Source organism: Chromohalobacter moromii (assembly GCF_023091865.1).
In the GTDB taxonomy this organism is placed as follows: domain Bacteria; phylum Pseudomonadota; class Gammaproteobacteria; order Pseudomonadales; family Halomonadaceae; genus Chromohalobacter; species Chromohalobacter moromii.
The window spans coordinates 619502-675812 of record NZ_JAHXDI010000002.1; the positions used below are offsets into that span (position 1 = coordinate 619502).

Consider the following 56311-nt stretch of genomic DNA (forward strand, 5'->3'; position numbering starts at 1 on the left):
CGCGCTTGATACGCGAGGCGCCCGGCAAACTGGTTCGGGGGGGCAGCCTGATCCTGGTGGCCAACGCCTTTCTGCCGTACCCCCGCTTGCTGGAAGAAACCTTCGGTGACTTTATGGTGCTCGCCGATGATCGGCGGTTTCGTATATATCGCGCCATCAAGTGCTAGGCACTTTTTCAGAAAAGAACTTAGGCATCGGGATCGGCGTAGGCGATGTCCGTAATCACGTAAGTAGTGTCGCCGGCTGGGGCGTTGACGGTGACGTCTTCGTCGAGCCCTTTGCCCAACAAGGCGCGAGCGAGCGGGGCGTCGACGCTGACCCAATGTTTGTCGGTGTCGGTTTCGTCGTGGCCCACGATGCGGATTGCCAGCTCCTCGCCGTGTTCATCCTCGAGCGTGACATAGGCGCCGAAGTATACCCGTGAAGTGTCGGCGGGTAGGCGGTCGACGACTTGAACCTCATCCAGGCGTTTGCCGAGATAGCGGATACGCGCGAGGACGCGGTTGAGCTCTTTCTTGTTATAGGTGTAGTCGGCGTTCTCGCTGCGGTCCCCCTGGGCGGCGGCTTCGCCGACCTTGGTGGAAAGCGCGGGACGTTTGACGCGGGAAAGATGCTCATGGATGCCCTTGAGCCGGGCATAGCCCTGTGCCGTGATCAGCGGGCTCTTCTTTTCCTGGCGCGGGTCCTTGGCAGGATCGCGCCAGCGGGTCATGTTGCGGCCTTTCATGCCTACCTCCAGAGCGTGGAATGCTTACCCTACGCAAGCCTTGCCGGTACGCCAACCCCGCTACCCGGTGCGGAACCGTCGAGACGGCAACTCGAACTACGACGAATCGACTTAGCGATTAATTCAAACGTTCGTTACATTTTAGGGCGAGTGAACATATCCATCATCGCAATGGTGCAGCATGCCAGGAGGTCGCCATGCAGGTTCGTTATGTTGAAGGAGCACGCCGCCGATGCCGTCTCGTTCCGGCACGTCTTTATGTTGTCTTGTGCGCCGCATTGATCGGTGCGCTCAGTAGCGCTATGGCCTGGGCCGATGATTCGCCGGATGGTGTGTATCCGTTGATGTCGCGTTGGGGAAACGTGGAGTATGGCATGCAGGGCGCGGCACAGGAAAAGGCGCTTGCAAGCCTGGCGGAAGAGGCCGGTGCTCTCGCTGAGTCGCATCCCGACAACGCACATGTATTGACGGCCGAGGGAATTATTCTTGCCTCGTACGCCAAGGCCAAAGGCGGTCTCGGGGCGCTGGATCTGGCGAAGCGTGCCCGCAAGGCGCTGGAACGTGCCATCGAGCTCGACCCGCGCGGCGATAACGGTTCTGCCTATGTGACGCTGGGCGCGCTATACGATCGTGCGCCGGGCTGGCCCGTGTCGTTCGGCGATGACGACAAAGCCGGTGAACTGTTGCGTCGCGCGCTGGAAATTCGTGGCGATGGCATCGACACTCATTACTTCTATGCCACGTATCTCCGTGACGAGGGGCGCCGCGCCGAGGCACGTCGCCACGCGCAGCAGGCCGTCGATGGCCGGGCCCGCAAGGGACGCGATTCTGACGAGGCGTTGCGAGAGAAAGCGCGGCGGCTATTGGACGAATTGTCATAGAAGAGCGCCGGCGCGGTTGGCATTGCCATGCCGCGTCGGGATAATGAGGCGCATTGTGCCCGTGTTCGGGGGCGACGCGCCTTGCACCGTGCCGCCTCGTTCATGGCTTTATTGTCAGGAGGCGTCATGGCTGAACAGGCTCACCCCTACACGCCGCGTTACGCGCATGAGTCGGTTGAGGAGCGCTTCGATGAAACGCTGCAGTCGGGATTCTTCAGTCTCGAGCGGCGTCATTATCGGCATCGTCGTTTTGACGGCGGATGGAGCGAACGTGTCCTCCGTGAAGTCCATGTGCGCCACGACGCGGTCGGCGTGCTGCTTTACGATCCGCAGCGTGATTGCGTGGTGCACGTCGAACAAATACGTGCCGGCGCGTTGGACGATCCGCTAAGTCCCTGGAAGCTGGAGCCCGTGGCGGGATTGGTCGACGCAGGCGAGACCAGTGCCGAGGTCGCCCGCCGTGAATCCATGGAAGAAGCGGGCTGTGAGATCGGCGAGTTGATCGAATTGTATACGTACTATCCGAGCCCCGGCGCGTGCACCGAGCGAGTTACCTTGTTCTGCGGGCTGGTGGATAGCGATGGTTTGGGGGGTGTGCATGGTCTCGAGAGCGAAAACGAAGATATTCAGGTCCACGTACTGAGCTTTGCCAAGACCTGGGCGCTGCTCGAGCAAGGCGTCATCGATAACGCGATGTCCCTGATCGCGTTGAATTGGCTGGTGCGTGAGCGTGCCTCGCTACGGGCAAGGAGGTAGAAAATGGCGAAAGCGGCATATGTTAACGACCTCAAGTCCCTGCAAGGCGAGTGCACGGCCAACTACCTGCGCCTGAGCCGATTGCTCGGCGACATGGGCGCCGGAGAAACACGCGAGGTCGTCCTGGCCGGTGAGCATCGTCGCTTTGGTTCGCTGTGGCTGGAAGTGCTCGAATGCGCGCCTTATACCACTATTTGCCGTGTCTCTCAGAGTGGTGTGCTGGACGGCATCATCGAGTCGCCGCGTATGCGCGTACACCTGTATCACGATGCGCGCATGGCGGAAGTCACCGACTTTCAGCGCCAACGACATTTTCATGGCCGGTATCGCTACCCCAATGCGCGCATGCATCAGCCCGACGAAAAACTCCAGCTCAATCGTTTCTTGGGGGAGTGGCTGGAGCATGGGTTGGCTCACGGGCTGACCGTGGACGTGCCGGAGCTGCCTTGATGCGCCTGATTCAGATCAGCGATTGTCATCTCTGTGCCAATCCCGAGGCGCGCTCACGCATCGGATACCCGCTGCGTCAATTGCGTGCTGTCGTCGCTCAGGCACGGCGGTTGCGCCCAGACATCGTGCTGGTCAGTGGCGATATCGGTCATGACGAATCCCCGGCAGCATACCGTCATGCCTTCGAGGTCTTCACCGAGTTCGAGTGCCCATGGTTCTGGATGACCGGCAATCATGACCATCCCGAGTTCATGGAAGAGCTACATCCCTTCCACGATGAACTCGACCTCGGCGAGTGGCGTCTATTGCTGCTGGACTCCCGCATACCCGGTCAAGCGGGCGGAGAGCTGGGCCAAGCCGCCTTGCAGGACCTTGCCATGCGTCTCGAGGAAGACGACCGTCCCACGTTGTTGGCCATGCACCACCCGCCGCTTAAAATCGGCTCGGCGTGGATGGATGCACTGGGCTTGGCGGACCGCGAGGCGCTATGGCAGACGCTGGCCGCTTACGGCCAGGTACGGGCGGTGCTGTGTGGGCACATCCATCAGGCGTTTGCGAAGCGCCATGGCGACATTGCCGTGTACGGCTGTCCCGCCACCGCCGATCAGTTTCTTCCCCGGCGAGATGAGTTCACGCTCGATGAAGCGTCTCGCCCCGGTTTTCGCATCATCGACCTGGAAGGACAGCGTTTGTCGACCTGGGTGGAGCGCGTCGATCCTTGAGGGTGGGCGCGTTGCATTCATGCCTTTTATTCTTTTGCGTGCTTAAAAGATAGTCCTTAATTCTTTGACGTTATCATGTGTCTCTAGGTACCGTGAGCGCCATGACGCGTAGAGCGGCGGGCCACGAGCTTCCAGCTTGTCTCAACGACTGTTCCTAAAAACCAAGGTTTTCAGATGTCTGAAATCTCACCCGAACGCCAAACTCACCTGAAGCAGCTTGAAGCGGAGTCGATCCATATCATCCGCGAGGTAGCCGCTGAATTCGCCAACCCGGTGATGCTGTACTCCATCGGCAAGGATTCGTCGGTGATGCTGCACCTGGCGCGCAAGGCGTTTTATCCCGGCACGCCGCCGTTCCCGTTGATGCATGTCAACACCACCTGGAAGTTCCGCGAGATGATCGAGTTTCGCGACCGCATGGCGGACGAGGTGGGCATGGAATTGATCGAGCATATCAATCAGGAAGGCGTCGAGGCGGGCATCAATCCGTTCGATCACGGCAGTGCCAAGCATACTGACATCATGAAAACCCAGGCGCTCAAGCAGGCCTTGGACAAGCACGGCTTCGATGCGGCCTTCGGCGGCGCGCGCCGCGACGAGGAAGCCTCGCGTGCCAAGGAACGTGTCTACTCCTTCCGCGACAAGCATCACCGCTGGGACCCCAAGAACCAGCGTCCGGAGCTGTGGAGCATCTACAACGGCAAGATCAACAAGGGCGAGTCGATCCGCGTCTTCCCGCTCTCCAACTGGACCGAGCTGGATATCTGGCAGTACATCTACCTCGAATCGATCCCCATCGTCCCGTTGTATTACGCCGCCCCGCGCCCGGTGGTCGAGCGCGACGGCACGTGGATCATGGTCGACGATGACCGCATGCCGCTGGAAGAAGGCGAAGTCCCCGAAGAGAAGTGGGTACGTTTCCGTACGCTGGGCTGCTACCCGCTGACCGGTGCGGTGGAATCGAAAGCCGACACGCTGCCCGAGATCATCCAGGAAATGCTGCTGACCAAGACCAGCGAGCGCTCCGGCCGTACTATCGACCGCGACCAGGCAGGGTCCATGGAGCGTAAAAAACGCGAAGGGTACTTTTAATGTCACACCAGTCATCGCTGATCGCCGACGATATCGAGTCCTACCTGCATGAGCATGAAAACAAGGATCTCTTGCGTTTCATTACCTGCGGGAGCGTCGATGACGGCAAGTCGACCCTGATCGGGCGCTTGCTGCACGATTCCAAGATGATCTACGAGGATCAGCTCGCGGCGATCACGCAGGCCTCCAAGACCAGCGGCACCACCGGCGATAAGGTCGATCTGGCGCTGTTGGTCGACGGCTTGCAGTCCGAGCGTGAGCAGGGCATCACCATCGATGTCGCCTATCGGTACTTCTCCACCGACAAGCGCAAGTTCATCATCGCCGACACCCCCGGGCACGAGCAGTACACCCGCAACATGGCGACCGGCGCCTCCACGGCCAGCCTCGCGGTGATCCTGATCGACGCCCGCCATGGCGTGCAGACCCAGACCCGGCGGCACAGCTTCATCGCCGACCTGCTGGGCATCCAGCACCTGGTGATCGCGGTCAACAAGATGGACCTGGTCGATTATTCCCAGGCACGCTTCGACGAGATCGTCGCCGAGTACCGCGAGTTCGCTGCCAAGCTCAACGCGCCGGACATTCACTTCGTACCGCTGTCCGCGCTGGAAGGCGACAACGTCGTCAACAAGAGCGAGGCCATGAGCTGGTACGAGGGCCCGGCGCTGCTCAATCTGCTGGAGACCGTCGAGGTCACGCACGACCGGAACCTGACGGACCTGCGGCTGCCGGTACAGTACGTCAACCGCCCGCACCTCGACTTCCGCGGCTACTGCGGCACGCTCGAGGCCGGCATCCTGCGGCCCGGCCAGCGCGTCAAGGTGCTGCCCTCTGGCAAGTCCTCCACGGTGGCGCGCATCGTCACCTTCGACGGCGATCTCGAGGTGGCGTATCCGGGGCAGGCGATCACCGTCACGCTCGACGACGAGATCGACATCTCGCGGGGTGACTGGCTGGTCGCCGCCGATGCCGAAGTGCCGCTGGCCGACGCCTTCGAGGCGGACATCGTGTGGATGAACGACACCGCTCTCGAGACCGGTCGGCTTTATGACCTCAAGCTCGCCACCCGGGATCTCGCCGGCAAGGTGAGTCAGATCGACTACCAGATCGACGTCAACACGCTCGAGCATCACGCTGCCGAGACCCTGGGGCTCAATGCCATTGGCCGCTGCCGCATCGAAGTGGCCGGCACGCTGCCGGTGGACGATTACCGCGTGAGTCCCGGCACCGGCAGCTTCATCGTCATCGACCGGCTGACCAACGTCACCGTGGGTGCAGGGATGGTACGTGGCGCGGCCAAGAGCGCCGGTACGAGCAACGGTGAGGTGGATTGGCAGGCCTTCGAGATAGAACTCAATGCGTTGGTTCGTAAGCATTTCCCGCATTGGGAGGCGAAAGACGTCCGCTCGCTGATGGGACGCTGAGCCGCGGCTGCCTAGTGTCTTGCATGCCCTTTCCCGCCTGCGGGGAAGGGCATTTTGCATTGGGTGCTGCGGTAAGCGCTGTGGCAAGCTCTACGCGAAGAAAGTGCATGGGATCGAGGTCGCACTCGATCATGAGGCGGCTTATCATGAGGCACTCGCATTCATTGAGGACACGGTGAGGTATGCATAACGTCGATTGGCAGCTTGAGGAAATCGTGACGCAGTTGAGAGCTACTCGTGAAACCTGGCGCGAGCGTCATGGGCGCTCGCGCGAGCGTGGCTGTCGTGAACTGCCGTCGCGGAGTGCCATTCGTGTCATTACCGACGACTTGATCGGGGCGTTGTTTCCGATGCGTCTCGGCCCTAGTGATCTGCGTCGCGAGAGCGAGGACTTCTACGTCGGCCACACGCTGGATGCCACCCTCAATGCGCTATGCCACGAAGTGTGCCTGGAGCTGAAGTACATCGCCCGGCAACTAGGGCACGATGCCGGTGATACCCAGGCGCGTGCGGTGGAGATCGTGCAGGGGTTCGCGGCCGACTTGCCCGAGCTTCGCCGCCGCCTCGATGCCGATGTGATGGCGGCCTACCATGGCGATCCGGCGGCGCGCAGCGTCGACGAGGTGTTGTTGTGCTATCCGGGGGTGCATGCGGTCATCCATCACCGTATCGCCAGCTATTTTTACCAGGAGGATCTTTCGTTGCTGGCGCGGATGATCGCGGAAATCGCGCATTCGGATACGGGCATCGACATCCATCCGGGAGCCACTATCGGCGAGGGTTTCTTCATCGACCATGGCACTGGCGTGGTCATCGGTGAAACCGCGATCATTGGCAATAACGTGCGTCTCTATCAGGCCGTGACGCTGGGGGCCAAGCGCTTTCCATCGGATGAGCGCGGCCATCTGGAAAAAGGCCTGCCGCGCCACCCCATCGTCGAGGACGATGTGGTCGTCTACGCCGGGGCGACCATCTTGGGGCGTATCACCATCGGCAAGGGCTCGATCATTGGGGGCAACGTGTGGCTCACGCGTAGTGTGGAGCCGGGCAGCAACGTGACTCAGGCCAACCTGCAAAGCGGGCCGTGTCCGTAAGACTAAGAGAGCCAGTCTATATTGCGACGCGCGGTTTCGGCCGCGCGTCGTCGTTTGTGAAAGCGCCTCTTTTCCCGCTGATACCTCTTACCTTTTATTTCTAATTAGCCCGCTAACGTGTCGTCAGCGGCGTCCAAGGCCGGTATAGTGTGCGCGCTTATCAGGCTTGGATGACATATGTATAAAGATTCCGTGACCGTTTCGCGTTGGCAGCACTGGCGCGAAATGAACCGTCAACTGTGGCGGCTGGGGCTCATTGGGGTAGTGACCCTGACCTTGATGCGTGTCTTGCTGTGGCAACTGAATGCGCCGTCTTCGCTCGATGTCCCGGCCGGGGAGTTGCTGCAAGCCTTCTGGATGGGGCTACGTTTCGACGCCAAGATCATGGCGATTCTCCTGGGGCCATGGCTGGTGGTGGCGACGGCATTGCTCCCCCTCCCGCGCGTCTTCTTGGCTGGCTGGCGTCGCCTATGGCCAGTCTGGGCCATTGCCATCATGGTGTTGATCAATCTCTTGGCGTTGATCAATCATTTCTTCTTCACCTTTTATCAGGGCCCGATCAACTCGCTGATATTCGGGTTGTTCGAAGACGATACCCAGGCGGTACTGGAAACGATCTGGAGTGATTATCCCTTTTTCTCCTTGCTGATTGCCTTGACCGGCATGACGGGAATCCAAGTCGCCTTGATGCGGCACGGCCACCGACAAGAACGGCGTCGGCTAGGCTGGCGTCGGGCCACCTTGTTGGTGGTCGTTTCCTGGGTGGCGTTGATTGGGTTGGGGCGTGGCACTCTGGGGACCTTTCCCTTGCGCGAGATGCACATGGCGGTGTCGTCGAGTGCCTTTGTCAACGATTTGGTGCCCAGTGGACCGCAGGCGCTTTATCTCGCCTGGAAGGAGCGTCAGGTCAATCAGATTGGCGACGATCCTCAGTCGGGCTTGGCGCGTTATGGATTCAGCTCGCCCATGGCGGCGGCAGAAGTGCTCGGTTGGTCGCAGGCCGATACTCCGCAGGCGGTTTTCGACCACATGACCGAGACGACTCCCGCGCGATCCGCTGAAAAAGATAAACCGCCGCATGTCGTGTTCAGTTTGATGGAGAGCTGGGGGCGTCACCCGCTGGATTTCGACGACGCCGAAGACAACGATCTGCTGGGCCACTTGCGTCCCTGGATGCAGGAAAAGGCAGATTATTTCCCGCATGCACTATCGGCCGAGAACGGCACGCATCCCTCCCTGGAGGGGCTACTGTTCGACACGCCGATCAGCCCGTTGACGCAAAGTCGTTATGGCTATCGTCAGTATTCGACGTCGACGGTGTTGCCTTATGAGCGCGCGGGTTATCACACTGTCTTTTTGACCTCGGGCTCGGCGCAGTGGCGTAATCTCGATGGTGCACTCAAGCGCCAAGGCTTCGACGAGGTGCTGGGAGAGAGCGCGATACGCGAGCGCTTCCCTGATGCCGAGGGTAGCACCTGGGGACTCTTCGATGAGTGGATGTTCCGTTATGGCGAAGAGCTTCTGAAAGAGGCCGAGGCCAACGACGAGAAGCTGATGCTGGTGATGCTCTCGATCACCAATCATCCGCCGTACAAGATTCCGGAAGACTACGAACCCGCACCCTTGGATGTCTCGCGGCTGGGCGATGAGCTGGCCGTCTCGCCCGAGTTTGGTACCTCGATCCTCGAGACCTATCAGTATGCCAATGACAGCATGGGGCGGTTTCTCGACCGTCTCGACGCGGATGGATTGATGGATCATACGCTGTTCGCGGCGACCGGCGATCACAATACCCGCTCCCTCATGCAGTACCCCGACGCGCATGATTTGTTCGATCAATTCGGTGTGCCGGTGCTGATGTGGGTGCCTCCGGCCTATCGGGGTGATGGCGAGGCGCAGGTCGAGGACTGGACCAGCCATCGGGATATTTTCCCGACACTCTGGGCGCATTCGCTTTCCGACGTGCAGGTGCCGTGGATGGGGCGCGATCTGTATACGCCGCAAGCATCGCCGATGGCACTGACATTCAACCATCAGGATGGCGGGCAGGGTGTCATGGTCAGCGAGGCGGGTGCGGTGACGAGTCTCACCGATCCTACCTACTATCGTTGGTCGAACGACTCACCTGACTTGGAGGATCGCGCGTTGGCGGCCACGGCGTCGCCATCACGCGCCTTGGAGGATCAGGCGCAGCGTGCCCAGGCGCGCATGGCACTGGAAGACTGGCGCATTCGGCGTGAGGCCTTGCAGGCCGACACGCCCGAGACCGATTGACGTCAAGGCGTGGCGTCCGGCGCCTTCGACAGAGGTGTCTCCGCCGTCGGCGGGGTCACCTGAACCCTGAGTACATGGCGTACCGCCGACGTCACGTTGGTGCAGCGTGCATCGGCGTTCATCCACCACACGCGATCACAGCATGCGAGACTCGCGTCGCACTGGCTGACCACCGGGACGATGCACAAACGGTGGCGCCGTGAGGCGGCGCCTAGATCGGCTAAGAGGCGCTGCTCTTCCATCGGTGCCAGAGGCTCGAGGTCTAGGAGCAGAATGCCGTTGTCGCGCCGCTGTCGGAGTGGGCAATGGGGCGCCGCCGCGACTTGGCACAGCGAACGCGCGATCATCGTGCGTTGAGCATTCGCTGGGTCGAGTTCTCCCAGGCGTTGATCGCCCAGAGCCTGTAGATCGAGCGCTTTGAGTGCCGTTTCAACCGCAAGCGGAAGGCAGGGCGGCGAACTGGCACCGTGCTGGGTGACGCGTGAGCAACTCTCCAGCAGTCCCAGTCCGACCAGGTCTCGCACGCGCCAATCGGCCAGGCTTTGCGGTGGTGCGACGACATGCGCGATGCGTTGGGCGCGGTAGGTGCTAGGCCAGCAGTGCAGGGGTTGTCCGTCGAGGCAGATGCTACCGCGCGTGGGTCGGTAGAGACCGGCGAGCAAGCCGATCAGGGTACTCTTGCCGGCGCCATTTGGCCCGCAGATGCCGAGTAGTTCGCCCGGTACCAGGCGATCGGTGAAGGGCATCAGACGCGGCGTTCCCTCGAGGGCCGTATTGAAGAGCGACAGCATGATAGGCCTCCTACGACATCGATAATGATAAACATTATCGTTCGCATGTCGAGAGAGAGCAAGTCAAATACGCGCCAGTCGAATGCAAACGGCAGTCGAATGCAAACGTCAGACGAATATAAGCGTTAGTCGAATATAAGCGTCACTCCGGCTTGCGTGCTACCAGCACGGCACGCCGTGGCGCCGGATAGCCTTCAAGGGTTAGCGTGGGATCCTCGGGATCGAGAAAGTCGGCCAACGACTGGAATCTCATCCACGCGGTGCTGCGCTGTTCTTCCAGCGATGTCGGGGCTTCGTCGACGACTCTCACGTCCTCGAAACCGCAGCGCACGAGCCAGTGCGATAGTGCCGCCGAAGAAGGCAAGAAGTATACGTTGGGCATGGCCGCATAGCGCTCACCGGGCATGAAAACCGTGTTCGCGTCACCTTCGACGACCAGGGTCTCGAGGACGAGTTCGCCGCCGGGGCACAGCGTATCGCGCAGTTGCGCTAGATGCTCGAGTGGGGAGGAGCGGTGGTAGAGCACGCCCATCGAGAAGGTGGTGTCGAACGCTTCGAGTTGCGGGGGGACGTCCTCGATACCGACCGGCAGGAAATGCGTACGCCATGCGTCGGCATCGCCGACGAAATGACGTATGGCCTGAAATTGGTAATAGAAGCGTGGCGACGGGTCGATGACTAGCACAAACGCCGCGCCTGCGCCGGCCATGCGCCAAGCGTGGTAGCCGTTGCCGCCGCCGACATCCAGCACGCGGCGTCCCTCGAGCGGGGATAGATGCGGTGCGACGCGCTGCCATTTCCAATCCGAACGCCATTCGGTGTCGATGTGGATTCCGCCCAACACATAGGGCCCTTTGCGCCAGGGCATCAACTTGCGCAGCAGGTTCTCGCACTGGCGTTGGCGGCTGTCGTCGAGCGCGACATCGACCCGCACGCTGTCCTGGTCGAGAGTGACATCACGCGACTCGGGCAATGCCGGGAGTTTGGCGACGGCCTTCTCCCAGGCGGGTAGATCGCCGAAGCGTCGACGGTCAAGACCGTTGGCGAGTTGCGCCGGCAGCTGTGCGACCCATTCGGTCAGTCCGTGATCGAGGAAGGCATCGAAGAGCGCACGTTGGGGGCGGTCGAGCGAGAAGCGATCAGGCATCCTTGAAGGCCACCATCGAGGCGAAATTGAGATACTGAAACCAGGTGCTGACGCGCGTAAAACCGGTGGTACGCAGTCGGTCGTGATGTGTCTCGAGGGTATCCGGGACCAGCACGTTTTCCAGCGCGGTGCGCTTCTGGCTGATTTCCATGTCGCTGTAGCCGTTGGCGCGCTTGAAATCGTGGTAGCGTTCCACCAGCCAGGCATTTTCCTGCTCGTCGGGTAACACGATCTTCTCCGAGAGCACCAGCACGCCGCCGGGTTCCAGAGCGTTGTACAGGTGTTCGATGACCGCGCGGCGGTCCTCGGGCGGCAAGAATTGTAACGTGAAGTTGAGCACGATCATGCCGGCGGGTCGGTAATCGACGTGGCGGATATCGCCCTCGACGATATCGATGCGATGATCGGGACATTCTTCGCCGAGCGTTTCACGCGCACGGGCGACCATCGTCGGTGACAGGTCGACCCCGGTCAGCGTGAAGGCGTCGGGCGGCAAGCGCCCGGCGAGCGCGAGGGTTACGGCCCCCAGCGAGCAGCCCAGGTCATAGACATGCGCGCCGAAGCGCAGGTGGCGTTCGGCGATCAAGCCCAGCATGCCAAGTATCTGGCCATAGCCGGGTACCGAGCGACGAATCATGTCGGGAAAGCAGGCGACGACCTGTTCGTCGAAGGAAAAGTTGGCCACCCGGTCGAGGGGTGTCGAAAAGATCGCGTCACGGTAAGATGCGTCACTCATGAGGCACTCATCGAGTCGAGGCGTGGCGGGGCCACAGGGAATGGCGCATTGTACGCGCCGCGCCGGGGCTGTGCATCCGCGGGGCCATTAGCGAGCTTGTCAAGGAGAGTACGAGTCATGACCCAGTCAACCATGATCCACCATTCACCGGCCTGGCAAAGGCTCGCCGCGCATGCCACTGAGATGCGTGATGTGCATCTCAAGAGCCTGTTCACCGAGCATTCCGGCCGTCATGCACGCTTCACGCGACGCGGGGTGGGGCTGACGCTGGATCTGTCCAAACATCGCTGGCGTGACGAGACGCTTGCGATGCTACTCGAGCTGGCCCGCGAGGCGGATCTCGAGGGCGCCATCGCGCGTTTGCAAAACGGCGATCGGGTCAATCTCTCCGAGGATCGCCCGGCCTTGCATACCGCCTTGCGTCTACCAGCCGATGCTAGCCTGGTGGTCGAGGGCGAGGACGTCGTGCCCGATGTCCATGAAACGCTGGCCCGCATGCAAGCGATGGTCGAGAAATGCCACGCCGGCCAATGGCGCGGCGCCACGGGACGGCCGATCACCGATGTGGTGAACCTGGGTGTCGGCGGTTCCGATCTGGGGCCTTTGATGGTGACCCACGCCCTGGCCGATTACCGGCCACGCGACGTACATCAAGTCGACATTCATTTCGCCTCGACCATGGACGGCTCGCAACTCGCCGACTACCTGACCCGGTTCAATCCTGCCACCACGCTGTTCGTGCTGTCATCGAAGTCGTTCACCACCATCGATACGCTGTCCAACGCCTCGACCGCGCGTGACTGGTTGATGACGCGCTTGACCGATGGCGATCAAGACACCGAGATGAGCGAGTTGGTGATGCGCCAGCATTTCATCGGTGTCTCGGCCAAGCCCGAGAAGATGAGCGAGTGGGGCATCGATCCGCGTCATCAGTTGCGCTTCTGGGAATGGGTCGGCGGTCGTTATTCGCTATGGGGGGCCATTGGCTTGCCCATCGCGTTGGCAGTGGGCATGGACAACTTCCGTGAACTGCTGGCGGGCGCTCACGACATGGACCGCCATTTCCGTGAGACACCGCTCGAGGACAACCTGCCGGTGCTGCTGGCCTTGGCGGGCATCTGGAACGTTAACTTCCTCGACGTGCGCGCGCATTCGATTCTGCCCTACGATGGCCGGCTCGAGTATTTCGCCAGCTATCTCGAGCAGTTGGAGATGGAATCCAACGGCAAGTCGGTCACCAATAGTGGCGAGATCACGCCGTATTCCACCTGCCCAGTATTGTGGGGACAGCTAGGTCCCAATGCGCAACACGCCTTCTATCAGTTGCTGCATCAGGGAACCCAGGCGGTGGAGTGCGATTTCATCGCCCCGGTGCGACGTTATGATCGAGTCGAAGATCCGGCTACGCGAGCGCACCTCAAGGCCCAGCACCGTTTGACGCTGGCCAACTGCGTTGCCCAGTCACGAGTCTTGATGCTGGGGGACGAAGCCTTGCCCAGCGATGCCCCGCGCCCCAGTCACAAGCGTTACCGCGGCAACCAGCCCTCGACCACGCTGCTGCTCGATCGCCTGACACCGCGCACGCTGGGCTCGCTGATTGCGCTCTACGAGCACAAGGTGTTCGTGCAAGCCACCCTCTGGGACATCAACCCCTTCGATCAGTGGGGCGTGGAACTGGGCAAGCAGATCGCCTCCGAAACCGAGCAGATTCTGGCCTCGCGGCGCGGTGCTGAGACGCTGGACGATTCCAGCCGAGGCCTGCTCGATGTCGTATGGCAAGCACAGGACGGAACATGACACTGGCTGTTTGTACAGGTTGTGCGGTATGCTGACGATGCCCGTGGCCAATATGACGCCTGTGGCTAATATGACGCCCGTGGCTAATATTCTGTATCTGCACGGTTTCAACAGTGGCGCGGCGTCGCCCAAGGCGCGCTTGATCGCGGCCACCTGCGAGCGTTTGGCGAGCGAGGATGTGGCGCCACCTCGGTGTGTCACGCCGCAATTGCCGCATCGCCCCGATGAAGCCTTGGCATGCGCTGAGCGCGAGTTGCATGCCCTGGGCAATAACACCTTGCTGATCGGCAGTTCGATGGGCGGCTTTCTAGCCACCTGCCTGGCCGAACGCTTCGGAGTGCGCGCGGTGTTGATCAACCCCGCGGTGCGTCCGGCACGGTTGGTGACACAGTGGATGGGCGCTCCGCTGGAGAATCCCTATACCCACGAACGCTTCACCATCGACGAGCGCCATGGCGAAGCACTCGAGGCGATGACGCCCGCCGCCGTCATCGACCCGGGCCGCTATCAAGTGCTGCTGGGCAGCGCCGATGAAACACTGAATTGCCGCGATGCGCTAACTTTTTATGCCGGTGCTTCGATGCTCGTGCATCCTAGCGGCGATCACGGTTTCAGTGCCCTGGCCGATTATTTGCCGGCCATCTTCGCGCATGGTGGTTGGACGCTGCCCGCCCGATCGTACGCGCGCTCTGACGAACTCACTTAATGGACAACGCATGACGCAATACAGTGCCAGTTCCATCGAGGTCCTGTCGGGACTCGACCCGGTGCGCAAGCGCCCCGGAATGTACACCGATACCAGTCGCCCCAACCACCTCGTGCAGGAGGTCATCGACAACAGCGTCGACGAGGCGCTGGCCGGACACGCGCGCCACATCCGCGTGCGCCTGCATGACGACGGCGGCATCGAAGTTAGCGACGACGGGCGTGGCATGCCCATCGACATGCACCCCGAGCATGGGGTCTCAGGCGTCGAACTCATCTTGACCCGACTGCATGCGGGCGGGAAGTTCTCCCAATCGAGTTACCGCTTTTCGGGCGGTCTGCACGGTGTCGGGGTGTCGGTGGTCAATGCGCTGTCGCGGCGTCTGGAAATCGAGGTCTGCCGCGACGGCGACCGCCACGGCATAGCCTTCGCCCATGGCGACAAGGTAGAGGAACTCGCCGTCATCGGGTCGTGTACCAAGAAGACCACGGGCACGGTGCTGCGCTTCTGGCCCGACGAGAGTTATTTCGATAGTCCTAAGCTCTCGCTACCGCGTCTTCAGCACCTGCTGCGCGCCAAGGCGGTCCTCTGCCCTGGGCTCGAGGTGACATTGGTGGATACCGACGGCAGCGAGAGCGTCTGGCAATACGCCGACGGCTTGCGCGATTACCTGGCCCAGGCGACCGACGATGTCGAGGCGCTACCCAGCTCGCCGTTTCTCGGCCATTTCGAGGACGATGATCAGGGCGTCGACTGGGCAATCCAGTGGCTCCCCGAAGGCGGCGAATTACTGCAAGAGTCCTACGTCAACCTGATTCCCACACCGCTCGGCGGGACGCACGTCAATGGCTTGCGCTCGGGGCTGCTCGAGGCGCTGCGTGAATTCTGCGAATACCGCAGCCTGCTGCCGCGCGGGGTCAAATTGACCGGCGATGATCTGTGGGAGCGTGTCGCCTTCGTGCTCTCCGTGAAGCTGCTCGATCCCCAGTTCGCCGGCCAGACCAAGGAACGACTCTCCTCGCGCGTGGTGGCGGGCTTCGTCTCCGGCGTCGTCAAGGACGCCTTCTCTTTGTGGCTCAACCATCACGTCGACCAAGCCGAGGCGTTGGCCGAACTGGTGATCAATGCCGCCCAGCGGCGCCAGAAGAGTGCCAAGAAGGTGGCGCGCAAGAAGGTGACCTCCGGTCCCGCCTTGCCGGGTAAGCTTGCCGACTGCGCAGGGCAGGACCCGGCGGCCTCCGAGCTGTTTCTGGTCGAGGGCGATAGCGCTGGCGGCAGCGCCAAACAGGCGCGAGATCGTGAGACGCAGGCGATCCTCCCGCTGCGTGGCAAGATCCTCAATACCTGGGAAGTCGAGGCGCACGATATCTACAGCTCCCAGGAGGTCCACGACATCGCCGTGGCCATCGGCATGGACCCCGGCAGCGACGATCTCACCAAGCTGCGTTATCACAAGATCTGCATCCTCGCCGATGCCGACTCCGACGGCCTGCACATCGCAACCCTGCTGTGCGCGTTGTTCGTGCGTCACTTCCCCGCGCTGGTCGATGCTGGCCATGTGTTCGTGGCCATGCCGCCGCTGTATCGCATCGACCTGGGCAAGGAAGTCCACTATGCCCTCGACGAAAGCGAGAAGGCTGCCATCTTGAAACGCCTCGAAGGCAAGCGTGGCACGCCGAACGTTCAGCGCTTCAAGGGCCTTGGCGAAATGAGCCCATTGCAGTTGCGTGAAACCACCATGGCCGCCGATACGCGTCGCCTTGTGCAACTGACCCTCGCTACGGACGACGGCACCCGCGAGATGATGGATATGTTGCTGGCCAAGAAGCGTGCCGGCGACCGCAAGAACTGGCTCGAGGATTACGGCAACCTCGCCGATATCGAGGTGTAAGAAGGAAGATGGAAGAGATAAGGACGAAGAACTAAGAAGGCAGACGTGAGAGGGAAGGGAAACGATGCGTTTATCTTCCCTCTCAAGGCGCGAAGCGCCGTTCTTCTCTCTTCAAGCTATGTTTCGTGCGGGCACTGTCCGCGAAGTTTCCATGATGGTAGATAGGGCCCCAAACCCATGACCATGGATATCCATGTCGAGGAAGGCGACGTCGAACGGCTTTCCCTCAAGGAATACACCGAGAAGGCGTACCTCGATTATTCGATGTACGTGATTCTCGACCGTGCGCTGCCGCATATCGGCGATGGCATGAAGCCGGTGCAACGGCGCATCGTCTATGCCATGCGCGAGTTGTCGCTGACGGCGAGCGCCAAGTACAAAAAGTCGGCGCGTACCGTTGGCGACGTGCTGGGTAAGTTCCATCCACACGGCGACAGCGCCTGTTACGAGGCGATGGTGTTGATGGCGCAGTCGTTCAGCTATCGCTATCCACTGGTCGACGGCCAGGGCAATTGGGGGAGTCCCGACGATCCCAAGTCGTTCGCGGCGATGCGCTATACCGAGGCGCGACTGTCGAAATTCTCCGAAGTGCTGCTCTCCGAACTCGGCCAGGGCACCGTCGACTGGACGCCCAACTTCGATGGCACCCTCGACGAGCCGGCCGTGCTGCCGTCGCGTTTGCCGCACGTGTTGCTCAATGGCGCGACCGGTATCGCGGTGGGCATGGCCACCGACATTCCGCCTCATAACGTGCGCGAAGTCGTGGACGCGACCTGCCATTTGCTGCGCCATCCCGAGGCCAGCGTCAGTGACCTGATGCGTTACGTGCCGGCGCCGGATTTCCCCACCGAAGCGGAAATCATCAGTTCGCCGGCCGATCTCGGCAAGCTCTACGAGAGTGGGCGCGGCTCGGTGAAACTGCGCGGGCGCTATACGCTGGAAGAGGGCAATGTGGTGGTTACCGCACTGCCCTATCAGGTCAGCGGCGCCAAGGTGCTCGAGCAGATCGCCGCGCAGATGCAAGCCAAGAAGCTACCCATGGTGGCGGACTTGCGTGACGAATCGACCCACGAGACGCCCACGCGTCTGGTGCTGGTGCCGCGCTCCGGCAAGGTCGATGTCGAGGCACTGATGGCGCACCTGTTCGCCACCACCGATCTCGAGAAGAACGTGCGCGTCAACCTGAACGTGATCGGGCTGGATGGCCGGCCGCGCGTCATGGCACTCCACGCCATCCTGGGCGAGTGGCTGCGGTTCCGTCGGGCGACGGTGCGCCGCCGACTCGAACACCGCCTCAAGAAGGTCGAGGACCGCCTGCATATCCTTGAAGGCTTGCTGGCGGCGTATCTCGATATCGATGAGGTGATCCGTATCATCCGCGAGGAGGACGAGCCCAAACCGGGATTGATTAACGCCTTCGGGTTGTCCGAGCGTCAAGCCGAAGCGATTCTCGAGCTGCGTTTGCGGCATCTGGCCAAGCTCGAAGAGTTCAAGATTCGCGGCGAGCAGGACGAGCTGAGCGCCGAACGCGAACGCCTCAAGGAACTGCTGGGCAACGATGAGGCGCTGACTGACCTGATCGAGCGCGAATTGCGCCAGGACGCCGACGACTATGGCGATGCACGCCGCGCGCCGCTCGTCGAACGCGGCGAAGCCAAGGCCTTGTCCGAGGTCGAGCTGGTAGGCGCCGATCCGATTACCGTGGTGCTCTCCGAAAAAGGCTGGATTCGCAGTGCCAAGGGCCATGAGATCGACCCTGCAGGACTTTCCTACAAGGCGGGCGACAGTTTTCATCTGGCCGCACGGGGCAAGTCCAATCAACCGCTGGTACTGCTCGATGACGCTGGACGCAGCTATACGCTGCCTGCACATAACCTGCCCTCGGCCCGCAGCCAAGGTGAGCCCATCACGGGACGCATCAATCCCGGCGCCGGCGCGAGCATGGTCGGCGTCATGCTCGATGTCCCCGAAGCACGCTATGTGCTGGCATCCGATGGGGGCTATGGTTTCATCGCTCGGCTCGATGACTTGATCGGCAAGAGCAAGGCGGGCAAGGCCGCGCTCAGCGTGCCCAAGGGGTGCAGTGTCATGCCGCCTGTCGCGGTGGCGGAAGGAGAAGACACGCGCATCGCCGTGGTCTCCAACGAAGGACGTTTGCTGGTGTTCCCGCTCGAGCAACTGCCGGTCATGGCCAAGGGCAAGGGCAACAAGATGATCGATATTCCCGGCGCGCGCGCCGCCAACCGGGAAGAGTTCGTGCGTGATCTCGCCATGCTGCCCGCCGGCGCTTCGCTGGTGGTTCACGCCGGTAAACGCAAGCAGACGCTCTCGAGTCGCGATCTCGACTATTACGTCGGTGAGCGTGGCCGCCGGGGCAGCAAGTTGTCGCGAGGCTTCCAGAAAGTCGACCGCTTAGAAGTCGAAGAGAAATAGAAGAAGGAAGGCAGAAGAGGAAAGACGAAAGGTGGGATATTGTGGTTTTCTTCCCTCTTTCAGGCGCGTGGCGCCGCTCTTTCTTCTTACATCTAGATCCAGAGGTGATATGACACAGCGGTTATTGATTCGCGCCGGCGGCCCCGACCATCCGGGCCAGTTGGCAGCGCTAGGCGCGGCCTTGATGGAATGCCAGGCGCGACTTGTGGACATTCACCAGCACAGTGCGTTGGGCCACGTTGCCTTCGAGATGCTGGTGAATGCCGAGGTAGGCGCCAATGCCTTCAAATCGCAACTGATCGAGCATCTCGCCGCGAAAGGCCTGGCTCAACGGGGACTTGCCGTCGAGGTCGAAGCGGTAGCGGCGGACACAGGGCAACACCTGCAGGCTCAGGCCGAGATGCCGCGCTTGATACTGACCTTGCTGGCGCCTCGGCTGCCCTCGGGGATTCTCGCCGACGTCGGTGAGCTGGCGGCGTCGCATGGGTTGAGCGTCGAGCGTATTGAGCGATTGTCGGGAGGCGACTCCCTCGATGAACAACCTCCTCATGGCGCCTGCGTGGAGTTCATCCTGCGCGGGGCGGCGGTCGAGTTGCCCCGTCTGCGCGAACAGGCCCTGGCGCTGGGTGAGCGCCAGGGCGTTGATGTTGCCATTCAGGAAGACTCCTTGTGGCGCCGACATCCAAGGCTAATTTGCTTCGACATGGACTCGACCCTGATCCAGGCCGAGGTGATCGACGAGCTGGCTCGCCGGCACGGTGTCTACGATGAAGTGGCCGCCGTCACCGAGCGTTCCATGCGCGGCGAGCTGGATTTCAAGCAGAGCTTCCGCGAGCGCATGGCCAAGCTGGAGGGGCTCGACGAGTCGGTGTTGCGCGAGATTGCCGAGACCCTGCCGCTGATGGATGGCGTCGAACGCTTGATGACGCATCTCAAGCGCCTGGGCTATCGCACTGCGATCATCTCCGGTGGGTTCACCTATTTCGCGCGCTATCTGCAGGAGCGCCTGGGTTTCGACGAGATTCACGCCAACGAACTGGTGATCCACGCGGGCAAGATCACCGGCGAGGTGCGCGAGCCGATCATCGATGCCGAGCGCAAGGCCTGGTGGTTGGGCGAAATCGCGCGGCGCGAAGGGTGGGACATGGCGCAGACCATTGCCGTGGGCGACGGCGCAAACGACCTCAAGATGCTGGAAAGCGCTGGGCTGGGCATTGCTTTCCGCGCCAAGCCGCTGGTGCGCCAACAAGCACGGCAGTCGATCAGCACGCTGGGGCTGGACGCCGTGTTGTACCTGTTGGGCTATCATGAAGATGAGCTGACTCGACTGTAGTCGCGGCTAGGCACTATTCAAGTCTTGCATGATATAGTCGATAACAGATTACATATCCTTACACGAGCACGCCGCGTGACGGAGGTGCTCGTTTTCGTTTCGTCAGCATCGAGACCTCAATGTCGTCACCCGATTCCGCACCAACCCAAGACGTCACGCATCCCGGCGAACTTTACGGCTTTCTCGAGGCCCTTACCCTACCCGGGGGCGCGAGTCTGTGCTTCGAGAGTGGTGACGGAACGCCGTGGCCTGTGGTGGTCATGGATATCGTTCAGGAGGACTCGCTGTGCCTGGATGTCTCGGCGGTCCGCGAGATCATTCCTCGGCTACGGCGCGGTGAGACATTCCAACTGATGGGGCAGGTCGATGGCGCGATGCTGACCACCCAGACACTCGCGGTGAATGAATGGCGCGAGCAGGGGGAGCGCCTGCAGGTGGTATGCGATTATCCGCAGGCGGTGTCCGTGATGCATCGGCGTCAGAGCTTTCGTGCCGCGTTGCGCGCAGGCATGGAGGTCAGCGTCTTATTGCGCGTGGCGGGGGAAGAAACGTCATACGAAGGACGGCTTTGCAATCTCTCCTTGGGGGGCTGTCTGATCGCGTTACCATTGGCCGCAGCGGCGGCGATCAAGCCCGAGAAGGCCATCGAGAGCATTCGTCTGACGTTTCCCAATCAGCGTCATTTCGAACTGCCGGCCAGCGTCCGTCACGTGCGCACCGACGAGGCATGGACGCAGGCGCAGGCGGGCTGCGAGTTCATCGGTTTGTCGCCCGCGATGGAGCGTCTGGTGTGGTACTGCGTGAAGGAGATCGAGCGCGAAAGCGCGCGTACCGTCATGCATACCGGCCGCCCCCTGGAACCTTCGACACTGTTTCAAATGCCTGACGCTGCCCGGCGTGACGTTTCGCGGCGGCAGCAGGCGCGATCGCAACCGGGAGGCGCAATGGCATCCCGGCTGCAGAAGGTCGCCGATTATCTCAACGCGCAATTGGTGCAGTTGAAAAGCGGCGAGCCGGTGGCCTCGACTCAGCTCTCGCGGAGTACCGACACGTTGCTGACGCTATGGCAGCAGGACCGTCAGGCGCTGCTATATGCGAGCGCGTGTCTCACCCAAGAGTCGCATCTGGTGCAGCATAGCCTGATGGTGGCCGTGCGCATGCTGGATCTTGCCCAGTCGCGACGCATGGCGCCTGAACGTCTCAAGGCGGTGGTGGCGTGTGTCCTGCTTCACGATCTGGGCAAAGGCATGCTGCCCGATGCCTTGTTGCGTGATGAAGTGCTGTGCCCAGAAGAGCAAGATCAACTCCACACCCATGTCGGTTTGATACGCGAGCGCCTGGACGATTGCCGTTGGCTAGATGGTGATGTCGTCGAGCAAGTCATCGGCATGGCCAACGAGCGACTCGATGGCAGCGGCTACCCAGCGGGCAAGCGGGGGGACGCATTGCCCGAGCTGGCGCGCATGATGGCGGTGGTCGATGTCGCCGACGTGATGACGCGCCCGCGCCCTGGACGTGCTGCCTGGACGCAGCGCGAGGTCTATCGCCATCTGCTGACACAGGACGAGGGCTTCGACAACACCTGGGTACAGCGTTATATCCGCCGTTTCGGCATGGCGCCGATAGGATCACTTGCGCTCTATGCCAACGGCGCCCTGGCATGGGTCCAGCGCCACGATGCGCATGGTACTCCAAGCCAGGTGCATGTCGTGCTCAATACCCGCAATCCCAAGCGGCGTCTCGACCAGCCGCTTAGTGGTAACGATCTCGACCAATTGGGTGGGCTGAAGGAAGCCGTCAATTCTGCCCGCTATCGCCTGACGCCGGTCTAGCGCGCCTCGTTGTGCTTGATTGGGCATCCTGAGCCACACTGCCTGGGTATGCCCGATAGGTGATCGAGGAACCAAGTTCATGTCAGATCCGAAGATTTCAGCGTGCGGCTTCATGCCGCCCCACGTACTCGAGCGCGTCGCGGCGCAGGGCTCGGTACGCCTACGTCGTTGTGCCCAGCAGACGCTCGAGGCCGATCACTGGTTTCGCCAGCGCGGCGCGCCGGCACCCCAGCGGGATGCTGCACGAGCCGTTGTCGGGCGCCCTGACCGCCGGATTCATTCCGCCGAGAATGAGCAGACGCTGCCGGGGCGCCTGGTGCGCGACGAAGGCCAGCCAACGAGTGGTGATCCGGCGGTGGACGAAGCTTATGAATGGCTAGGTGCGACCTATCGTTTCTACTGGGAGGTCTTCGAGCGCGATTCCATCGATGACAAGGGCATGCCGTTGATCGGCACCGTGCATTACGCTCGCGACTACGACAATGCGTTCTGGAACGGCTCGCAGATGGTCTTCGGCGACGGTGATGGCGAATTGTTTCGGCGCTTCACGGCGGCGCCGGAAGTCATCGCGCACGAATTGACTCATGGTGTGATCGAGCGCGATGTCGGCTTGATCTACGCCGATCAGGCCGGGGCGCTCAACGAGTCGCTGGCCGATGTGTTCGGAGTGCTGGCCAAGCAGTACCATGCCGGCCAATCGCCCCAGGCAGCCGATTGGCTGATCGGCGCGAATCTGTTGACCGACCAGGTGCAAGGTCAGGCCCTGCGCTCCATGAAAGCACCGGGGACGGCTTATGACGATCCCGTGCTGGGGCGTGATCCACAGCCGAGCCACATGCGCGATTTCGTCGACACGCAAGCCGACAACGGCGGTGTGCATATCAATTCAGGTATTCCCAACCGTGCGTTTTACCTTGCCGCGGTGGCCCTCGAGTCACCCGCGTGGGAAAGCGTGGGGCCGGTATGGTACGCAGCGATGCGCGACGCGGCATTGAGTCGAGAAGCGGATTTCGCGGCCTTCGCTGCCCTGACGCTCGATCACGCCGAGCGCCTGCACGGACTCGAGAGTCGCGAGCGTCGCGCGGTGGATGAGGCTTGGCGCGAGGTGGGCGTCGTCTCATGAGCGACACCGACGAGCTGCCTGTACTGTCGGGCGATACGCGTCTGGCAGTCACGCGAGAGGGCGGCTTCGCTTATCTACCGGGGTTGGCCGCGCCGCGCGAGATCGATTGCGACCGGCTGACGCCCTTGCAATGGGCGCGTCTCGACGCGGGGTTGCGAGCCTTGGTTGCGCTGCCCGAGGCGGAGCGTATGTCGCCCGACGGGCGTTTTTTCCGTCTCACGCTGTCCTCGCGCCGTACCGGGCAGCCACATTGGCAGCGCTGTCTCGACGAGCCGCATGCCCCGGCGTGGCTGGTGCGCCTGTGGCGAGACGGCCACGCGGCGCTCGATGAGGAGATGCCATCATCGTGAGTGGCGGTTGACAGTCATGCACGCAGCTGTTTAGTTAGCTATATGACGATCTTCGACATGCGACTACTACGTTTAGACCTACGACTTACCATCGGCCTATGAGCCGGCGGATGCCTCGTGCATCGTCACCCTCTCGGTCTAACGAAGCCCAGTCCAACGAAGAAAAATCCGCCATGTCGAATATCGCCACTCTCTCCCCGACCTCTCCGAATGCTGTTCGCCCCGTTGTCGGGCGTTCTTCAGTCCGCGCTGAGGATCGCGCGCCGATGTGTCATGTCATTGCCGACGCCCCGTGGTGCTTATCCGCTGCGGGGCGTCGTCGTGTTTCAGGGCGGGCGGGGAAGTGCTTCCGATTCCCGAAATTTGAACATCGCAGAAGGAGATAACGCCATGATGCTCCAGGATCCTTCCACCAAATATCGTCCCTTCGAGGCCGTCGACCTGCCCGATCGTCAGTGGCCGGCGCAGCGGATTACGCATCCGCCCGTGTGGTGCAGCGTGGACATGCGCGATGGCAACCAGGCGCTGATCGATCCCATGGATCTCGAGCGCAAGCGGCGCTTCTTCGACTTGCTGGTCAAGGCCGGCTTCAAGCAGATCGAGGTTGGCTTTCCCTCGGCCTCGCAGATCGATTTCGATTACGTGCGTGAGCTGATCGAGGACGACGCAATCCCCGACGACGTCACCATCCAGGTGCTGACCCAGGCGCGGCCGCACCTCATCGAGCGCACCTTCGAAGCACTGGAAGGCGTCAAGCGGGCCATCGTGCACGTCTACAATGCCACCGATCCGGTCTTCCGCCGGGTGGTATTCGGCGTCGATAAGACCGAGTGCATCCAGATCGCCAAGGACGCCACTGCGCAGATCAAGGACATGATGGCGGCCCGCCCGCAAACCGACTGGACCTTCCAGTATTCGCCGGAGCTCTTTACCTCGACCGAGCTGGACTTCGCCGTGGAAATCGTCGAAGCGGTTAGCGAGGTTTATGGGCCGACGCCGGCCAAACCGATGATCGTCAACCTGCCGGCAACCGTGGAAATCGCCACGCCCAATCACTATGCCGATCAGATCGAGTGGTTCTGCCGTCACGTCGCCCGGCGCGATAGCCTGGTGGTGAGCGTGCATCCGCACAATGATCGTGGCACCGGCGTGGCGGCGGCAGAGCTTGCGATGATGGCCGGCGCCGACCGCGTAGAAGGCACGCTGTTCGGCAATGGCGAGCGCACTGGCAACGTGGATATCGTCACCCTGGCGATGAACATGTACACCCAAGGCGTGCATCCTAAGCTCGACTTTTCAAACATCACGCCGCTGATGCGCGAGGTGGAGCACTGCAACCAGCTGCCGGTGCATCCACGCCATCCCTATGTCGGTGACTTGGTGTTCACGGCCTTCGCCGGCTCGCATCAGGATGCCATCAAGAAGGGCATGGCCGAGCGCCGCGACAATCCCGAGAGCCCCTGGGGCGTGCCGTACCTGCCCATCGACCCGCTCGACGTGGGGCGCTCCTACGAGGCGGTGATCCGCGTCAACAGCCAGTCGGGCAAGGGCGGAGTGTCCTATCTGCTCGAGCAGGAGCACGGCATCGAGTTGCCGCGTCGTCTGTCCATCGAATTCAGCCAGGTGGTGCAGACGGTGGCTGAGCGCACCGGACGCGAGATCACATCAGAAATGATCTATCGCACCTTCGAGGACGAATACCTCACCAGCCGTGATCCTTACGCACTGATCAATCATCGCTTGAGTTCGGATGACGATAGCCCTCGCGTGCGTCTCGACGCCCAGATCGATGAACAGGGCGAACGTCGCCATGTCACCGGAGAGGGTAACGGCCCCCTGGCGTCCTTCATCAAGGCGCTGGCGGCCCATGGGCTGGACGTCGAGATCATCGACTATCACGAGCATTCGCGCGGCCAGGGCGCCGATGCCGAGGCGGTGGCCTATGTCGAGGTGCGTGTCGAGCAGACGCCGGTATTCGGGGTCGGTGTCGACGAGAGCATCACCAGCGCTTCCATGAAGGCGGTGCTCGGGGCGCTGAATCGCCATTGGCGTACCCAGCAGGCGCCAGCACCTAATGTCACTGCCGAGACGCTCGGCGAGGCCTGAGATCGGCATGGACATGCGTCGCCGCGCGATCCTCCTCGGCCTGACGTTCGCGGCGGCGGTACTCGTGTTGGCCGGGGCGTTGGCGGTCCTGGCGCCATCGGTTTCGGCACCGTCGACTGGCGAGGGTGCGCGCTCGGGCGTCGTGACGCTACGCGAGGCCTACCAGGAGCACCACAGTGGGCTTCAGGTCGAGGCACGCGGCGAGGTGGTACGCGTGCTGCCGGATGACAATGAAGGTAGCCGCCATCAGCGCTTCATCCTGCGCCTGTCGAGCGGCCAGACCGTGCTCATCGCGCACAATATCGACCTGGCGCCCCGACTCGAGGGGCTGCGCGCGGGCGATATGGTGGGCTTCTTCGGTGAGTACGAATGGAACCCCGAGGGTGGGGTCGTGCACTGGACGCATCGCGACCCCGGCGGCGATCATCTCGACGGTTGGTTGGAATATCGCGGGCAGCGCTATCGATGAGTCTTATTTAGATATACACATTCTTAGATATACACATTCAGACACGCACGTTCGGGCACGTACCCTAAGGAGGTCAGCATGACCGAGAGCACGCCCTTTCAGCGCGCGCAGGCGGCTATGGATGCCGCCCATGCTGAGGATCCTAAGCGCGAGGCGACGGAGGGAACCGGCGAACGGCCCGCCGAGCTGCTCTATGCGCAGCGCATGAGCGACTGGCTGGCGCGGGTCGCTCCGGAGGCCTCGGAACCGTTGCAACTCGCGGTGCGCGCCCAGCATCTGCGGCGCTGGGAAGTGCCGCGCGACGATTACCCGCGCGATCGTCCCGGCTATCTAGCCTGGCGACGCGATCTAGGACGCCGCCAAGCGGCGTTGGCCGAGACGATCGTGCGCGAGGCAGGTTACGACGAGGCGGCGGTGGAGCATGTCGGCGCCTTGATCCGCAAGGAAAATCTCAAGCGTGACGCGGACACCCAAGCGCTGGAAGACACCGCTTGCCTGGTCTTCATGGCGCATTATTTCAGCGATTTCGCCCGCGAGCACGATGACGACAAGCTGGTGCGCATCGTCGCCAAGACCTGGCGCAAGATGTCCCCGCGTGGGCACGAGCTGGCATCAGCCCTGACGCTGCCCGAGCGGGAGCGCGAGATCGTGGCGCGAGCGCTGTCCGCCTGAGACCGGGGCCCTCGGAGCCGTCCAGAAACCTAGGCCAGTGGCGTCTTGCTGGCCTCCCCGGGAATCTCGCGCACCAGGCGCGGCATCAAAAAGCCGGCGAGGTGGGTGCGTAGGGTCTCGACCAGCGATACTGCCTCGGCATCGGATACGTCGAAATGCGCGGCGCCCTCGACGGGGTCGAGCACGTGCAAGTAATACGGCAGGATGCCGACGTCGAAAAGCCGCTCGGAAAGTTGGGCGAGGGTGTCGACGTCATCGTTGACGCCCCGCAGCAGCACGCTTTGATTGAGCAAGGTGACGCCGGCGCCGCGCAAGCGCGCCATCGCATCGGCGACATGTGTATCGATCTCGTTGGGATGGTTGATATGTACCACCATCACGGTTTGTAATCGCGTGGCTGACAGCCAGTCGAGCAGGGCGCCATCGACGCGGTCGGGAATCACCACCGGCAGGCGCGTGTGCAGGCGCAGGCGCTTGAGATGCGGTATGTCCGCCAGGCGCTCGGCCAGCCAGGCTAGGCGCCGGTCCGGCGAGGCCAGGGGGTCGCCGCCGGAGAAAATGGCCTCGTTGATCGAGGTGTCTTGGCGCAGGTAGTCGAGCGTGGACGCCCACTGCTCCCGCGAGGGCGAATTCTCGGCGTAGGGGAAGTGCCGGCGAAAGCAGTAGCGACAATTGATGGCGCAGGCCGGGCTGGCGATCAACAGCACCCGATTGCGATACTTGTGGATCAACCCCGGGCGCGGTCGGTGTTCGGCTTCCTTGAGTGGGTCGCTGACAAAGCCGGCGACGCTGTCGCTTTCCTGCTCGAGGGGTAACACCTGGCGTAGCAAGGGGTCGTCTGGGTCGCCATGACGAATGCGCGATAGATAGGCGTGCGGCACGCGTACCGGAAATAGGGCATGGCCTCCCTCGGCGCCCGGTAGCCAGGCGGGATCGAGCCCCAGGTGCCGACACAGTGCGTGCGGATCGCGTACCGCATCGCGCAACTGGGCTTGCCAGTCCTGGGAGTGCTGACGCGGGGTCAACGTGGCGCCTTTGCCGGACTCGGCATTCGCGCTCTGCAAAGCGATGGATGTTCGGGTTATCATGGGCGGCTATTTCCTATGGGCCTCGTGATGGCGGTGGTGTCATCCCATGACGAGGCGCATCGAGCAATCTGCGTAGCGCACGCTACGACGCATGCAACTAGCGAGGCATCATGGCGACGTATTCTACCAATGAATTCAAGGGCGGTCTGAAAGTCATGCTTGACGGGGATCCGTGCAGCATCCTCGAGAACGAGTTCGTCAAGCCGGGCAAGGGCCAGGCATTCAGCCGCGTCAAACTGCGCAACTTGATCACCGGTCGGGTCTGGGACCGGACCTTCAAGTCCGGCGAGTCGCTGGAAGGTGCCGATGTGCTGGAGCTGGACATGGAGTACCTCTACAGCGACGGCGACATGTGGCACTTCATGCGCACCGACGGCTCCTTCGAGCAGTATGCGGTCGACAAGAAGGCCATCGGCGACGTCGAGAAGTGGCTCAAGGAGCAGGTCGTCTACACCGTGACATTGTGGAACGACAACGCGATTGCCGTCTCGCCGCCCAACTTCATCGAGCTGGAAGTGGTCGAGACCGACCCCGGCCTCAAGGGCGACACGGCACAGGGCGGCTCCAAGCCGGCCACGCTGTCCTCCGGCGCGGTGGTGCGTGTGCCGCTGTTCATCAACGAAGGCGAAGTGCTCAAGGTCGATACGCGTAACGGCGAATACGTCTCGCGGGCGTAAGATCGGCTTCGAGCTTCGAGCGAAAAATGCCAGCGTCGCTGGCATTTTTCGTTTAAGGGCAGCACGCGCGATTTTCGTGGCTCGCGGCCCGAGACTTAAGGGGAGCCTGCATGTCTGACGATTGGCGGTCTACGGCGAGTATCGAGACACTGCGTGAGCGAGCGAGGCTATTGGCACGTGTGCGAGCGTTCTTCGCCGAGCGTGATGTGCTGGAGGTGGAAACCCCGGTGCTGGGCCATGGTGGCAGCACCGACCCACACCTGGCGAGCCTGTCGCTAGAGGCCACGACCCCGGGTGGTCGCGAACGGTTGTGGCTGCAGACCTCGCCGGAATTCCATATGAAGCGCTTGCTGGCGGCGGGCAGTGGCCCGATCTTTCAGCTGGCGCGTAGCTTCCGCGACGGCGAGGTGGGGTGTCGCCACAATCTCGAGTTCACCATGCTTGAATGGTATCGCCCGGGATTCTCGCTTTCCGCCCTGATCGACGAGACCCAGGCATTGATTCGCCACGTGCTGGGGCGCGATCCCGGGCCGTGTCGGCAACGCCGCTATCGGGAGCTGTTTCGCACTCAGGTGGGGCTCGATCCCTTCACTGCGTCGCTGACGACATTATGTCAGGTTGCCGAGCGCGAGACCGGCATGGACCTGCACGATGCCGAGCGCGATGCGTGCCTGGACGCGCTGATGGCCTTTGCCATCGAACCGCATCTCGGCCAAGAGGGGCTGGAGGTCGTCGTCGATTATCCGGCCAGTCAGGCGGCGCTGGCCCGCAAGCATCGCGATCCCGAAGATGGCGCGGTCGTCGCCGCGCGCTTTGAGGTCTACTGGCAAGGGGTGGAGCTGGCCAATGGTTACGATGAGCTCACCGATGCCGAGGAGCAGGCCGCGCGCTTTGTCGAGGATAATCGAGAACGCCAGCGGCTAGGGCACTGCGAGGTGGATGCCGATGTCCGACTGCTGGCGGCGCTCGAGGCGGGCATGCCATCCGGCAGCGGGGTGGCGCTGGGCATGGATCGTCTGATCCAACTGGCGTTGGGCAAGGCGAGCGTGGCGGAGGTGATGGCGTTTGCCACGCCACGCTGTTAGCACCGTGCTACTGGGAAACACAGCCTTAACGCCGCAAGTCGTCGCGCGGGGGGTGTAAATTCTCCCAGGGCGCTACGTTTTTGCCATCCCTGGCAAGAAGACCCTCGCTTCGCCTTGCCCCGAACGGCATGGTGACGCTCTCTCGGTCGTTCTGTCTCGGCAAATGGGCTCAGGAAGCGAGCGATTGCCCCATGCTGACGACCAGGCCGTCGGTGCAGACATCGCGAAATGCGACGTCGTGACCGAAGCACATCACCACGGTGGAGCCGAGTTTGAAGCGGCCCATTTCCTGTCCCTTCTCGATCACGATGGGCTCGTCGAAACGCGTCGTCTGGACACGCCCGCTGAGCGGGGTGACCTGACCCGCCCAGACCGTTTCGATGGCGGCGACGATCATCGCGCCCACCAACACCATCGCCAGCGGGCCGTGTTCGGTGTCGAACAGGCAGACTAGGCGCTCGTTGCGGGCGAAGAGCCCCGGCACGTGGTTGGCGGTGGCCTGATTGACCGAGAATAACCGCCCCGGCACATAGACCATTTCGCGCAGAGTGCCGGTGACGGGCATGTGCACGCGGTGGTAGTCGCGCGGCGACAGATAGACGGTGGCGAAGCTGCCGTCCCGAAAGGGCGCGGCCCGGTGGGTATCGCCCCCCAGCAGAGCGGTCAGGGAATAGGTGTGCCCCTTGGCCTGGACGAGGGTGCCGTTGTCGATGGAACCGAACTGCGACAGCGTGCCATCGGCGGGGGAGACGATGCCCTCGCCAATGGGCCGGGCATCCGCACGCAACGCCCGGGTGAAGAAGTCGTTGAAACAGGCGTAAGCCTCGGGATCGCTTTCGACGGCCTGGCTCATGTCGACGTCGAAGGTACGAATGAAACGCCGAATCGCCCAGTCCTTGAGCCATGGCGTGCGGCTCTCGGCGAGCTTGCCCACCCCACGCGAGATCAGGTGGTGGGGAAGGGGGTACTGCATTCTGGCGAAGAGTTCGTCGCGATCCACGGGCATATCCACGGCAAGGTCGAAAGGCATGCCACGATAGGGGCGTGGCGTCATGGGCGCAATAGCCCCTGGCATGCGTGCGTCGCCAGGGAATGATGGGGTGTGGCTTATTTCTCTATCGGCGTGTCGTCGCGGTTACCCCATTCCTGCCAGGAGCCGGGGTAGGCGCGCATCTTCTCGAAGCCCAGGGCCTTGCCGACCAGCCAGGTGAAGCCGCTGCGGTGGTGGCTCTGGCAGTGGGTGACGATCTCCATGTCCGGCGTCAGGCCTTTCGCCTCGAGTTCGGCGATGAGTTCGGCGTAATCGCGCAGGCGCAGGTGGCGTTCGGGGTCCATGGCGTCGGTCCATTCGAAATTGACGGCGCCGGGAATATGCCCCATGTGGGCGTTCTTGCCTTTTTCACCGCGATATTCGTCCGGTGAGCGGGCGTCCCAGACCGCGAGTTCACGCTCACTCAGGCGGTCGATGAGTTCCTCGCGGCGGATCTGAGCCTGGGGGTGATGGATGGTCGCCTGGTAATCGCTGGGCGAGGGCGTGTTGGGTTCGCGCTCGACGCGTTGCCCGTCGGCGCGCCAGGCATGAATGCCGCCGTTGAGGTAGGAATACCGGGTGTGGCCGAGGAGTTCCAGCGTCCACAGCAAGCGTCCGGCCCAGCCGCCGCCTTCATCGTCATAGGCGATGACGTGGGTGTCGCGGGTCAGGCCGAGTTCGGAAAAAAGCTTGGATAGCGCCTCTTCGTCAGGGATGTCGTTGGGTACCGTGCCGCTGCCGACGAGCAGGCGGCGATGGTCGAGAAACACCGCGCCGGGTACGTGGCCGTCGCTGTAGCTGTCGGCCTTGAGCGGTACATCGACGATCAATAGTTCCGGAGCGCCGAGATGCTCGGCGAGCTGCTCGGGCTCGACGATCAGCGGCAGCAGGTTGTCTTCTGAACTCATGGTCTTCTCCCGCGTGGACGTGGGGCGCGTGAATGCTTGTCAGATCATGGCACAAGCACGCGGCCTTGTGCAGCCATGATGTGGCTGGGGATGAGCATGAGGGGCGAGATTGGCTATACTGCGCGACGTCTCATCCCAACCCAACCTGTGTGGAGAACGCGACGTGTTCGAACGACTTTTCGGCATCCGGGCTCAGGGGAGTACCCCGCGCACCGAGATCCTGGCGGGGATCGCGACCTTTCTGGCCTCGATGTACATCATCGTCGTCAATCCGACGGTGCTCAGCGATGCCGGCGTGCCCTTTTCCAGTGCTTTGACTGCCACCGTACTGGTCAGTTTCTTCGGTAGTGTGATGATGGGGTTTTACGCTAAAAACCCCATCCTGGTGGCGCCTGGCATGGGCATCAACGCGCTGTTCGCCTACACCATGGTATTGGGGGCGGGCATGGAATGGCAGACCGCGCTGGGCTGCGTGTTCTGGGCTGGGGTCATCTTTGCGCTGCTGGCGGCATTCAATGCGCGTCAGTTGGTGATCGATGCGATTCCGGCGCAATTGCGTTACGCCATCGCCTGCGGCATCGGGCTATTCATCACCACCATCGGCTTGGTCAACGCGCAGTTTATCGTGCCCAATCCGGTCACCGTGGTGGGCATGTCTTCGCTCGACCCGGTGCTGGTGACGTTTCTCATCGGCTTCGCGGTTACCGCCTGGCTGGTGGTGCGCAATGTGCCTGGTGCGCTGATCCTGGGGATCGTCTTCACCACCTTGGCGAGCGTGCCCATCGGCCGCCTGTGGGGCGACGGCAGTCGTTACTTTCCCGAGGGCATGGCGTCGTCGACGCTGGTCAACTTCAATGGCGTTTTCTCGATGCCGGATCTCAGCGGTTTGATGGCGCTCGACCTATGGGGTTCGCTGTCGGTAGCGTATTGGCCGTTCATCTTCGTGTTGCTGTTCACGACTTTTTTCGACGCGCTTTCCACCTTCATGGGGGTTTCCGAGGCGGGTAACTTGAAGGATGCCGATGGCAATCCGCGCAACATTCGTCGCTCGATGATCGTCGATGCCAGCGCCGCGCTAATCTCTGGGCCGCTGGGAACCAGCCCGGCCAACGCCTATGTGGAATCCGCTGCGGGGATCAGCCAGGGCGGTCGCACCGGGCTCGTCGCGGTGGTGGTGGCGGTGCTGTTCCTGCCGTTTCTGTTCCTCTCGCCGCTGTTGTCGCTGGTGCCCGCGATCGCCACGGCGCCGGCCCTGATTCTGGTCGGCGTGTTCATGATGGACCCCATTCGCAAGATCCATTGGCACCAATTCGACGACGCCATCCCGGCCTTCGTCGCCATGGTGTTGATTCCCTTCACCTATTCGATCACGCACGGGATCGCTTTCGGCTTTTTAACGTTCGTGATCGTCAAGCTGGCGGTGGGCAAGACTCAAGAGATCAAGCCCACCATGTGGGTGTTGTTCGCGCTTTCGCTGTTGTTGCTGTTCGAAGGCTGAACGAGGTGTGTCGGCGCTGGCGTCCTCCGTGCCGGCACCGGTGTTGTCATAAGCGCGTTTCCGAGGTCGCGTGGCGCTCCAGACGCGCCAGGAACATATCCATGACGCGTGCGTATAGCCGTGCCCCGAGGTAAGCATCCTCGACACCGGCATCCAGGTTGGGGTTATCGTTGACCTCGATGACCACGACCCGCTCGCCGATCTGCTTGAGATCGACCCCGTAGAGGCCATCGCCGATCAGTCGCGTGGCCTTCAGTGCGGCCTTGAGAATCGCTTTGGGTACGTCCGAGGGAGGGTGCGTGGTAAAGCTGCCGCTGCGCACCCTCGGACGTGAGTGATCGTAGATCTGCCAGTGCCCGCGTGCCATGTAGTAGCGGCTGGCGAAAAGCACCTCACCATCCAGAATGCCGATGCGCCAGTCGAAATCGGTGGGCAGCCATTCCTGCAGCAACAGCAGCGCGGAGGAGGCGAACAAACGCGAAGCCTGCTCCTTGAGTTCGTCGAGCGAGGTGATCTTGACCACGCCTTTCGAGAACGCGCCGTCGGGCACCTTGAGGACCAGGGGAAAGTCGAGGCTGGTGACCTTGTGCGACAGTTGGCTCAGGTCATCGCGACTCAATAGCACGCCGCGCGGCGCGGGAACGCCGCGTGCACCGAGCAGTGCATGCAGGTAGACCTTGTTGGTACAGCGGAGTATCGACTGAGGGTCGTCGATGACCACTAGACCTTCGTGCTCGGCGCGTTTGGCCATGCGGTAGGTGTGATGGTCGAGCCGCGTGGTTTCACGAATGAACAAGGCATCGAACTCGGCCAGACGGCCTTCGTCCTTGCGGGTGATGAGACTGACATCAATGCCGCGTCGACGACCGGCACGAATGAATTGCTTGAGTGCACTCTTGTTGCTGGGCGGCATGGCCTCCTGAGGATCGATGAGAATCGCCAGATCGAAACGGTAGCGACGCCGAGCCTTGGGCGTGCGCCATACCTTGCGCGAATGTCGGTTCAAGGCCGCCGCGAAACGATCCTGCGCGCCGCCCTGCAAGGAAGTGAGCGCCAGAGGCTTGAGCCGGGTCAAGCGCCATGTGCCATGACGCTTCTGGAACTTGGCTCCCAGCAAGGGGCACGGCAGGCGCTCGAAGAGGCGTCGCGCCAAGCGGCCGAGTCCGTCGTGCTCGCATTCGCCGAACAGCACCGTAAGGCTTAGTTCATCGCCGCTCAGCGCGCTGCGCTTTTCGAGATCACGCATCATGGGTTCCAGCGATTCGAGCTGGAGGTCGATCAAGGCCTTGCGCGAGAGTTGGTTGAGCGTCTCGACCGAGGGTAGGACGCGCTGGCCGCGCGCCTGGGCAAGTAACGAGACATAGTAGCCCGTCTCCAGATAGTCGAGACCACGGCAGAGGTTGATGATATGCGTGGCATCGCGTGTCTTGTCGGGGGCGCTCGACTCCAGTGCCAGGAAATCGGCAGCGCTGATCAGGTCTTCGGTGGGGTAATAGGGTGACCAGTCGTCGAGGCGGTCGACGACGATACGCAGGCGGGACATAAACCTTCCTTGTGAAGGAGAAACGTCAATAGACCCTGAAAGGTCGTGTCTAGAATGGGCAGCGAGCCGCGTCTCGACAATAGCCCCGCCTTGAAATAATTTCTATACACGATTCGCGTCACCCTGTCCGCGTTACCCGGAGACATTCGCATGTCCTGTTCCCTGCGCGCCGCCACCGTTACTGACCTCGATGCGCTCTGTCATCTCGAGGCGATATGTTTCGATGGCGACCGCTTTACACGCCGTCAACTGGCTTATCTATTGGCGCGCGCCAACGCGTATACGCTCGTTGCATATACCACGCCGGATAGCGAGGTAGTCGGTTACGCTACGCTGCTTTTCCGACGCAACAGTCGTGTTACGCGGCTTTACTCGTTCTGCGTGGCCCCACAAGCGCGCGGTGGCGGAGTAGGCCGTGCGTTACTAGAGGCACTTGAGCGTGAGGCGAGGAGGCGTGACATGACATGCTTGCAACTGGAAGTTCGCGCCGATAATCGCGTTGCGTTGGGCCTTTATCGGCGCATGGGGTTTTCCGTACTGCGCTGGCTCGAGGATTATTACGTCGATGGCTGCGCGGCCTGGCAGATGCGCAAGGCGCTGGACGGTTCGACGTTTGATGAGCGCCCCGTCGTATCGAGCGGCGCCGTGGGCAAGCATGCGCGGGGTTCATGCTAGAATCGCGCCCGATTTTACCCGAGTGAGGAAAGTGTCATGCCATCTTTCGATATCATCTCCGAGTTCGACAAGCACGAGGCCAGCAACGCCGTCGATCAAGCCAATCGCGAGATCCAAAACCGTTTCGATTTTCGGGGCGTGACCGCGAGCTTCGCCCTAGAGGGCGAGACGGTGACCCTCGAAGCCGAGGTGGATTTTCAGCTCAAGCAGATGCTCGACGTGCTGCGCAACAAGCTCATCGCCCGTGGCATCGATGCCCGCTGCATGGAGATCAAGGACCCCGTCACCAGCGGCGTGCGCGCCCACCAGGACGTAGTGCTCAAGCAGGGCCTCGAGCAGCCGGAATGCAAGGACATCGTCAAGCGCCTGAAGGAGGCCAAGCTCAAGGTGCAGGCGCAGATCCAGGGCGACAAGGTGCGTGTCACCGGTAAGAAGCGCGATGAACTCCAGCAGGCAATCGCCTTGTTGAAGAGCGATGCCGGCCCCGAACTGGCCCTGCAGTACACGAATTTTCGCGATTGAAGGGGATTCGTTCCAGTACCTTGATACGCATCATCCTTGTGGTCGGCTAGCGTTGCCAGCCGTGCCTGTGCGCTCGATCCTGTCGTTAAAACAACCGCAACGACAAAATAAAACGAGCGACAGGAGAACGAAGATGTTTGATCTGGGACGCGGCTTTCTTGCCACGGTCGAGCGGCGCCCACACGCCGTTGCGATCAGTGATGGCCAGACGCAAAAGACATACGCGCAGTGGTATGCGGACATCCAGAGCGTGGCTCGCCACCTTCGGCATTTGGGGCTCGTCAAGGGTGACCGATTGCTGGTGGCCATGCACAATCGCTGGCAGATGGCCACGCTGTACTGGGCCTGCCAATTCACAGGCATCATCGTCACTCCGGTGAATTGGCGTTCGACGACGCTGGATATTCGTTACTATCTCAAGAACTCGGGCGCTGGCGCCATCGCTCATGACGATGCGACCGCCGAGGCGGTACAGACGTGCATCGAGGCCCATCAAATACCCCGGATCGTGGTCGGCGCTACAATACCGCCGGGGGCGATCGCCTTCGACTCGATGCTCGGCACGGATGGCGAAACGCTGTTGATGGCGACGCCTGATGATTACTCGATGATGCTCTACACCTCAGGCACTACCGGTAGGCCCAAGGGCGTGCCGCGTAGGCATCGTGTCGAGCGCGCCGCGACGGCCGCGTACATAGCCCAGAATCTTTACCGGCACGATGAGACCATGCTGGGCGTGATGCCCCTCTACCACGCCACGGGCGTACGCGCGCTGCAAGCGATGGCGATGGTAGATGGACGCTTCGTGTGTATTCCCAAGTTCGAATCGGAGGCGACGCTACAAGCCATCGAGCGTGAGCGCATTTCCAGTCTCAATCTGGTGCCGACGCTCTATCATATGCTGCTCGAAGCGCCGGGATTCGCTCCGCATCGGGTCGCCAGCATCGATAAGATCGGTTTTGCCGGTGCGTCCATGAGTGCGGGATTGATTGCGCGCGTCGAGGCGGCCTTTAAGCCGAGCCTGTTCGTCAATCAGTATGGTTGTTCGGAGCTCTATGCGCTGACCGTGGACCAGCATGCCAACCATAAGCCCGGCTCGTCGGGACGCGCGGCGCTCAACCAACGCCTGCGGATCGTCAAGGTGGGCGCTACGTCGCCTGAGATGTGCGTGTCGCCTGGTGCGGAAGGTGAGGTCATCGCCGACATGAACGGAGATGAGGCCTTCGAGGGTTATTGGCAGTGCCCCGAGGCGGATGGCAAAGCTCTCAGAGACGGTTGGTATTTCACTGGGGACACCGGATATTTCGATGACGATGGGGATCTGTTCGTCACCGGCCGTGTCGATGACCTGATCAATTCCGGGGGCGAGAACATTAGCCCGTTGGAAATCGAGAATGTGCTCTCGCTACATCCGCAAGTCGAGGAGGTCGCGGTCGTGGGATTGCCAGACGACAAGTGGGGCCAGGTCGTAACGGCCTTCATCAAGGCACGTAGTGACATCGACGAGCAGGAACTCGGGCGTTATTGTCTAGACGCTGGGCTGACGCGCTTCAAGTGTCCACGTGGCTACCGTTTCATCGAGGAGCTGCCCAAGTCACCGGTGGGTAAAGTCTTGCGCCGTATGCTGCGTTTACCGCCGACCGCGACGACCGATGTGCAGGGCGCGCCGCCCCGACAGGCTAACGCTACCATCGGATAATGCCGCATGCGTGAGGAGGGGGTGCGGGACCTAGGGCGGGATGCTGAGGAGATCGCGGCCTTGGTCTTGGCCCCTTGCTTTGCGCTAGAATGGAACGCACGTGTCCAGTCCTTGGCGATAATCGCCTCGATAGTAAGGGACGATTTCTCTGGATACGCTATTCGGGCTTCAATGCAAGAGGTGGCGTCGGGCTTCGCCATGCCTGCCAGCGATCTCGCGTGAAGCTCGGCGTTTCCCTCTATCACGGCAAGGTGGCGCGGCGCATGTACGATATACGCAAACTATTGTTCATCTGCTTGGCTGGCGTCAGCTTCTCTCTGGGTGTGATTGGCTTGTTCCTGCCGGTCATGCCGACGACATGTTTCATGCTGGTGGCGGTTTGGGCGGCCTCGAAAAGCTCTCCGCGTTTCGCCAACTGGATTCGTCGTCATCCGCGCTTTGGCCCCTCCATTCTCGCCTGGGAGCGCGAACGCGCCATTCCCCGTCACGCTAAATGGATGGCGTGCGCCATGCTAGCTGTCTCAATGGGCGTGATCGCCTTCACGGTCGACTCCCTCACATTGCGTGTGGCGTTGATCATTGGTCTGACGGGGATTGCGGTGTGGATTCTGACCCGTCCAACACCGTCGATGGGGCGGTGCCCGGTCTTGTCTTCTTTCGAAGAGTCTTCCCCCAGCCAGCGCCAGGAGTCTCGCTGAGAGCGTGATGAGGCGCGGCATTGCCCGCACTTTTGAGCCGACTCCACCGGACGCCGTACAATGCTCGGCATGTGCCTCGCGTTTTATGCGCGAAGCGATGTCTTGGGGGCGAGTGCATGCCCCGATCTCAAGGAGCGTCGATCGATGTCCGAACCGCAAGCGACCCATCTCAAGGATTACCTGCCGCCCGCCTATCGGGTGACGCATACCGAGCTGAAATTCGACCTGGCCCCCTCGGCGACCACCGTCACGGCGCGCCTGCATGTCGAGCGTCACCCCGAGCGCGAAGCGGGGCTTCCGCTACGTTTCGCCGGTGACAAGCTGTCGCTGGTGCGTATCGCTGTGGATGGACAGACGCTGGAAGCCGATGAGTACGAGGTCGATGACGAAGGCTTGACCATCCCCAGCGTCCCGGAGCGCTTTTTGCTGGATACCGAGGTGTCGATCGACCCCGCCGCCAATACCGCCCTCGAGGGGCTCTATGTCTCCAGCGGCATGTTCTGCACGCAGTGCGAGCCACAAGGCTTTCGCCGTATTACCTTCTATCCCGACCGCCCGGATGTCATGGCGACTTTCTCCACCACGGTGGTGGGTGATAAGACCGAAGCGCCGGTGCTTCTCTCCAACGGCAATCCGGTGGAAAGCGGCGAGCTGCCAGGTGGCCGGCATTTCGTGACGTGGGAAGACCCGCATCCCAAACCCAGCTATCTGTTCGCCCTGGTCGCGGGCAAGCTCGAGAAGGTCGAAGATCGCTTCACGACCATGAGTGGACGCGATGTCACGCTGCAGATTTGGGTCGAGCCGGAAAATCTCGACAAGACCGACCATGCCATGGCGTCGCTCAAGCGGGCCATGCGCTGGGATGAAGAGACTTACGGCCGTGAATACGATCTCGACCGCTTCATGATCGTCGCCGTCAACGACTTCAATATGGGCGCCATGGAGAACAAGGGGCTCAACATCTTCAACTCGGCGGCGGTGCTGACGCATCCGCAAACCGCTACCGATGCGGCCTTCCAGAGCGTGGAGGGCATCGTCGCCCATGAGTATTTCCATAACTGGTCGGGCAACCGCGTGACCTGCCGCGACTGGTTCCAGCTCTCGCTGAAGGAAGGCTTCACCGTCTTCCGCGACCAGAGCTTTTCTGCCGACATCAATTCGGCGCCGGTCAAGCGCATCGAGGACGTTTCGTTCTTCCGCACCGCGCAGTTCGCCGAAGACGCTGGCCCGACAGCGCATCCCGTGCGTCCCGATCATTACATCGAGATCTCCAACTTCTACACCCTGACGATTTACGAGAAGGGTGCCGAGATCGTGCGCATGCTGCGCCATCTCCTCGGTTGGGAGACGTTCCGCCAGGGGTCGGATCTGTACTTCGCGCGTTTTGACGGTCAGGCAGTGACCATCGAGGATTTCGTCGACTGCATGGCGGAAGTCTCGGGGCTCGATCTGAGCCAGTTCATGCGCTGGTATTCCCAGGCGGGCACGCCGGAGATCGACGCCCATGGCGAATACGACTATGCCAAGTGCGAGTATCACCTGCGGCTCTCCCAGCGCACACCGCCCACCCCCGGCCAGGCGGAGAAGCAACCGCTGCACATTCCGGTACGCATGGGGCTGGTGGGTACCAAATCCGGGAACGACATGGCGTTGACGCTGGACGGTGAGTCGCTGGGCCACGAGACGGTGCTGCACCTGCGCGACACTGAACAGACGTATGTCTTCACCGGCATCGACGAGGCGCCGACGCCGTCGCTGTTGCGCGGTTTCTCGGCGCCGGTCTATTTGCGCTATCCGTATTCGCGCGAGGAGCTGTCCTTCCTGCTTACCCATGACGCGGACGATTTCAACCGTTGGGACGCGGGACAGCGGCTGACAATGCTGGCCCTCGACGATCTCATCGCGGCGCATCGCAACGGAGTTGAAAAGGTCATGGATAGCCGCGTCATCGACGCTTATCGGCGCCTTTTGACCACCGAGACCGATGACAAGGCGGTGCTTGCCGAGATGTTGACGCTGCCTTCAGAGGCTTACATCGCCGAGCAGCAGCCGATGGTCGATGTGGATGCGATCCATGCCGCGCGCGTTTTCGTCAAGCAGTCGCTCGCCACGGCCTTGCGCGACGAGTTCCTGGCCATGCATGAAGCCCACCGCAGCGATGAGCCCTACGCGCCGGAGCCGGATCAGATCGCGCGGCGTCGGGTGAAGAATGTGGCGCTGGAATATCTGATGAGCATCGAAGACGAAGAGGGCGTCGCGTTGGCCGAGGCGCAGGTCGACGCCGAGGACAACATGACCGATGTACGTGCCGCCTTGACGATGCTGGTGCATAGCTCGCGCAGCGACATCGCCGAGCCGGCGCTCAAAGCGTTCGGCGAGAAGTGGGCGCACGATCCACTCGTGATGAACCAGTGGTTCACCATCCAGGTCACACGTCCGCAGGAGGATGTGCTGGAACGCGTCAAATACCTGATGGCGCATCCGCTGTTCTCACTCAAGAATCCCAACAAGGTGCGTGCGCTGATCGGTGCTTTCGCGGCGCAGAACCGCGTTAACTTCCACCGACTCGACGGCGAGGGCTATCGCCTGCTGGCGGATGTGGTGATCGAACTCAACCGGCTCAATCCTGAGATTGCCGCGCGCATCATCACGCCGTTGACGCGCTGGCAGCGTTTTGACGAGCAACGTCAGGCGTTGATGAAGGCCGAACTCGAGCGCATTCGTGCCGAGGAACTCTCGCCCAACGTCTTTGAAATGGTCGAGCGGGCGCTGGCCGAGGCCTGATAGCCGACTTGGCAAGAAAGTAACGCAAACGCCGCTGCCAAGGCAGCGGCGTTTTTGCATGGGGCCGTGGCAGCAAAGCGCCTCAGCGGATGAGCCAGCCGAGCACCAGCAAGCCAAGGAACAACCATACGATACCGCCGACGAAGGCGCGTCGGACAAGCGCGCGAATCCCCTTGTAGAGCATCCACACGCCGATGATCAACACTACCAGGTTGATGAGTGAGGGATTGACGCCCAGCGAACGGGCGAGGCCGTCGAAAAAGCGATCGATGGCTACCCAAAGCCCCGCGAATAGGGTGGAGAGCGCGTCGACGACGACGCGCAAGGCATCGCCCAGGAGCTCGCCGAGCCAGTGGAAGAATCTGTCGATCTGCATGTCACATCCTTTTGTGAGCGTGCTTATGTAGGCGTCTCGTCCTCGTGCTATCGAGCGCATGGCTTGTGGGTCCGCCATTCTAAGCGGCGAGGCGCCAGGATGGCAGGGGGTGCCTTACGGCGAGATGGCCTTTATGCTTTTCTTCTTGCATGCTGAAGATGTCATGCGTTGGCTGTCGGTCGTGGGCGATGAAAGTTTGTTGCGCCCTGGCCGATAACTAGAAAGCGTAAAGCGCATTCATTCACTTGAAGGGAGAAGCTTCATGGATTCATCCGTGAACGCAGCCGTGGGCACTGCGATGGCGCTGCAACAGCACAACGCCGATCAGCAGGCGCAGGCGAGCCTGCTCAAGGAGTCGCTCAACAATCAGGCGTCACACGTGTCGCAACTGATGGAAGCGGTGTCCCCCCAGCAGTCGCTAGCGACGACCGGCACCGTGGGTACGCAGGTCAATACCTACGCCTGAGTCTAAGGTACGCGAGTAAAAAATGCCGTGGCGCCAAGCGTCACGGCATTTTTCATGGCAGTGAGAGCCCGTCGTTGATCTCATGCAGGCGTTGCATGGCGCGCTTGGAAGAAAACGGGGGCTCGCGCGGGGGATCGTAGACTTCGCCGCGGGTGCCGTTGACGATCAGGTCGATGGCATAGCAGGTATCGTCGATCACGGCTCGGTAGCCAGTGATCCGTTGAAAGTGGCTCATGCCGGCGTCGTCGAGCGTGAAGGCCTGGAAATCATGACCATCGATGCTCGCGGTGGATCGCGAGTGGGCATTGGGTGGCGGCGTCAGGCAGTTGGAGATCGCCTTGGCGTCGTGACTCGCGCCCAGACGCCAGTGCGCGGCCGTGATGTCGTTAGAGCTCGGCAGTGCCAGCGTGATCAGACGCTCGCCCGGTGCATCATCCGCAATCTGCCAGCTGCCGGTATCGAAGTATCCCGACTGTGGCGCTGTGATGCGTGCGAGCGAGGCATCGGCGCGCAGCCTGACGGGATAGGGCGCCAGCGTGAAGTCCGTGGTTTCTTCGTTGGCGGGGGGAGACAGCGTTTCGCGAGGCGCGTGCGTGCATGCCGACAGCGATATGGCGCCCCCAAACACGGCCATAATGGCAGTCGCGATGAATATCCGCTTCATGCACGGGGCTCCTTGTGTGATGGCGAACACTCATACCGTACCAGTCTATTGATCACCCTTGTAGCGTGCCACGGTCTCCTTGGCGGCTTGTCGCAATAGGCTGATATCGATGCCCACGGCGATGAAATCGAATCCCCAGTCGGCATAGCATCTGGCGTCTGTCTCGACGGGGGCCAGGATACCGGCGGCCTTTCCGGCAGCGTGGGTGGCGTCCAGGGTATGTCGAATCATCGCCTGGACCTCGGGATGATTGGGGTTGCCGATATGCCCGATGTCGGTGGATAGATCGAAAGGACCGACGAACACGGCGTCGATACCGGGGGTGGCGGCGATGGCCTCGGCGTTGTCGACGCCGCTGCGGGATTCCACCTGCACGATCAGGCACAGTTCTTCATGAGCCGTCGCCATGTAGTCTTCTACCTCGCCCCAACGCGTGGCGCGCGTCAGGCCACCCCCCACGCCGCGAAAGCCCTGCGGCGGGTAACGCGTGGCGGCGACCAATTGGGCGGCCTGTTCGGCGGTATCGACCATGGGGATCATCAGCGTCTGAGTGCCGATGTCGAGCAGTTGCTTGATCAGTGCAGGGTCATGGTTGACGGCACGCACGACGGGAGCGCAGGGATAGGCGGCTACCGCCTGCAACTGAGCAAGAATCGTGGGGACGGTGTTGGGCGCATGTTCGCCGTCGATCAATAGCCAGTCGAAGTCCGTGGTGGCAAGGATCTCCGTGGCGTAGCCAGTGGCGAAACCGGCCCAGCATCCATAGCGTGTATCGCCTGTCAGTGATGCCTTGAAAGGGTTGCGGGGCAGTTGCATGGCACACATCCTCTTTAGTAGATGACTATTGCATACAAAAAACGTAACAGCCTTTCGGCGCGTCAACCATTGCACCAGTGTCTAATGGGCGGCGTCAGTGTGGCGTGTCCGAATACGAGGGGACTGGCCGGTGCTCGAGGACTCGGCGCAAGACGAAACTGGAGTGCGCCCCGGTGACGCCTTCGATACGCGTGATCTGATTGAGCAACAGGTTCTGGTAGTCATCCATATCGTGGACCACGACCTTGAGTTGGTAATCGGCCTCCTGGCCGGTGATCAGCAGACATTCCTGCACCTGGGGCAGTGCCGCGACCTTGGCCTCGAAGTTGGCGAAGCGTTCCGGGGTATGCCGGTCCATGGAGATATGCAAGAGCGCCGTGAGGCTATGGCCCAGCCGTTTGGCATCTACCAGGGCACGATAGCCGGTGATCAAGCCGTTGTCTTCCAGGGCTCGCACGCGCCTCAGGCAGGGTGAAGGCGACAGGCCGATGCGCTCGGCCAGTTCCTGATTGTTGATACGCCCATGGCGCTGGAGGATATCGAGTATTTGGCGATCGTAACGGTCAAGCGTCACCCCGACGGCTGGCGGGCTCTCTTTTGGCATTATCGTTCTCTTTTAATAATGATATTGGAATTATATGCCAAAAAAATCGCTCGTCGAGGGCGAGTTTGCAATCGCCTGCGGGGCTGGGCGGCGTAGACTGTATTCATTGCCACGAGCAATGGGCTCGTTCATCCATTTTCACAGGACCGTTGTCATGAGTTGCTTCGATCATCGCAAGTACCGCCCGGCGCCGCGTGTGCCAGCCTTCGACCGCCAGTGGCCGGATCGTGACCTGGTGGCGGCGCCGACCTGGGTTAGCGAGGACCTGCGCGACGGCAACCAGGCGCTACTCGAGCCGATGAGCGTCGAACAGAAGCAGCGTCTGTGGCACCAGATCATCAAGGTCGGCATCAAGGAAGTCATGGTCGGCTTTCCGTCGGCCAGTCAGCCCGATTATGACTTCGTGCGCTGGCTGATAGAGGAAGATCAGATCCCCGACGATGTGACCATCGCGGTGTTGGTGCAGTGTCGCGAGCATCTCATCGAGCGAACCTTCGCCTCGTTGGTCGGTGCCAAGCGCGCCATCGTGCATCTCTACAATTCCACCTCGACCGTGCAGCGTGAACGCGTATTCGAGATGGACCGCCAAGGCATCGTCGACATCGCCGTACAGGGCGCGAGCTGGGTCAAGGCGCACGCTGCGCGCTATCCCGATGTCGAGTGGCGCTTCGAATACACGCCCGAGAGCTTCTCCAGCACCGAGATCGATTTCTCGCTGGCGATCTGCGAAGCGGTGATGGATGTCTGGCAGCCGACGCCGGAGAAAAAGTGCATTCTCAATCTACCCACCACGGTTGAGGTGGGCGGGCCGCATCATCACGCCGATCAGATCGAGTATTTCTGCCAGCATATCAGCCGCCGCGACAGCGTGATCGTCTCGGTGCATACGCATAACGATCGCGGTGGTGCGGTGGCGTCCGCCGAACTTGCCTTATTGGCCGGCGCCGAGCGTGTCGAAGGCACGTTGCTGGGCAATGGCGAACGGACCGGTAACATGGATATCGTCACTTTGGCGATGAATCTGTACAGCCAGGGCATCGATCCCGAACTCGATCTGTCACGTCCCGACGAGATCATCGAGGTGGTACAGGAATGCACCGGTATTCCCATGCATCCTCGTCATCCCTGGGTAGGGGAGATGGTCTACACCGCGTTTTCCGGCAGTCACCAGGACGCGATCCGCAAGTCGCTCAGAAAGCAGCAAGCGGACGAGCCGTGGCAGGTAGCGTACCTACCGATCGACCCGCGCGATATCGGGCGCGATTACCAGGCGGTCATTCGCGTCAATAGTCAGTCCGGCAAGGGCGGCATGACGTTCCTGCTCGAGCGCGACTACGGAATCAGCTTGCCCCGTTGGATGGCGCTGGAGCTGGCCCCGGCGGTGCAGGCGGTGAGCGAGACGGTGAGTGGCGAGTTGTCCAGTCAGCGCATTCGCGAGGTGCTGACCGAGACCTTTTCCCGCCATGAGCCGCTCTCGTTGACTGGCTACCGGCTGGATCGTGACGCCGATGAAAGCTTGACGGTATCGCTCAACGATGCCGGTCGGGCCGTGCGTTTGAGTGGTCAGGGCAACGGTGTCATTTCGTCTTTCATGACCGCCTGGCAAACCCACACGGGGCAATCGGTGAGTGTCGTCGATTACAGCGAGCACGCGTTGGGCGAGGGTAGTGACGCCGTGGCGATCGCCTTCGTGCAACTCAATGTAGGAGGGCAGCGCATCAGTGGCATGGCCGAGGATGGCGACACCGTCAGTGCGTCCCTCAAGGCCGTGTTGAGCGCGCTCAATCGCGCGGGGCATCAAGGCACGATGTCGGAGTTGGCAGCCGAGGCGCAGGCCTCAGCATAAAATGGCAGTCAGTGATGCGCCACGACCGTATGAAGACGGAGAGCGGTCGTGGCGCGTCGAAGACGCTTACTGCTTGGCGAGACCGATGGCCTTCATGATCTCACCGAATTCGGCGTCGCTTGTCTCCATGTAGTCACCAAAGGCTTGTGCGTCTTTCCACTGCACGCCATAGCCTTGCTTGGCCATGAAAGTTTGATAGGTGTCGCTTTCGTAGGCGGCATGCAAGGCGGTTTCCAGTGTCTCGACGATGTCGTCGTCCATGCCCTGTGGCCCGATCACCCCGCGCCACGCGCCGGTAGTGAACTCGCTGTCTACCTGCGAGGCCACGGTGGGCACGTCGGGGAAGCTTTCCAGAGGTTCTTCGGCCATCACACCGAGGCTACGCACGCGGCCGGACTCGATCATCGAGCGCGCTTCGGGTAGCGAGGTGGCGGCCATGTCGACGCCCCCGGAGGCGAGCTCCGTCATGGCCGGCGCGGCGCCTTGGCTGGGAATCCAGTTGACCTTGTCGGCGGACATGTCGAGATCCATCAGCAGCCCGCCCAGCGCGACATGCCAGATACCACCCAGCCCGGTGCCGGAAGCATTGAAGTGGCCATCGGGCTGATCGCGGATCGCCTCCATCAGTTCGCCCAGGTCCTGGTAATCGGCGTCCTCGGCGACGCTGATGCTGGCGGCATCGAAGTTGATCTGTCCGATGGGAGTGAAGTCTTCGTAGGTGAGATCGGTCAGGCCTTGCCAATGCATCATGTTGATCTCGACCGTGCCCAGGCCGAGCGTATAGCCATCGGGTTTGGCCCGCGCAATGGCGGTATGCCCCACGACGCCGCTACCGCCCGTGCGGTTGACCACATTGATGGTTTCGCCGAGTTCTTCCTCCAGGGCTTTAGCGATGATACGTGCCGTGGCATCGGTTCCGCCGCCGGCGGCCCAGGGGACGATCAGCGTGATGGGTTTTTCGGGATAATCGGCAAGCGCCGGAGTGGCGAGCCCCATGACCAGTGCCGCGGCAAGCCAATACGGTGTGCGTGGTGTGGCGTGTCCCATTGTTATTGTCCCTCGTCATCGATCCGGTCAGGCCGGGTGGGTGGTATGAGCTACTTAAGCTTTAACAGGCACTCGGGCGCTTCGCTAATTCCGAAACTCAGCATGCTGATAAAAGCTGGTTATCACGAGAGAGTGTTGGGCGCTCTGTGGTGCCTCGTTCGTGAGAGTGCATAAAACGGCATAGACGAATGGACAAGCTCGGCACGCCGGTAGGCATGCCGAATCAGGCCTTTATAAGATAGCTGTTCAGGTGTCGCTGCGAACCTGTGCGTGGCTAATGAGGGCAAAGATGAAGGTGCCGCCGATCACGTTGCCGGCCAGCGTCGGCAGGGCGAAGTGAAAGAGATATTCACCTAGGCTGGCTTGGCCGGCGAACATCAGGTACATCACTTCCGTGGACCCCACGATGATGTGCGTGAAACCGCCCAGTGCGACGAGATAAGTGACGATCAGAATCACCCAGATCTTGGCGGCTCCAGCGGCAGGGAGCAGCCAGACCATGGTGGCGATCATCCAGCCGGCGATGATGCCCTTGGCAAACATCTGGCTACCAGTATTCTCCAGAATGTGATGCCCCAGGCTGAGAAAGGCCTTATGCGTCTCGGCATCGAACAAAGGCATGTAGAGAATCGCGTACGCGGAGATTGCCACCCCCACCAGGTTGCCGATGAGCACTACGCCCCATAGCTTCAATAGCTTGAGAAACTGCATGATGCGTGGCGTGCTCATCACCGGTAGCACGGCGGTGACGGTATTTTCGGTGAAGAGTTGCTGGCGTGCGAGGATGACGACCAAAAAGCCGATGGTGTAGCCGAACGACGCGACGAGATAGCCGATATCGCTGTCCGGCAGGCGCGCGTGCAGCAGCCCCTTGGCAAGCATCGAGAAACTCATCGATAGGCCGGCGGCGATCGCCGACCAGAACAACGCCGACGCGGCGCGTTTGAGTTCCGTCTCGCCTTCTTCACGGATCGATTCATGGACGCCCGCCGCACGCGATGGCCGGGGGCCGCCGTTGAGATGCAGGTCGTGCTCGTCTTCTTCCACCCGACTGGGTGGCGTGAGGTTGGAAGGGTGGCTCACGCAGCGATCCTTCTATCGAAAGGTGGGAAATCGTCGTGGATTCTGTGGGATACAGTGGCAGACGCTATGCTGACACGATAGACGATAACGCAGGAGAAGGAAGAGGCGAATGGCAACGATTTCATGGACGATAGTGCTGCATCTGGGCATGGCCTGGCTGGCGGGGAGCCTGATTGGCTTGGAACGTACCTTTCATGGGCGCCCGGCAGGATTTCGGACACATGCGCTGGTGTGCGTTGCCTCGGCGTTATTGATGCTGGTGACGGTCTATCAATGGCAGTGGCTGGGTAGTGATGTACCCGAAGAGACGATCAGAACCGATCCCACGCGCATGGCCCAGGGCATCATGACGGGCATCGGCTTTCTGGGGGCCGGCGTGATCTTCAAGGAGGGGCTGACGGTACATGGCCTGACGACGGCGGCCTCGATCTGGATTACGTCGGCGTTGGGCATACTCTTCGGCGTCGGCTTTTGGTTGCCGGGCGTGATAGCGACGCTGGTGACCTTGTTGACGCTGTCGTTGTTTCGTTTGGTCGAGGCACGGATGCCGAGCCGTACCTTCGCGCGCTGCATTCTACGCTTCGATAGCCAGCGGATACTCGGGGAGTCAGAAATCTATGCGTTAATGAAAGCGCATCGGTTCCATATCGAAAGCCTCAGTTACCGCACGCGCGACGAGGGTCGGCAATTCGAATACCGCATGATGCTACGAACGCACGACCGTCACTACCTGCCGTTATTGGCCACCGACTTGGGCCACCATGAGACGCTGTTGGAATTCCAGTTGTCGCCGACCGGTGATTGATGAAGGCCTGCCAGCATCGATATCTGGATGCTGGCAGGTAAAGCTCATGACAGGGCCGATCGGGCTCCATGTTTGAGAAGAAAGACCTTTACCAGTTAGAGGGCAGCAAGGTCCTGATGTCGTTGTCCATTGGCACTTCGAAGCTCGAGGCACCCAAGACCTGGCGGTCCATGATACGTACCAGGCGAGCGTTGACGAACAGCGTGTTCTCGCCTTGGGCATAGGTGCCCAGCAATACGGCCTGGGCATCGTGATTATCGCTCAAGCGCTGTACGTTGCGGGACAGAATCAGCTCCCCGGTATTCTGCTCGATGTATAGGCTGTCGCGCATTTTGACTTCGATGACATTCATGCCGCCCTGGACGAGACGCGAGGTAAAGGTCTCGGACAGCGTGCGCCCAAGTGTCGATGACTGATCCAGTTGGTCGATATCGACGAATGTGGTGGCGATGATCGGCGCCCGATTGCCGAGCTGTTCGCTGCTGGTGGCGAGCAGTTTGTCGGCGGCTTCGTCGACGCGCGTCAGCATGCTGGGTTCGGGGGCGGCCGCTTGACGATTGGGAAAAAGGCTACAGCCCGAGAGCACCAGCAACAGGATGGCCAAGGTCAGCAAGCGCCCTGTAAGGCGTCCGGTGGGACGTTGGTTGAATGACATGTCGAGCGATCTCCTCACCAGTCGGATGATAGCGGCAGGCCAGCGGAATCGCCGGTGCCGGGTGCACCGTACTGATCGCTATCGCCCGCGTTGATGTAATACATATTCGAGGACGAGTAATGCAGCGTGTCGTATTGGCTTACTTGGGTCGTGATAATGACTTCCTGCTTGCCGGTGGTGGTCCAGCTACCGCTGAAGGTGTCGGCCAGTGCGGCGGCGGGAATCAGTCCCAAGGCGGGCTCGGTCCAGTGATTGAAAGGAATGGTCGCCACGGCGATGCCAGTCGCCAATGCGGTCAGGGCACCCTGGGGAGGCCGTACGAAGCCGCGATCCTGGTGGTTGATCACCTGGACATCGAAGCTGACATGGGCGCTGCTAGGGTCCGGCTGAGTACGCACGATGGCGCCTTGCTCGACGAGCTCACTGGTCAGCAGGGAACGGAACCCGTGGCTGAAGGCGGTCTCCTGTTCATGCTTCTCGACATAGAGTGGCTTGCCCCACAAGTCGCGCTTGGCGAGGATATCGCCTGCCTCGTGTTCGGCAAGCACTTCCCAATGCTGAGCGGCCTGCATGCGTTGCTGTTCACTGATCGGGTAGGTCGTGGCGATGGGGGCCTGCGAGGTATTGACCCCGAAGCAGCCGCCCAATAGGACGGCGCTTAGCACGACCCCCCAGGTGCGGAATGGCATGGCGTTTCCTGTGCGATGGATGATCGGCGAGGCATTGCTTGGATCATTGCCCTGAAAGGCAATATCGGCGAGGTGCGTATGAGCTTTAGGCCTTGTCTTAAACGTGTCTACGCGTGTCGACTTTTCGGGCGACACCGCAATAGTAAAATGTACGTATCATTGGTCAGTTGCATCTTGGCGTGTTCGGGGTAAGGTGGCGTTCTTTTTGTCGCTGCGGAGGTTTCATGTCGGGTGCCCGTTTGCTGCCCTTGCTGGTGGGCTGCGTGATGTTGTCGCCACTGGCGATCGATATCTACCTGCCATCACTGACGGTCATGGCGCGCGAGTTCGACGTCCCGTTCAGCCGGTTGCAGTTCACCGTGACATTACTCTTGTTGAGCGTCGGCCTTGGGCAAGTGCTCGTCGGTCCGCTGACCGACCGTTTCGGTCGTCGCCCGGTGCTGCTTTGCGGCACTGTGGTTTATATGGCGGGGGCATTACTGGGGATGATGGCGACCAGTCTCGGGCCGCTTTACGTATCGCGTGTTCTGCAAGGTCTGGGGGCTTGCGCGAGTATGACGGTGGCCTTCGCCGCGGTGCGCGACTGCTTCACGGCCGAGCAAGGCGCTAAACTCTACAGTTACCTCAATGGGGCACTGTGCATCATTCCTGCACTAGCGCCCGTCATCGGCGGAAGCCTGGCGGTGACCTTCGGTTGGCGCAGCAATTTTGCATTCATGTTCGTCTTTGCGGCGGTGCTGGGTGTGGCCGCCTTATGGCGCTTCGCCGAGACGCGGCCTCAGGACACGGCGCCCGAGCGCCGACTTTATCATTGGGCCCGCTACCGACCGGTGCTGACCAGTGTGCGCTTTGTCTATTTCGCGGGGCTGGCCGGGGTGATCATGTCGGCGATCCTGGTGTATGTATCGACCGCGCCGGTCATACTGGTGGATCGGTTGGGGCTTTCGGAGTTGGCATTCAGCGGTTGGTTCGGCGCCAACGCCGTGGTCAACATCCTGGCGTTTTTCTTCGCACCCCGCGTCATTCACCGTCTCGGGCGCGTCGGGACCGTGCGTTTAGGGCTGGGGCTGATTATCGTCTCGGGCGTCTTGCAGGCGCTGATCGTCACGGCATTGCCGCTGTCGTCAGTCGGCTTCATGGGGCCGATAGGGGTGCTCTCCGTGGGCTTTTCATTGGCGCTGGGTGCAACCTCGAGCCTGGCTCTCGAGCCGTTTCGTGAGCGCGCTGGGACGGCGGCAGCTTTGCTGGGCGCCTTGCAGTTGGGCGGCGGTGCGTTGTTGGCTACGCTATTGCTGGCGATGCCGTTGGCGCCGCAATGGGCCTTGGCATTGATCGGCGTTGTCTTGGTTTCACCTTTGCTGTGGCTTTCCTGGCGAGTGGCGCCGGCGGCGTGAGTTTGTAAAGATGCGCAAGGCCAAGTGACGTGCCAGGCGGCAGATATTAAGGAGCAGCCATGTTCATCGTATCGCTGGAGTACGTGGTCGATCCGGACGCGGTCGAGCCCTATCGAATGGCTCATATGGCATGGGTGCGGGAAGGCTTCGAGCGAGGCGTATTTATCGCGTCGGGGCGTAAATCGCCTCCGAGTGGTGGCATCATTTTGGCCAGAGCGCCTGCGCGGGAGCGTTTGACGGCCTGGCTTAATGAAGACCCATTTATCGTCGCTGGCGTGGCGCAATACCATGTTGAAGAATTTTTGCCCACGACGGTAGGCAATGGTTTCGAGGTGCTCAAAGGAATATGAGACCCGTTGGTGCAAGGTGCGTGTGGCGAGACGAGAAGCCGGCGTGTCTCAAGGAATGAGGATGATAAAGCGATGAGTGAAACACTCCAGCCTGCTGCAACTGATGGTGATGCGTGGCTGATTCTCAACGGTAAATCTGCCCAGCTTCCGGATATCCGTGAGGCGGTGAGGCGCGTTCGTGAAGAGGGTCACTCTCTGGCGGTGCGAGTGACCTGGGAAGCCGGCGACGGTGCGCGCTTGGCTCGGGAAGCCAGCGAAGCGGGTATCCAACGTATCATTGCCGGCGGCGGCGATGGAACGGTCAATGAAGTCGTTGGCGGCTTGATGCAACTGCCCCAGGTTGCAAGGTCGACCCTTGGTATCCTCCCGCTGGGTAGTGCCAACGATTTTGCACGTGGTCTGGAGCTGCCCTTGGAGCCTCTTGAGGCGCTGCGTGTGGCATTGGAAGCCCGTCCCCACAATGTCGATGTGGGTAGCTTGGGTGGTGATTATTTCATCAACCTTGCCTCGGGCGGCTTCGGTGCTCAGATCACCAATTCGACACCGGCTCCTCTCAAACGCCTCTTGGGTGGTGGCGCCTATTCGTTGATGGGCATGCTCAAGGCCTGGAATTACCAGCCTTACCGGGGGCGTTTGCGACTTCCCGATGGAGAGCGCGACATCCCCTTGTTTCTGCTCGCCTTGGGCAATGGTTCTCAAGCGGGAGGAGGGCAGCAGTTGGCGCCCCTGGCCAAGGTCGATGATGGTCTACTGGAGCTGCTCATCGTGCGCCATTTTACCTCGCTCAGGGAGATGAAGCAGCTGATCGACGAGCTGGAAAACCTCCCCGAAAGTGGCCAGTTCGTCGAGTATTTGCAGGTGCCTTGGGTCGAATTCGAAGGCGAGGATGCCCTGCCGCTTAATCTCGATGGCGAGCCGTGTTTCCACGAGCGCTTTCGCGCTGAGTTGATACACGGCGCGCTTTCCTTGGCGGCACCTTCTTCTTCCGCACTGTACTCATTGCCAAGCGATGAGGGCTGAGGCGCGACCCGCTGTCTTGCGTGATCGTGTTTCAGGAGCCCTTCGAGGAACGGGCGCTTGAAATGAACGCGGAAGTGCCCAACCTCTACGAGTGTAACGTGGTGCACAAGGTGAATGGCAAAAGGATCACCATGGATCGATTTATGCAGGCGGCCATCGACGAGGCGCGCAAAGGATACGACGCGGGTGGGGTTCCCATCGGTTCGGTGCTTGTGCATCGGGGGGTTATCATCGGGCGTGGGCACAACCAACGCCAGCAGCGTGGTAGTGCCATTTTGCACGGCGAAATGGACGCCTTGGAAAACGCCGGTCGTTTGGCGGCGCATGTGTATCGTGAAGCGGTGCTTTATACCACACTGTCACCTTGTGCCATGTGCAGTGGCGCCATTTTGCTCTATGGCATCCCCGAAATCGTGATAGGCGAAAATTCGACCTTTCAAGGTGAGGAAGCATTATTACGTCAACGTGGTGTCACGCTCACGGTCTACGATGATCCCCAGTGCAAGGCGCTGATGGAACGGTTCATCGTCGAAAGGCCCGAGATCTGGTACGAAGATATTGGCGAGTCCTGCATGTAGGGCTTGTCTACTCTGTACCATGAGGCCTGGATGGCCTCATGGACTTTTAGGAAATTGCCGGCCCCCGGCAGAAATGAGCGACTCAAGGAGAGAAATGATGACGTATAAGCAATGGACGATGAGTGCGTTGGCATTGGTGATGTCACTTGGCCTAGCGGCCTGCGATAGCGGTGACGATCCCGCTCAGGAAGCTTCAAACAATAGCGAACAGGCGGCTGAAGAAACCCAGCAAGCTGCTGACGAGGCTGGCGACGAAATGTCCGAGATGAGCGACGAAGCCAGCGACGACATGGAAGAAATGGGTGACAACGCGGCTGATGAGTCCTCCGATGCCATGGATGAAGCGGGCGAAGAGATAGACGAAGCGCAAGATGCAACTGCAGACGCCGTCGATGAAGCCGGCGATGAAATGAGCGAAGCCGCCGATGAGGCTGGCGATGCAATGGATAATGCCGCTGACGAAACACAAGAGGCAGCGGACGAGGCAACCGACGAAGCGGCGGATGAAATGGACGACGCGGCTGACGAAGCCGAGCAGCAAGCGGATGAGCTTGAAAACGAAGCCGAAGACGACAACCAGTCGTAACATCGTCGTCTCATGCCGTTAGAGGCAAGGGCACATGGCGTGTGGGTATGCGCCATGTGCCCTCTTTCGTATACGGCAAGGACAGTCATATATGATCTGGAAATAAAAGAGCCCACCGTTAGGTGGGCTCATGCGTTCGGAGTCCGATGTCGGTCTCACGACCGCTGGGGTATCGGAATTAACCGACCACCTTGATGTTGGACGCCTGCAGGCCTTTCTTGCCCTGGGTGACCTCAAAGCTCACTTTTTGGCCATCCTGCAGCGTTTTGAAGCCTTCAGCCTGGATCTCGGAGAAGTGCGCGAATAGGTCATCGCCACCATCTTCCGGAGAGATGAAGCCGTAGCCTTTGGTGTCGTTGAACCATTTGACAGTGCCAGTTGCCATTTCGAATTCCTTAACTTGCGAAGTAATGATGCGGGCCGACCCATGGGCGACCATGGTACGTGGGTAAGACAAGGAGGGAATGCGCAAGGGCGATCGAGAATTCGATTAACAGCTGACGACATTCGACTTGCAAACCTACGCAGCGGAGAATGCATGACCCTAGGGTAAGCGTCAAGCTTATTGCTGAGGGGCCTTTCCCGGTACCATGCACCGCATATGCAACATAGATCGAAAACTCGGGGGCGTCCAGAACGTCAGTGTATGCGCCGTGGGTAAAGTGTGGCGCTTTGATTGAAGGCATTATACTGCTGCCTGACGAGCGCCGAGGCCTTGCCATGCAAAGCGTAACGGCGTGGCAGAAACTTGGGCGTGACCTGGGGGGTTGTCACGGTGATTCTGCACCTTGGAGAGAGGTGCGGAGCGAGCTAGTTTCATTTTGGAGGAATTATCACGTGTCTCATACAGCCGTCGCTGCGAACGATACGCATAGCAAGATAGTGGGCTATCTATTGTGGGTGTTTGGCTTTACCGGTTCACACCGCTTTTACTACGGCAAGCCCATCACCGGCACGATCTGGTTTTTCACGCTAGGACTGCTGGGCATCGGCTGGTTGATCGACTTCTTCCTGATCCCGCTGATGGATCGTCAGGCGGATCTGCGTTTTCAGGCGGGCCCCACCAGCTACACGCTTGCCTGGATATTGCTGACCTTTTTGGGCATCTTCGGCCTGCATCGAATGTACATGGGAAAATGGCTGACCGGGCTGCTATATCTCGTCACCGGGGGATTGTTCTTGTTGGGGGTGCTGTACGATTTCTGGACGCTCAATGACCAGATCTCGATGAAGCATGCCAAGCGTGGCCTGTTTGACTGATAGTATATGCGGCCTTCCACTGTTCAAGAGCGTCATCAAAACCGCTCCAAGGAGAAATCGCGCATGGAGTCGCGCATCAGTTTGACCCAGTTGCTGGAAACGCTCGACGACGCCAATGATGGCAAGACCATCCGCTTGCAAGATATCGTCGAGACGTTTCGCTCGCGGGGCTTCGGTCCCCTGATTACGCTGCCTGCATTGCTGGCATTCTTGCCCACCGGTGGCGTGCCCGGTGTGCCCACGCTATGTGCCGTGTGCATCGTTTTGATGGCGTCGCAACAGCTGCTGGGGCGGCAATCTCCTTGGTTGCCGAGGAAGTTGCGTGAGCGGGGCATCAGCCATGACAAGCTGCATCGCACCGTCAAACGCGTCCGGCCCTGGACGCAACGTATCGACAAGCTGCTGGCACAGCGCTTGGAGATATTTTTGCAACCGACCGCGCGCCGCCTAATCGCCGTACTGGTCATCGTGCTGGCGCTGGGCATGATTCCTCTGGAATTGCTCCCGTTCGCGGCGGCGATGCCGGCGCTGGCGATCACCGTCATCGGGCTGGGAATGACGGCGGACGATGGCCTTCTGCTATTGATCGGTCTGTTGCTGACGTTGGGCACGGCCGTCTTCGCCTTCTGGCTCTGGTAGGAAGCACGCCGGCGTGGCTCGCCCGGTTTCTCCATTGCGTCTTTTCACGCTTCTGCTCAGGAAACAGGTATGTTCTTCGACGCCCAGTTTTGGCCGTTTCTAGTGGCGATTACACTGCTGACGCTGACACCGGGCGTGGATACGTTACTGGTCATTCGTAACACCTCACGCGGGGGCGTGCGCGATGGCATGTTGACCAGCATTGCGATCTGCTCTGGCTTGTTCGTGCATGCTACCGTCTCGGCACTCGGTATCTCGCTGATCTTGCTGCAATCGGCTTGGGCCTTCAACGCGCTCAAGCTGCTCGGTGCAGGATACTTGATCTGGTTGGGTCTCAAGAGCCTAGTTAGTGCGCGCCGGGGGAGTGGTTTGCCGGTGGCCGATATGGGCGTACGCAAGGAGCGAGTCAGCACTTGG

56 protein-coding genes (2 of these 56 cut by a window edge) are annotated in these 56311 nt (G+C 61.2%); 39 read left to right on the top strand and 17 right to left on the bottom strand.

The features are described from left to right. Positions 1-167, top strand: partial view of a class I SAM-dependent methyltransferase gene (locus KZO83_RS09370; protein ID WP_247620580.1) — the final stretch only. The gene continues 829 nt to the left of window position 1, outside the view; only the last 167 of its 996 coding nucleotides appear in the window; its start codon lies off the left edge, out of view; its stop codon occupies positions 165-167. Positions 168-187: 20 nt separating this feature from the next. Here KZO83_RS09370 and greB read toward each other — a convergent pair whose 3' ends face one another. Continuing rightward, positions 188-727, bottom strand: coding sequence for a transcription elongation factor GreB (gene greB, locus KZO83_RS09375; RefSeq protein WP_178999655.1), 540 nt, complete (start codon positions 725-727; stop codon positions 188-190). Between the two features lie 197 nt (positions 728-924). Here greB and KZO83_RS09380 point away from each other — a divergent pair, with 197 nt between their 5' ends. The 8 genes from KZO83_RS09380 (at position 925) to KZO83_RS09415 (ending at position 9423) form a co-directional block, all read left to right on the top strand. After that, complete coding sequence (locus KZO83_RS09380) at positions 925-1608, top strand: TRAP transporter TatT component family protein (RefSeq protein WP_247620581.1); 684 nt, start codon at positions 925-927, stop codon at positions 1606-1608. A 126-nt stretch (positions 1609-1734) separates the two neighbouring features. Beyond that, positions 1735-2364, top strand: coding sequence for an NUDIX domain-containing protein (locus KZO83_RS09385; protein WP_178999657.1), 630 nt, complete (start codon positions 1735-1737; stop codon positions 2362-2364). Positions 2365-2367: 3 nt separating this feature from the next. Further along, entirely contained in the window at positions 2368-2814 is a 447-nt protein-coding gene (locus KZO83_RS09390; protein ID WP_247620582.1) for a DUF1249 domain-containing protein, read from the top strand. Next, entirely contained in the window at positions 2814-3536 is a 723-nt protein-coding gene (locus tag KZO83_RS09395; RefSeq protein ID WP_178999658.1) for a metallophosphoesterase, read from the top strand. Before KZO83_RS09390 ends, KZO83_RS09395 begins: the two co-directional genes overlap by 1 nt. Before the next feature lie 174 nt (positions 3537-3710). After that, a complete protein-coding gene (gene cysD, locus KZO83_RS09400; RefSeq protein ID WP_040242428.1) occupies positions 3711-4628 on the top strand; it encodes a sulfate adenylyltransferase subunit CysD in 918 nt (305 codons plus the stop codon). Further along, positions 4628-6055 (top strand): sulfate adenylyltransferase subunit CysN, encoded by a 1428-nt coding sequence (gene cysN, locus KZO83_RS09405; RefSeq protein ID WP_247620583.1) that lies wholly within the window; start codon positions 4628-4630, stop codon positions 6053-6055. Before cysD ends, cysN begins: the two co-directional genes overlap by 1 nt. 182 nt (positions 6056-6237) lie before the next feature. Next, entirely contained in the window at positions 6238-7149 is a 912-nt protein-coding gene (gene epsC, locus KZO83_RS09410; RefSeq protein WP_075368983.1) for a serine O-acetyltransferase EpsC, read from the top strand. A gap of 177 nt (positions 7150-7326) precedes the next feature. Then, a complete protein-coding gene (locus KZO83_RS09415; RefSeq protein WP_247620584.1) occupies positions 7327-9423 on the top strand; it encodes an LTA synthase family protein in 2097 nt (698 codons plus the stop codon). Positions 9424-9425: 2 nt separating this feature from the next. Here KZO83_RS09415 and KZO83_RS09420 read toward each other — a convergent pair whose 3' ends face one another. The 3 genes from KZO83_RS09420 to cmoA form a co-directional block, all read right to left on the bottom strand. Then, positions 9426-10214 carry an ATP-binding cassette domain-containing protein gene (locus KZO83_RS09420; RefSeq protein ID WP_247620585.1) on the bottom strand — a complete coding sequence of 263 codons (789 nt, stop codon included), beginning with the start codon at positions 10212-10214 and terminating at the stop codon, positions 9426-9428. A 142-nt stretch (positions 10215-10356) separates the two neighbouring features. Beyond that, on the bottom strand, positions 10357-11361 hold the full coding sequence (gene cmoB, locus KZO83_RS09425) for a tRNA 5-methoxyuridine(34)/uridine 5-oxyacetic acid(34) synthase CmoB (RefSeq protein WP_247620586.1): 1005 nt from the start codon (positions 11359-11361) through the stop codon (positions 10357-10359). Next, a complete protein-coding gene (gene cmoA, locus KZO83_RS09430; protein ID WP_247620587.1) occupies positions 11354-12097 on the bottom strand; it encodes a carboxy-S-adenosyl-L-methionine synthase CmoA in 744 nt (247 codons plus the stop codon). Before cmoA ends, cmoB begins: the two co-directional genes overlap by 8 nt. Positions 12098-12214: 117 nt before the next feature. On the opposite strand from cmoA, the gene pgi reads away from it, so the two are divergent. The 11 genes from pgi to KZO83_RS09485 all read left to right on the top strand — a co-directional run bounded on the left by pgi (position 12215) and on the right by KZO83_RS09485 (position 26809). Continuing rightward, positions 12215-13894, top strand: a complete 1680-nt coding sequence (gene pgi / locus KZO83_RS09435) for a glucose-6-phosphate isomerase (protein ID WP_247620588.1) — start codon at positions 12215-12217, stop codon at positions 13892-13894. Between the two features lie 28 nt (positions 13895-13922). Beyond that, positions 13923-14600 carry a YqiA/YcfP family alpha/beta fold hydrolase gene (locus KZO83_RS09440; RefSeq protein ID WP_247620589.1) on the top strand — a complete coding sequence of 226 codons (678 nt, stop codon included), beginning with the start codon at positions 13923-13925 and terminating at the stop codon, positions 14598-14600. Between the two features lie 10 nt (positions 14601-14610). Next, positions 14611-16491, top strand: a complete 1881-nt coding sequence (parE, locus tag KZO83_RS09445) for a DNA topoisomerase IV subunit B (RefSeq protein ID WP_247620590.1) — start codon at positions 14611-14613, stop codon at positions 16489-16491. 177 nt (positions 16492-16668) lie between these two features. Next, a complete protein-coding gene (gene parC / locus KZO83_RS09450) occupies positions 16669-18924 on the top strand; it encodes a DNA topoisomerase IV subunit A (RefSeq protein WP_247620591.1) in 2256 nt (751 codons plus the stop codon). Between the two features lie 109 nt (positions 18925-19033). After that, positions 19034-20257 carry a phosphoserine phosphatase SerB gene (serB, locus tag KZO83_RS09455; RefSeq protein WP_247620592.1) on the top strand — a complete coding sequence of 408 codons (1224 nt, stop codon included), beginning with the start codon at positions 19034-19036 and terminating at the stop codon, positions 20255-20257. 119 nt (positions 20258-20376) lie between these two features. After that, positions 20377-22089: an HD domain-containing phosphohydrolase gene (locus KZO83_RS09460; RefSeq protein ID WP_247620593.1), complete on the top strand. Its 1713-nt coding sequence runs from the start codon at positions 20377-20379 to the stop codon at positions 22087-22089. A 79-nt stretch (positions 22090-22168) separates the two neighbouring features. Continuing rightward, on the top strand, positions 22169-23212 hold the full coding sequence (locus tag KZO83_RS09465) for a M4 family metallopeptidase (RefSeq protein WP_247620594.1): 1044 nt from the start codon (positions 22169-22171) through the stop codon (positions 23210-23212). Beyond that, positions 23209-23562, top strand: a complete 354-nt coding sequence (locus tag KZO83_RS09470) for a protealysin inhibitor emfourin (RefSeq protein ID WP_246940747.1) — start codon at positions 23209-23211, stop codon at positions 23560-23562. Before KZO83_RS09465 ends, KZO83_RS09470 begins: the two co-directional genes overlap by 4 nt. A gap of 390 nt (positions 23563-23952) precedes the next feature. Next, on the top strand, positions 23953-25668 hold the full coding sequence (gene leuA, locus KZO83_RS09475) for a 2-isopropylmalate synthase (RefSeq protein WP_247620595.1): 1716 nt from the start codon (positions 23953-23955) through the stop codon (positions 25666-25668). Between the two features lie 7 nt (positions 25669-25675). Then, complete coding sequence (locus tag KZO83_RS09480) at positions 25676-26137, top strand: DUF3465 domain-containing protein (RefSeq protein ID WP_247620596.1); 462 nt, start codon at positions 25676-25678, stop codon at positions 26135-26137. Between the two features lie 78 nt (positions 26138-26215). After that, positions 26216-26809: a DUF4202 domain-containing protein gene (locus tag KZO83_RS09485; RefSeq protein WP_247620597.1), complete on the top strand. Its 594-nt coding sequence runs from the start codon at positions 26216-26218 to the stop codon at positions 26807-26809. 29 nt (positions 26810-26838) lie between these two features. On the opposite strand, the gene epmB is transcribed toward KZO83_RS09485, so the two are convergent. After that, complete coding sequence (epmB, locus tag KZO83_RS09490) at positions 26839-27897, bottom strand: EF-P beta-lysylation protein EpmB (RefSeq protein ID WP_247620598.1); 1059 nt, start codon at positions 27895-27897, stop codon at positions 26839-26841. 110 nt (positions 27898-28007) lie between these two features. Here epmB and efp point away from each other — a divergent pair, with 110 nt between their 5' ends. Further along, positions 28008-28574: an elongation factor P gene (efp, locus tag KZO83_RS09495; RefSeq protein ID WP_040242404.1), complete on the top strand. Its 567-nt coding sequence runs from the start codon at positions 28008-28010 to the stop codon at positions 28572-28574. 110 nt (positions 28575-28684) lie between these two features. Further along, a complete protein-coding gene (gene epmA / locus KZO83_RS09500) occupies positions 28685-29659 on the top strand; it encodes an EF-P lysine aminoacylase EpmA (RefSeq protein ID WP_247620599.1) in 975 nt (324 codons plus the stop codon). Between the two features lie 169 nt (positions 29660-29828). On the opposite strand, the gene asd is transcribed toward epmA, so the two are convergent. After that, positions 29829-30665, bottom strand: coding sequence for an archaetidylserine decarboxylase (asd, locus tag KZO83_RS09505; RefSeq protein ID WP_040243170.1), 837 nt, complete (start codon positions 30663-30665; stop codon positions 29829-29831). Positions 30666-30766: 101 nt separating this feature from the next. Continuing rightward, positions 30767-31597 carry a sulfurtransferase gene (locus KZO83_RS09510; RefSeq protein WP_247620600.1) on the bottom strand — a complete coding sequence of 277 codons (831 nt, stop codon included), beginning with the start codon at positions 31595-31597 and terminating at the stop codon, positions 30767-30769. 163 nt (positions 31598-31760) lie between these two features. Here KZO83_RS09510 and KZO83_RS09515 point away from each other — a divergent pair, with 163 nt between their 5' ends. Beyond that, the gene (locus KZO83_RS09515; protein WP_247620601.1) at positions 31761-33095 is read left to right on the top strand and encodes an NCS2 family permease; all 1335 of its coding nucleotides are present in this window, start codon (positions 31761-31763) and stop codon (positions 33093-33095) included. Positions 33096-33141: 46 nt separating this feature from the next. On the opposite strand, the gene KZO83_RS09520 is transcribed toward KZO83_RS09515, so the two are convergent. Next, complete coding sequence (locus tag KZO83_RS09520; RefSeq protein ID WP_247620602.1) at positions 33142-34638, bottom strand: RimK family protein; 1497 nt, start codon at positions 34636-34638, stop codon at positions 33142-33144. A 150-nt stretch (positions 34639-34788) separates the two neighbouring features. Here KZO83_RS09520 and KZO83_RS09525 point away from each other — a divergent pair, with 150 nt between their 5' ends. The 5 genes from KZO83_RS09525 (at position 34789) to pepN (ending at position 41016) form a co-directional block, all read left to right on the top strand. Then, complete coding sequence (locus tag KZO83_RS09525; RefSeq protein WP_178999681.1) at positions 34789-35313, top strand: GNAT family N-acetyltransferase; 525 nt, start codon at positions 34789-34791, stop codon at positions 35311-35313. A gap of 36 nt (positions 35314-35349) precedes the next feature. Then, on the top strand, positions 35350-35835 hold the full coding sequence (locus KZO83_RS09530) for a YajQ family cyclic di-GMP-binding protein (protein ID WP_247620603.1): 486 nt from the start codon (positions 35350-35352) through the stop codon (positions 35833-35835). A gap of 133 nt (positions 35836-35968) precedes the next feature. Further along, positions 35969-37534 (top strand): AMP-binding protein, encoded by a 1566-nt coding sequence (locus KZO83_RS09535; RefSeq protein WP_247620604.1) that lies wholly within the window; start codon positions 35969-35971, stop codon positions 37532-37534. Between the two features lie 263 nt (positions 37535-37797). After that, positions 37798-38232 (top strand): YbaN family protein, encoded by a 435-nt coding sequence (locus KZO83_RS09540; RefSeq protein WP_178999684.1) that lies wholly within the window; start codon positions 37798-37800, stop codon positions 38230-38232. 144 nt (positions 38233-38376) lie between these two features. Continuing rightward, positions 38377-41016 (top strand): aminopeptidase N, encoded by a 2640-nt coding sequence (gene pepN / locus KZO83_RS09545; RefSeq protein WP_247620605.1) that lies wholly within the window; start codon positions 38377-38379, stop codon positions 41014-41016. Positions 41017-41098: 82 nt separating this feature from the next. On the opposite strand, the gene KZO83_RS09550 is transcribed toward pepN, so the two are convergent. Next, a complete protein-coding gene (locus KZO83_RS09550) occupies positions 41099-41392 on the bottom strand; it encodes a hypothetical protein (RefSeq protein ID WP_178999686.1) in 294 nt (97 codons plus the stop codon). A 262-nt stretch (positions 41393-41654) separates the two neighbouring features. Here KZO83_RS09550 and KZO83_RS09555 point away from each other — a divergent pair, with 262 nt between their 5' ends. Further along, positions 41655-41858, top strand: a complete 204-nt coding sequence (locus KZO83_RS09555; protein ID WP_178999687.1) for a putative motility protein — start codon at positions 41655-41657, stop codon at positions 41856-41858. Between the two features lie 52 nt (positions 41859-41910). Here KZO83_RS09555 and KZO83_RS09560 read toward each other — a convergent pair whose 3' ends face one another. The 3 genes from KZO83_RS09560 to KZO83_RS09570 all read right to left on the bottom strand — a co-directional run bounded on the left by KZO83_RS09560 (position 41911) and on the right by KZO83_RS09570 (position 43942). Continuing rightward, positions 41911-42522 (bottom strand): hypothetical protein, encoded by a 612-nt coding sequence (locus KZO83_RS09560; protein WP_247620606.1) that lies wholly within the window; start codon positions 42520-42522, stop codon positions 41911-41913. A gap of 45 nt (positions 42523-42567) precedes the next feature. Beyond that, on the bottom strand, positions 42568-43338 hold the full coding sequence (locus KZO83_RS09565; protein ID WP_247620607.1) for an HpcH/HpaI aldolase family protein: 771 nt from the start codon (positions 43336-43338) through the stop codon (positions 42568-42570). Positions 43339-43432: 94 nt separating this feature from the next. After that, positions 43433-43942: an Lrp/AsnC family transcriptional regulator gene (locus KZO83_RS09570; protein WP_178999690.1), complete on the bottom strand. Its 510-nt coding sequence runs from the start codon at positions 43940-43942 to the stop codon at positions 43433-43435. A gap of 154 nt (positions 43943-44096) precedes the next feature. Here KZO83_RS09570 and KZO83_RS09575 point away from each other — a divergent pair, with 154 nt between their 5' ends. Then, positions 44097-45788 (top strand): 2-isopropylmalate synthase, encoded by a 1692-nt coding sequence (locus KZO83_RS09575; RefSeq protein ID WP_178999691.1) that lies wholly within the window; start codon positions 44097-44099, stop codon positions 45786-45788. Positions 45789-45854: 66 nt separating this feature from the next. Here the strand turns inward: KZO83_RS09575 and KZO83_RS09580 are convergent, their stop codons facing one another. Continuing rightward, the gene (locus KZO83_RS09580; RefSeq protein ID WP_247620608.1) at positions 45855-46835 is read right to left on the bottom strand and encodes a tripartite tricarboxylate transporter substrate binding protein; all 981 of its coding nucleotides are present in this window, start codon (positions 46833-46835) and stop codon (positions 45855-45857) included. A 246-nt stretch (positions 46836-47081) separates the two neighbouring features. Then, positions 47082-47918, bottom strand: a complete 837-nt coding sequence (locus KZO83_RS09585) for a formate/nitrite transporter family protein (protein ID WP_178999693.1) — start codon at positions 47916-47918, stop codon at positions 47082-47084. A gap of 109 nt (positions 47919-48027) precedes the next feature. Here KZO83_RS09585 and KZO83_RS09590 point away from each other — a divergent pair, with 109 nt between their 5' ends. Further along, complete coding sequence (locus KZO83_RS09590) at positions 48028-48723, top strand: MgtC/SapB family protein (protein WP_247620609.1); 696 nt, start codon at positions 48028-48030, stop codon at positions 48721-48723. A gap of 88 nt (positions 48724-48811) precedes the next feature. On the opposite strand, the gene KZO83_RS09595 is transcribed toward KZO83_RS09590, so the two are convergent. Together KZO83_RS09595 and KZO83_RS09600 are read right to left on the bottom strand one after the other, a co-directional pair. After that, positions 48812-49378 carry a FlgO family outer membrane protein gene (locus KZO83_RS09595; protein ID WP_247620610.1) on the bottom strand — a complete coding sequence of 189 codons (567 nt, stop codon included), beginning with the start codon at positions 49376-49378 and terminating at the stop codon, positions 48812-48814. 14 nt (positions 49379-49392) lie between these two features. Continuing rightward, the gene (locus tag KZO83_RS09600) at positions 49393-50067 is read right to left on the bottom strand and encodes a hypothetical protein (RefSeq protein WP_247620611.1); all 675 of its coding nucleotides are present in this window, start codon (positions 50065-50067) and stop codon (positions 49393-49395) included. 224 nt (positions 50068-50291) lie between these two features. Between KZO83_RS09600 and KZO83_RS09605 the strand changes: the two genes are divergently transcribed. The 5 genes from KZO83_RS09605 to KZO83_RS09625 all read left to right on the top strand — a co-directional run bounded on the left by KZO83_RS09605 (position 50292) and on the right by KZO83_RS09625 (position 53995). Further along, the gene (locus KZO83_RS09605) at positions 50292-51461 is read left to right on the top strand and encodes a multidrug effflux MFS transporter (RefSeq protein ID WP_247620612.1); all 1170 of its coding nucleotides are present in this window, start codon (positions 50292-50294) and stop codon (positions 51459-51461) included. 59 nt (positions 51462-51520) lie between these two features. Then, on the top strand, positions 51521-51811 hold the full coding sequence (locus tag KZO83_RS09610; protein WP_247620613.1) for a YciI family protein: 291 nt from the start codon (positions 51521-51523) through the stop codon (positions 51809-51811). Between the two features lie 72 nt (positions 51812-51883). After that, the gene (gene yegS, locus KZO83_RS09615) at positions 51884-52831 is read left to right on the top strand and encodes a lipid kinase YegS (RefSeq protein ID WP_178999699.1); all 948 of its coding nucleotides are present in this window, start codon (positions 51884-51886) and stop codon (positions 52829-52831) included. A gap of 20 nt (positions 52832-52851) precedes the next feature. Further along, entirely contained in the window at positions 52852-53409 is a 558-nt protein-coding gene (locus KZO83_RS09620; RefSeq protein WP_336296577.1) for a nucleoside deaminase, read from the top strand. Between the two features lie 97 nt (positions 53410-53506). Then, complete coding sequence (locus KZO83_RS09625; protein WP_052444985.1) at positions 53507-53995, top strand: hypothetical protein; 489 nt, start codon at positions 53507-53509, stop codon at positions 53993-53995. Between the two features lie 178 nt (positions 53996-54173). On the opposite strand, the gene KZO83_RS09630 is transcribed toward KZO83_RS09625, so the two are convergent. Next, on the bottom strand, positions 54174-54380 hold the full coding sequence (locus tag KZO83_RS09630; RefSeq protein ID WP_040242353.1) for a cold-shock protein: 207 nt from the start codon (positions 54378-54380) through the stop codon (positions 54174-54176). Between the two features lie 452 nt (positions 54381-54832). On the opposite strand from KZO83_RS09630, the gene KZO83_RS09635 reads away from it, so the two are divergent. From KZO83_RS09635 to KZO83_RS09645, 3 genes are all read left to right on the top strand, one after another. Beyond that, positions 54833-55255, top strand: a complete 423-nt coding sequence (locus tag KZO83_RS09635) for an NINE protein (protein ID WP_247620614.1) — start codon at positions 54833-54835, stop codon at positions 55253-55255. Between the two features lie 63 nt (positions 55256-55318). Next, positions 55319-55894 (top strand): exopolysaccharide biosynthesis protein, encoded by a 576-nt coding sequence (locus KZO83_RS09640; RefSeq protein ID WP_247620615.1) that lies wholly within the window; start codon positions 55319-55321, stop codon positions 55892-55894. Positions 55895-55963: 69 nt separating this feature from the next. Beyond that, on the top strand, positions 55964-56311 hold the 5' portion of the coding sequence (locus KZO83_RS09645; protein WP_178999702.1) for a LysE family translocator. 294 nt of this gene lie beyond the right edge of the window; the window shows 348 of its 642 coding nt (coding positions 1-348); the start codon lies at positions 55964-55966; the stop codon falls past the right edge of the window.

What these genes read in the sequence shown, in the direction of transcription:
- greB (WP_178999655.1), bottom strand. Translation starts at nt 727, where the DNA reads ATGAAAGGCCGCAACATGACCCGCTGGCGCGATCCTGCCAAGGACCCG.
- KZO83_RS09380 (WP_247620581.1), top strand. Translation starts at nt 925, where the DNA reads ATGCAGGTTCGTTATGTTGAAGGAGCACGCCGCCGATGCCGTCTCGTT.
- KZO83_RS09385 (WP_178999657.1), top strand. Translation starts at nt 1,735, where the DNA reads ATGGCTGAACAGGCTCACCCCTACACGCCGCGTTACGCGCATGAGTCG.
- KZO83_RS09390 (WP_247620582.1), top strand. Translation starts at nt 2,368, where the DNA reads ATGGCGAAAGCGGCATATGTTAACGACCTCAAGTCCCTGCAAGGCGAG.
- KZO83_RS09395 (WP_178999658.1), top strand. Translation starts at nt 2,814, where the DNA reads ATGCGCCTGATTCAGATCAGCGATTGTCATCTCTGTGCCAATCCCGAG.
- cysD (WP_040242428.1), top strand. Translation starts at nt 3,711, where the DNA reads ATGTCTGAAATCTCACCCGAACGCCAAACTCACCTGAAGCAGCTTGAA.
- cysN (WP_247620583.1), top strand. Translation starts at nt 4,628, where the DNA reads ATGTCACACCAGTCATCGCTGATCGCCGACGATATCGAGTCCTACCTG.
- epsC (WP_075368983.1), top strand. Translation starts at nt 6,238, where the DNA reads ATGCATAACGTCGATTGGCAGCTTGAGGAAATCGTGACGCAGTTGAGA.
- KZO83_RS09415 (WP_247620584.1), top strand. Translation starts at nt 7,327, where the DNA reads ATGTATAAAGATTCCGTGACCGTTTCGCGTTGGCAGCACTGGCGCGAA.
- KZO83_RS09420 (WP_247620585.1), bottom strand. Translation starts at nt 10,214, where the DNA reads ATGCTGTCGCTCTTCAATACGGCCCTCGAGGGAACGCCGCGTCTGATG.
- cmoB (WP_247620586.1), bottom strand. Translation starts at nt 11,361, where the DNA reads ATGCCTGATCGCTTCTCGCTCGACCGCCCCCAACGTGCGCTCTTCGAT.
- cmoA (WP_247620587.1), bottom strand. Translation starts at nt 12,097, where the DNA reads ATGAGTGACGCATCTTACCGTGACGCGATCTTTTCGACACCCCTCGAC.
- pgi (WP_247620588.1), top strand. Translation starts at nt 12,215, where the DNA reads ATGACCCAGTCAACCATGATCCACCATTCACCGGCCTGGCAAAGGCTC.
- KZO83_RS09440 (WP_247620589.1), top strand. Translation starts at nt 13,923, where the DNA reads ATGCTGACGATGCCCGTGGCCAATATGACGCCTGTGGCTAATATGACG.
- parE (WP_247620590.1), top strand. Translation starts at nt 14,611, where the DNA reads ATGACGCAATACAGTGCCAGTTCCATCGAGGTCCTGTCGGGACTCGAC.
- parC (WP_247620591.1), top strand. Translation starts at nt 16,669, where the DNA reads ATGACCATGGATATCCATGTCGAGGAAGGCGACGTCGAACGGCTTTCC.
- serB (WP_247620592.1), top strand. Translation starts at nt 19,034, where the DNA reads ATGACACAGCGGTTATTGATTCGCGCCGGCGGCCCCGACCATCCGGGC.
- KZO83_RS09460 (WP_247620593.1), top strand. Translation starts at nt 20,377, where the DNA reads ATGTCGTCACCCGATTCCGCACCAACCCAAGACGTCACGCATCCCGGC.
- KZO83_RS09465 (WP_247620594.1), top strand. Translation starts at nt 22,169, where the DNA reads ATGTCAGATCCGAAGATTTCAGCGTGCGGCTTCATGCCGCCCCACGTA.
- KZO83_RS09470 (WP_246940747.1), top strand. Translation starts at nt 23,209, where the DNA reads ATGAGCGACACCGACGAGCTGCCTGTACTGTCGGGCGATACGCGTCTG.
- leuA (WP_247620595.1), top strand. Translation starts at nt 23,953, where the DNA reads ATGATGCTCCAGGATCCTTCCACCAAATATCGTCCCTTCGAGGCCGTC.
- KZO83_RS09480 (WP_247620596.1), top strand. Translation starts at nt 25,676, where the DNA reads ATGGACATGCGTCGCCGCGCGATCCTCCTCGGCCTGACGTTCGCGGCG.
- KZO83_RS09485 (WP_247620597.1), top strand. Translation starts at nt 26,216, where the DNA reads ATGACCGAGAGCACGCCCTTTCAGCGCGCGCAGGCGGCTATGGATGCC.
- epmB (WP_247620598.1), bottom strand. Translation starts at nt 27,897, where the DNA reads ATGATAACCCGAACATCCATCGCTTTGCAGAGCGCGAATGCCGAGTCC.
- efp (WP_040242404.1), top strand. Translation starts at nt 28,008, where the DNA reads ATGGCGACGTATTCTACCAATGAATTCAAGGGCGGTCTGAAAGTCATG.
- epmA (WP_247620599.1), top strand. Translation starts at nt 28,685, where the DNA reads ATGTCTGACGATTGGCGGTCTACGGCGAGTATCGAGACACTGCGTGAG.
- asd (WP_040243170.1), bottom strand. Translation starts at nt 30,665, where the DNA reads ATGCCCGTGGATCGCGACGAACTCTTCGCCAGAATGCAGTACCCCCTT.
- KZO83_RS09510 (WP_247620600.1), bottom strand. Translation starts at nt 31,597, where the DNA reads ATGAGTTCAGAAGACAACCTGCTGCCGCTGATCGTCGAGCCCGAGCAG.
- KZO83_RS09520 (WP_247620602.1), bottom strand. Translation starts at nt 34,638, where the DNA reads ATGTCCCGCCTGCGTATCGTCGTCGACCGCCTCGACGACTGGTCACCC.
- KZO83_RS09525 (WP_178999681.1), top strand. Translation starts at nt 34,789, where the DNA reads ATGTCCTGTTCCCTGCGCGCCGCCACCGTTACTGACCTCGATGCGCTC.
- KZO83_RS09530 (WP_247620603.1), top strand. Translation starts at nt 35,350, where the DNA reads ATGCCATCTTTCGATATCATCTCCGAGTTCGACAAGCACGAGGCCAGC.
- KZO83_RS09535 (WP_247620604.1), top strand. Translation starts at nt 35,969, where the DNA reads ATGTTTGATCTGGGACGCGGCTTTCTTGCCACGGTCGAGCGGCGCCCA.
- KZO83_RS09540 (WP_178999684.1), top strand. Translation starts at nt 37,798, where the DNA reads ATGTACGATATACGCAAACTATTGTTCATCTGCTTGGCTGGCGTCAGC.
- pepN (WP_247620605.1), top strand. Translation starts at nt 38,377, where the DNA reads ATGTCCGAACCGCAAGCGACCCATCTCAAGGATTACCTGCCGCCCGCC.
- KZO83_RS09550 (WP_178999686.1), bottom strand. Translation starts at nt 41,392, where the DNA reads ATGCAGATCGACAGATTCTTCCACTGGCTCGGCGAGCTCCTGGGCGAT.
- KZO83_RS09555 (WP_178999687.1), top strand. Translation starts at nt 41,655, where the DNA reads ATGGATTCATCCGTGAACGCAGCCGTGGGCACTGCGATGGCGCTGCAA.
- KZO83_RS09560 (WP_247620606.1), bottom strand. Translation starts at nt 42,522, where the DNA reads ATGAAGCGGATATTCATCGCGACTGCCATTATGGCCGTGTTTGGGGGC.
- KZO83_RS09565 (WP_247620607.1), bottom strand. Translation starts at nt 43,338, where the DNA reads ATGCAACTGCCCCGCAACCCTTTCAAGGCATCACTGACAGGCGATACA.
- KZO83_RS09570 (WP_178999690.1), bottom strand. Translation starts at nt 43,942, where the DNA reads ATGCCAAAAGAGAGCCCGCCAGCCGTCGGGGTGACGCTTGACCGTTAC.
- KZO83_RS09575 (WP_178999691.1), top strand. Translation starts at nt 44,097, where the DNA reads ATGAGTTGCTTCGATCATCGCAAGTACCGCCCGGCGCCGCGTGTGCCA.
- KZO83_RS09580 (WP_247620608.1), bottom strand. Translation starts at nt 46,835, where the DNA reads ATGGGACACGCCACACCACGCACACCGTATTGGCTTGCCGCGGCACTG.
- KZO83_RS09590 (WP_247620609.1), top strand. Translation starts at nt 48,028, where the DNA reads ATGGCAACGATTTCATGGACGATAGTGCTGCATCTGGGCATGGCCTGG.
- KZO83_RS09595 (WP_247620610.1), bottom strand. Translation starts at nt 49,378, where the DNA reads ATGTCATTCAACCAACGTCCCACCGGACGCCTTACAGGGCGCTTGCTG.
- KZO83_RS09600 (WP_247620611.1), bottom strand. Translation starts at nt 50,067, where the DNA reads ATGCCATTCCGCACCTGGGGGGTCGTGCTAAGCGCCGTCCTATTGGGC.
- KZO83_RS09605 (WP_247620612.1), top strand. Translation starts at nt 50,292, where the DNA reads ATGTCGGGTGCCCGTTTGCTGCCCTTGCTGGTGGGCTGCGTGATGTTG.
- KZO83_RS09610 (WP_247620613.1), top strand. Translation starts at nt 51,521, where the DNA reads ATGTTCATCGTATCGCTGGAGTACGTGGTCGATCCGGACGCGGTCGAG.
- yegS (WP_178999699.1), top strand. Translation starts at nt 51,884, where the DNA reads ATGAGTGAAACACTCCAGCCTGCTGCAACTGATGGTGATGCGTGGCTG.
- KZO83_RS09625 (WP_052444985.1), top strand. Translation starts at nt 53,507, where the DNA reads ATGACGTATAAGCAATGGACGATGAGTGCGTTGGCATTGGTGATGTCA.
- KZO83_RS09630 (WP_040242353.1), bottom strand. Translation starts at nt 54,380, where the DNA reads ATGGCAACTGGCACTGTCAAATGGTTCAACGACACCAAAGGCTACGGC.
- KZO83_RS09640 (WP_247620615.1), top strand. Translation starts at nt 55,319, where the DNA reads ATGGAGTCGCGCATCAGTTTGACCCAGTTGCTGGAAACGCTCGACGAC.